The sequence below is a fragment of the Massilia sp. BGA-UO-ETr-WB1 genome (assembly GCF_059567845.1).
Genome location: NZ_JCAQOT010000026.1, coordinates 229,031 through 283,200, shown reverse-complemented (window position 1 = coordinate 283,200; position 54,170 = coordinate 229,031). Strand labels below are relative to the sequence as shown.

The window sequence follows — 54,170 nt, the reverse complement described above, 5'->3', positions numbered from 1 at the left end:
CGTTTCCGCTTCGGCCATGGAAGCTGCCGCCGACAAGGAAAAATGCTACGGCGTGGCCAAGGCAGGCCAGAATGATTGCGCCTCGTCCAACGGCACCCACTCCTGCGCAGGCCAGGCCAAAGCCGACAACGCTCCTACCGAGTGGAAATACGTGGCCAAGGGCACCTGCGAAAAAGCCGGCGGCAAGACCACCGCGCCAGCCAAGTAAGCGCATCAACCTTAGCTTTCCGAGGAGCCGCCATCATGCCGCGCGACGCCCATCCATCCCAGGCGCTGGGCGTTGGCGTCGGCCTGAGGACGCCGCATTACCGCCGCTTCCTGGAGCAGCGGCCGGATGCCGGCTGGCTCGAAGTCCACACCGAGAACTATCTCGACCGGGGCGGCTGGGACTGGCATGTGCTGCAGGCGTTGCGGCGCGACTATCCGGTGAGCCTGCACGGCGTGGGGCTGGGGCTGGGTTCGGCACGCGGCTTTTCCGGGCCGCATCTGGAACGCGTGCGGGAACTGGTGCGGGCGGTGCAGCCGGCGCTGGTGTCCGAGCATTTGTGCTGGGGCGCGGTGTTTGGACGGCATCTGAACGACTTGCTGCCGCTGGCCTTGAATGCCGCTGCGCTGGATTTGCTGAGCGAGCGCGTGCAGCGCGTGCAGGACAGGCTGCAGCGCCCGATTTTGCTGGAAAACGTGTCCACGTATGTGCGCTTCCGCGACGACGCCATGAGCGAGGCGGAGTTCCTGGCCGCGCTGGCGCGGCGCACCGGTTGCGGGCTGCTGCTGGACATTAACAATTTGTACGTGAATCAATGCAATCACGGCGAGGACGCGCTGGCCGCGATCGCCGCGATTGCCCCGGGCACGGTGGGGGAGATCCACCTGGCGGGCCACCTGGCGACGCCGGATGCGGTGATCGACCACCATGGTGCTGCCGTCGCCGAGCCGGTATGGGCTTTGTACGAAGCCGCGCTGCGCCGCTTCGGCCCGCTGCCCACGCTGATCGAGTGGGACACCGATATTCCCGAGCTGGAGGTGCTGCTGGGCGAGGCGGACAAGGCGCGCGCAATGTCCGGCAAGCTCGCCGGCGCCGAAACGCTGCGGGAGCCCGTGCCGCCGCCGGGTGCGCCGGCTGCCGCCGCAGGCGCCGGCCACGCGCCCGCTGTGCCAGCCGCGCTGGCCGGGTTGGCCGGACTGGCCGATAGCCAGCAAGCCTTCGCCGCCGGCCTGCTCGACGCCGCCGCGTCCGGGCCCGCGCTGGCTGCCCTGCAAGGCGGTGCCAACGAGCAGCGCTACGCCCTGTACCGCGGCAACCTGGCCGTTACCTGGAACAAGACCCTGTCGAACGCCTACCCGGTTATCGCGCAGCTGGTGGGCGAGGAGTTCTTCGGCGGCCTGAGCGGTGAATACGGCCGCGCGCACCCGTCCGCCAGCGGCGACCTGAACCAGTTCGGCACCGGCTTCGCCGCCTTCCTGGCCGCCTTCCCGCACACGGCCGACCTGCCGTACCTGCCCGACATGGCCAGGCTGGAATGGGCGCTGCACCGCGCCCATTACGCGGCCGACGCGCCGGCCCTGTCGGCCGCCGACGTGGCCGCCGTGCCGCCCGAGCGGATGGAAGAGGCGCACCTGCCGCTGCGCCCGGCCTGCAGCCTGCTCGGATTCAACTGGAACGTGGTGCAGCTATGGCTGGCGCATCAGCCTGGTGGCCCGCCGTTCCCCGCCAGCATGGACGCGCCCAGCCACGCGCTCATCACCCGCGCGCACTGGAAAACGGCGGTGCTGCCGCTCAGCGCTGCCGGCCACGCCGCGCTGGCCGTACTGCACGGCGGCGGCAACTTCGGCGCCGCGCTGGACGCTGCTTTTGAGCTCGACGAGGCCTTTGACGTCGCCGCGCACCTGCAGCAATGGCTGGAGCACGCCGTGTTCAGCGGCATCCGCCCCCCGCATTGACCCCGCAGCCGCCGGCTGCTTCAACCCCGAATCGAGACCGACATGAAAAACCTGTCTGCATTGCATCGCCTGTCCACCCGCTACGACGCCGCGCTGAGCGAGTGGGGCGGCTCCCTGGCCAGCCTGGCGATCCGCCTTTACGTCGGCTGGCAGTTCCTGAAAGCCGGCATGACCAAGCTGAATGACTGGAGTTCCACGCTGGCGCTGTTCCGCGACGAATACAAGGTGCCGCTGCTACCGCCGGACCTGGCTGCCTACCTTGGCACCGGCGGCGAACTGCTGCTGCCGTTGCTGTTGTTCGCCGGGCTGTTCTCGCGTCCGGCCGCATTGGCGCTGTTCTGCGTCAACGCGATGGCGGTGGTCTCGTATCCGCAGCTGTTTGGCTTTGAATGCCCGGCGGCCATCAATGACCATTTCTACTGGGGCGCGATGCTGCTGGTGGTGGTGATGTTCGGTCCGGGCCGTTTTTCGCTCGATGCATTGATCGGGAAGAAACGGCCGGCTTAAGAGGCAGGGGCTACCGGAAGGCGCGCATCAGTTTGGCTTCGCCGGTGCTGTCGCGGTGATGCAGGCTGGCGGCGTGGGTGGCAGCGATCATGCGCGCCAGTTGCGCGTCTTCGAAACGCGCCAGTTCTTCGGTGGCGGCCTGCAGCGCCTGGGTGAGCTTCGCGCGCGCGCTCTGGTACAGCGCGCTGGTGTGCTGGTCGGTGTTTTTCAGGAGTTCTTCCGCGTTTTCGATCACTTGCCGCAAATCGCCGATCAGGCGCTCCTGGGTTTGCAGCTTTTGTTCAGGGCCGTCCATGGCGATCCCCCTCCGGCTGGTTGAGCAATATCACCGCGCGGAGCAGGTCCAGCCCGCCCCACCTTCAGCTTAGCAATTGATTGCCCAAATGCAAGATCTATTGTAGTTGCGATCCCTGCCTTGCCACTCAAGCCCGATCAAGCGCCGTCCGCGCCGCTGTCACCCTCGACGCTGATGCGCACATCGCCTACGCTGACTTGCTGACCCGCGCGTATCTTGCAGGTCTTGCGCAATTCCTGCTTGCCGTCGACTTTCACCTGGCCGCTGGCCACCAGCACCTTGCCGGCGCCGCCGCTGTCGCACAGGCCCACGTTCTTCAACAGCTGGTTCAGTTCGATGAATTCCGACGTCAGTTCAAAACTAACCTTTTGCATTTATTTTATCCTTTGTCGCGATGACGTGTTGTTCAGTTATCAAAAAAATCACCCGAAGCGCACAGGCTCAAGCCTTGGCGTTGGGCTGCGTCATCTCCAGCGGCACGATCCACTGGTCGAACTGTTCCGCGCTGACGAAACCCAGTGCCAGCGCCGCTTCCTTCAGTGTCGTGCCTTCATGCTGCGCCTTCTTGGCAATTTGCGCGGCGCGATCATAGCCTATATGCGGCGCCAGCGCAGTGACCAGCATCAGCGACCGTTCCATCAGCTCGCCGATGCGGCCGAGGTTGGCCTCGATGCCCTGCGCGCAATGGTGGTCGAAGCTGCGCATGCCGTCCGCCAGCAGGCGCGCGCTTTGCAGGAAGTTGTGCGCGATCAGCGGTTTATAGACGTTCAGCTCGAAGTTGCCGGAGGCGCCGCCGACGGTAATGGCGACGTCGTTGCCGAATACCTGGCAGCACAGCATGGTAACGGCTTCGCACTGCGTGGGGTTGACTTTGCCCGGCATGATGGAGCTGCCCGGCTCGTTTTCCGGGATGGTGATCTCGCCCAGCCCGGAGCGCGGGCCGGACGCCATCCAGCGCACGTCGTTGGCGATTTTCATCAGCGCGGTGGCCAGGGTCTTCAAGGCGCCGTGCGCGGCCACCAGCGCGTCGTGCGCGGCCAGGGCGGCGAACTTGTTGTCGGCGGTTTCAAAGGGCAGCTGCAAACGGTCCGCCAGCTCGGCGGCGATGCGGGTGGCGTATTCCGGGTGCGCGTTCAGGCCGGTGCCCACCGCCGTGCCGCCGGCCGCCAGTTCCAGCAGCGGGGGCAGGGCGGCGGTGATGGCCAGGTCCGCGTAGTCCAGCTGGGCCACGTAGCCGGAGAATTCCTGGCCCAGCGTGAGCGGCGTGGCGTCCTGCAAATGGGTGCGGCCGATCTTGACGATATCGGCGAAAGCCTTGGCCTTGGCGTCCAGCGTGGCGCGCAGGTCGCGCAGCGCGGGCAGCACGGCGTGCGCGATGGCGTTGGCCGAGGCCACGTGGATGGCGGTGGGGAAGATGTCGTTGGACGACTGGCCCATGTTCACATGGTCGTTCGGGTGCAGCAGGCGTTTTTCGCCGCGCTCGCCGCCCAGGATTTCCGAACCCCGGTTGGCCAGCACTTCATTCATGTTCATATTGGACTGGGTGCCCGAACCGGTCTGCCACACGGCCAGCGGGAATTGGGCGGCGTGCTTGCCGGCCAGTACCTCGTCGGCAGCCTGGGTGATGGCGGTGGCCTTGGCGTCCTCCAGCAGGCCGAGGTCGAAATTGACGCGGGCGGCGGCGCGCTTGACGCTGGCCAGCGCATGGATCAGCTCGGGCGGCATGCGTTCGGTGGAGATGGCGAAGTGTTCCAGCGAGCGCTGGGTTTGCGCGCCCCACAGCTTGTCTGCGGGAACGTCAATCGGGCCAAAACTGTCGCGCTCGGAACGGGTGCTCATGGATGCCTCTCGTGATGGAATATGCAATTAGTGTAGCGCAGAGTCCAATTTCCGGCGCAGGACTTCAAAACCGGGAATTCCAGCCGTTAAGACTGTTACACTTTAGAAATTCGCAGCTTAGCGACCCCGAATACATGCAGCGTCGTCCTTACCGTTTTCCTGCCGCCCGCACCGGCGCCCTCGTACTGGCGGCGGTGCTGTCGTGCGCTGCATGGCCGTCCGCCGCGCTGGCGGCCGAGCTGGGCGACGTGGTGGTGCGCTCGCATATCGGGCAGCAGTTGTCGGCCGATATCGAACTGGTGATGCTGACGCAAGAGGACCAGGCGGGCGTGCAGGTGAGGCTGGCCGGGCCGGATATCTATCTGGGCGCGAACGTGCGCATGCATCCGGCGCTGTCGTCGCTGCGCATGTCGGTGGTCAAGCGCGACAACCGGCAGTTTTTGCATCTGACAACTCTGCAGCCGCTGGATGCCGAGCTGGTGCACCTTTACCTGGAACTGGGCACGGGCAGCCGCGCCAGCGTGCGCTCGGCCACGCTGTGGCTGACGCCGGAGCCGGCGCCTGTGCGCGCAGCTGTGGCCGCGCCTGCTCCTGTCCCTGCCCCTGCCGCCGGACCCGCCGCTGCGCCGTCCGCCGCTGAGCGGGCCGCGCAGGAGGCCCAGGCGACGGCCAACCGCGCAGCCGCCATGCGCGCCGCCAGGATGCGCGCGGCGGCGAACGCGGCGCGCGACGCTGCCGGCGACAGCGCTTCCAGCGCGCCGGCGGCAGCCGAAGTCAAGCCCGGCCCGGCGGCGGTGCCCATCAAGCTCGGCCCCGAGCCGCGCGTGGCCAGGAGCAAAACCGGGGCGGCCAAGGCCGGCGTCTGCGCGCCCGGCCAGACCGACGGCGAGGCGCAGCAATGCGTGGCGCTGGACCAGACCAATGCCGAGTTGAAGACCAAGCTGGTGGACTTGGAAGACAAGGTCAAGCAGTTGCAGGCTGCCCTGGGGCAGGGCGGCGCCGCCGCACCAGCCCCCGGCGCTGCCGCCACAGCCGCCGCAGTCACGGCCGCGACGGCCGCCGGCGCCGGCGCGCCCGCATCCGGCGCGCCGGAGGCGGCCAACAAGGCGGGCACGGTCATTCCGCCTTCCGCGCCGTCCAAGGCCAACGGCAAGAAAAAGCGCGAAGCCGGCGGCGTCAACACCACCGCCATGGTGGTGGGCGGCGTCCTGCTGCTGGCGTTGCTTGGCGGCGTGCTGGCCTACCTGATCCGCCGCAAGAAGATCAAGTTCTCCACAGCGCCGCTGAAGGTCTGGCAAGGCTGGCGCAAGGACAAAAACGCCGCCGCGCCGGAAGCGGCGGCCGCCGCCGAAGCTATACCCGACAAGGAATAAGCACCATACGAGCGGGGCCGGCGGCGGCGCGCAAAACGCGCTATACTCGCCAGGTTGCCATCCCGGCATGGGCAACCGCGCCAACCCCGGCGCCATGAATGACCTGGCGCCGCTCGCCAGCATCCCTTTCCTTTTCCCCAGTACCGCCAGCGCTTCCGCCTGGCGACAGGCGCTGGGTGGTGCCCGCGCACTGCGCACCCGCTTTCAATACAAAAAGGAAAGGCATCATGAGCACCGCATCAATACAGTCGCAATACGACGCATTCAAGCAACTCGGCCTGAAACTCGACATGTCGCGCGGCAAGCCCGCGCCCGAGCAGCTGGACCTGTCCAACGCCCTGATGGCCGCATTGGACGGCTACGCCGCGCACGACGGCACCGACACCCGCAACTACGGCGGCGGTGTCGGCCTGCCGGAAGCGCGCGCCCTGTTCGGCGAACTGCTGGACGTGCCGGCTGCGCAAGTGGTGGTCGACAGCAGCGCCAGCCTGTCGCTGATGCATGACGTCATCGTCTACAGCCTGCTGCTGGGCGTGCCCGGCCATGCGCCATGGATGGCGTCCGGCCAGCCGGTCAGTTTCCTGTGCCCGGTGCCGGGCTACGACCGCCACTTCGCCATCTGCGAGCAGCGCGGCATCAAGATGATCAACGTGCCGATGACGGAAGACGGCCTGGACATGGACCTGGTCGAGCGCCTGGTGGCGGCGGACGCCAGCATCAAGGGCATGTGGTGCGTGCCGAAGTACAGCAATCCGGGCGGCGTGGTCTACTCGGACGACACCGTGCGCCGCCTGGCCGCGATGAAAACCGCCGCCCCCGACTTCCGCCTGATGTGGGACGACGCCTACCGCTTCCACCACCTGGGCGACGAGAAAATCGGCATGGCCAGCATCCTGGACGAGTGCGCCAAAGCGGGCAACCCGGACCGCGCCATCGTATTTGCCTCCAGCTCCAAGGTCAGCTGGGCCGGTTCCGGCGTGGCCGCGCTGGCCGCTTCGCCGGCCAACATCGCCTGGTGGACCAAGCACGCCGGCATCCGCAGCATCGGCCCGGACAAGGTCAACCAGCTGCGCCATGTGCGCTTCCTGAAAGACAAGGCCACCGTCGAAGCGCTGATGGAACAGCACCGCGCGCTGCTCAAGCCCAAGTTCGACATCGTGCTGGCGCAGTTCGAGGAATTCCTGGGCCAAGTGGAGGGCGTAAGCTGGACCCGTCCGAAGGGCGGCTATTTCATCGACCTGGTCACCCCGCCGGGCGCCGCCAAGCGCACCATCGCGCTGGCGAAAGAGGCCGGCATCACGCTGACCCCGGCCGGCGCCGCCTACCCCTACGGCAACGACCCGGACGACAGCCACATCCGCATCGCCCCCAGCTTCCCCTCGCTGGACGAAATCCGCCAGGCCGCCAAGGGCATCGCCCTGTCCCTGCGCGTAGCGGTCAGCCAGTAATTCAGCCAGTAATTCAGCAAGTAATTGCGTGCAAGGAAAATGGGGTCAGGCTCCATTTTCCTCGTAGGAAATAAAAAAGCGCCGTGAGGCGCTTTGATCGTTGGGGCGGGGGAGGCTTACTGGGCCATGCCGGGCGTGCGGTTCAGCCACGGTTCGGTCACGTCGCGGATGGCGCGGTCGTTGGCGAGGATTTGCTTCAGCAGGTCGATCTTGCGCTGGCGGGCTGCGCCGTCCAGCGGGGCCACGGTGGCGCCGGCTGCCACGGTGGCGGTGGCCATGGCGGTTTGCTTCTCCAGGCGGCCCAGGCTTTCCCAGTCGCTCGCGCGCGCTGCCATGGCCATGTTAGTGGTCAGGCCGGCAACATTTTCGTACATAGCGAGCACTTCGGTGGCGTTCATGGCGCATCCTGAAAAAGTAAAATGGATTACTGCTTGTCTGGATTAACGTCATGCGTTCCGGGAACTTTAGGGTTTTCGAAAAATAATTTGAAAATATTTTGGGGTGCTCAAAAAGACAAGCCGGCGCGGCCCCGAAGGGCGGCGCCGGCCGATGGTGGCAACGGAGGGCAGGGCGGGATTACTTGACCAGTTCTTCCAGGCCGGCGCTCAGTTCGCTAGGCGGCGGCATGTCGTCGATCAGCGCGTTCGGCTCCAGGCCCAGTTCTTCAGCGATCTCGGTCGGGTAGCAGGCTTCGATTTCCTCGTCCGTCAGCTTGTTCTCTTCCACCCGCGCGCGCCAGGCCGCCAGGTGGATGATGCCGGCCAGGCGGGTGCCGTGCTCGTGGTTCATCGGGTCCGGGAAGGCCATGATGGTCTCGGAGAAGGCTTCCGGGAACTTCCAGCGCCTGGCCAGTTCCGCGCCCACGTCGGCGAAGTTGTAGGCCAGCGAGGCTTGCTCGGCGTCCAGGCGGCGCGAATCCAGCGGACCGGCAACCTTGTCCAGTTGCATGGCTTGCTCCGGCATGGCCGCGTGCATTACCAGCTGGCCGATGGCGTGCATCATGCCGATGGTAAATGCCAGGTCGGTGTTCTCCTTGGTTTTTTTGGCAATCCACTTGGCCGACACCGCGGTGTACAGGCTGTAGCGCCAGAACTGTTTCAGGTCCAGGCCCGGCACGGTTTTGAAGCCGCTCACCAGGCCAGAGCTGATCACCAGCGTGCGCACGGTGACGAAGCCCAGCATCAGCACGGCGTCTTCAACGGTGCCGATGCTGCGCGAGACGTGGTAGTAGGCCGAGTTGGCCAGGCGCAGCAGCTTGGCGCTGAGCACGGGGTCGGTGGACAGTTTTTTCGCGATCTCTTCGGTGGAAACGCTGGCCTTGTCGAAGCTGCTGATGAGTTCTTCGACAACTTTGGGAGCCGTGGGCAACGCAGTCGGGTTCTGGAAAAGGGCTTCAAGTTTCATAGGGGGCTCTCCTGGTTTTATGTGCGTTGCTGTAGGTGAACTATATAGCGATTCGCCGCAATTTTGTGGCCTTTTTATGCCGCGCGTAGCATTGATGCACAGCATTCCCTGTATTCTGCAGCGCATCCCCGGAATCCGCAGTCTGTCGCACGGCGCTCGCTTCCCGCCGGGCACTTGCTTAGAGTGGATGCTGGCGTATCACGCCGACCAAAATCACAACAACAGGAACAGGACATGCACGCACCCATCAAGACCGTACTCAGCTTTGCGCTGGCCGGCGCCCTCCAGGCTATCGCGCCTGCCTGCGCGGCCCAGGCGGACGCCCCTGCCGCCAATGCCCCCGCCGCCCTGCAGCCCGGCGACGACTTCTTTGCCTACGCCAACGCCGACTGGCTGAAGTCGACCCAGATCCCGGCCGACCGCGGCAGCTGGAGTTCCATGGCCCAGCTGGCCGAGGAAACCAACCAGCGCATCATCAAACTGATCGAAGCGGTGCCGGGAGACAGGCAGGCCGGCCCCGAGGCGGTGAAAGTGAGCGACTACTATCGCGCCTTTATGGACGAGGCCGCCATTGAAGCGCACGGCACGGCGCCCATGCAGCCGGCCCTGAAGAAGATCGCCGCCATCAAGGACAAGACCGAGCTGACCCGCGCCCTGGCCGCCACCGTGCGCGCCGACGTCGATCCGCTCAACAATACCGATTTCCATACCGAGAACATCCTCGGCTTGTGGGTGGCGCAAGGCTTGAACGAGCCCAAGCGCAACATGCCCTACCTGCTGCAGGGCGGCCTGGGCCTGCCGGACCGCGTGTACTACCTGGAGGACAACGAGCGCATGCACAAACTGCGCACCGCCTACCAGGCCCACATCGCCGCCATGTTCAAGCTGGCCGGCTATAGCGACCCCGAAACCCGCGCCGCGCGGGTGTACGAGCTGGAGCGCAAACTGGCGCTGACCCACGCCAGCCGCGAAGACTCGGCCGACGTACTCAAGGCCAACAACACCTGGAGCGCGGCCGACTTCGCCAAAAAAGCGCCGGGCATGGACTGGAAGCTGTTCTTCCATACCGCCGGCCTGGGCAAGCAGCACAGCTTCATGCTGTGGCACCCGGGCGCGGTGGTGGGCGTGGCCGCGCTGCTGAAAGAGTGTTCGCTGGACGCCTGGAAGGACTTCCTCGCCTTCCACACCATCAACACCAATGCCGCGCACCTGCCGCAAGCGTTCACCGAGCAGCATTTCGACTTCTACGGCCGCACGCTGGGCGGCACGCCGCAGATGGCCGCGCGCTGGAAACGCGGCCTGGACGCCGTCAACGGCGGCATGCCGGACGCGGTTGGCAAGCTGTACGTCGCCAAGCACTTCCCGCCCGAAGCCAAGGCCAAGCTGCAGCAAATGGTGGCCAACATCGTGCACGCCTTCCACGGCCGCATCGACCGGCTGGACTGGATGGCGCCGGCCACCCGCAAGGAAGCGCACGCCAAGCTGGACGCGCTGTACGTCGGCGTCGGCTACCCGGACAAATTCACCTCCTACCACCAGCTGGCGGTGAAAGCCGACGACGCCTACGGCAACGCCGGGCGCGCGTCCCGGCTGCGCTACGTGCAGCAGCTGGCCAAGCTGCAGCAGCCGGTGGACGGCAAGGAGTGGTGCATGCCGCCGCAGCTGGTGAACGCCGTCAACATGCCGATGCAGAACGCGCTGAACTTCCCGGCCGCCATCCTGCAGCCGCCGTTCTTCGATCCGAAAGGGCCGGACGCGCAGAACTACGGCGCCATCGGCGCCATCATCGGCCACGAAATCAGCCACAGCTTCGACGACGCCGGTTCCCAGTTCGACTCCGAAGGCCGCCTGCGCGACTGGTGGACCCCGGCCGACGCGGCCCACTTCAAGAGCGCATCCGCTGCGCTGGTGGCGCAATACAGCGGCTACAAGCCGTTCGCCGACCTGGCCATCAACGGCCAGCTGACCCTGAGCGAAAACCTGTCCGACCTGGCCGGCCTGGCCGCGTCCTACGACGCCTTCAAGATTGCCAACCCGCAGGGCGACGACCGCGCCTTCTTCCTCGGCTACGCGCAAGGCTGGCGCAGCGTGGCGCGCGAACCGTCGCTGCGGCGCCAGGTGATGACGGACGGCCACGCGCCGGCCCAGTGGCGCACCTACACCGTGCGCAACCTGGACGCGTGGTACAAGGCCTTCAACGTCCAGCCCGGCCAGCAGCTGTACCTGGCGCCGCAGCAGCGCGTGCGCGTCTGGTAAAGTAGGGGCATGGAACCGGATAACGACATCAAGCAAATCACGCAGGCCACGCTGCGCCACTACGAGCACAGCGCGCAGCAGTTTTTCGAAGGCACGCGCGACCACGACGTGAGCCAGAACGTGTCCGCGCTGCTTGGCGCCATCCGGTCCAGCCCCCCGTACCGCATCCTCGACCTGGGCTGCGGACCGGGGCGCGACCTCAAGACCTTCACCGCGCTGGGCCACAGCGCCGTCGGCATCGACGGCTCGGCCGAGTTCGTGCGCATGGCGCGCGCGTGGAGCGGCTGCGAAGTGTGGCAGCAGGACTTCGTGCAGCTCGACCTGCCCGCCGCCGGGTTCGACGGCATCTTCGCCAACGCCTCCCTGTTCCATGTGCCCAGCGCCGCCCTGCCGGACGTGCTGCTGCGCCTGTACGCCGCGCTCAAGCCGGACGGCGTGCTGTTCAGTTCCAATCCGCGCGGCGACAACCGCGAAGGCTGGAACGGCCCGCGCTACGGCAGCTATTACGACTACGAAACATGGGAACGCTACGTGACCGCCGCCGGCTTCGAAGCGCTGGGCCACTACTACCGTCCGCCCGGCCTGCCTCGCGCAGAGCAGCCCTGGCTGGCCAGCCTGTGGCGCAAGCCGCTGAGCCGGTAAGCCTATATCGGCCTAGTGTGCGCGAGCGTACAGAAGCGTACATGCCCGAGGGCTACGATGCACTCCAGCACACCGCAATTGCGTGTGAGCCTAACCAACCAAGGAGAGCATCATGAACAAGGACCAAGTCAAAGGCAAAGCGAAAGACATCGCCGGTAAAGTTCAGGAAGAAGCTGGCAAACTGGTAGGCAGCTCCGAGCAGCAGGCCAAGGGCCTGGCCAAGCAGTCCGAAGGCAAACTGCAGAAGGGCGTAGGCGACGCCAAGGAAGTGGTCAAGGACGCCATCGACCGCGGCAACCGCTAAAACGGAAAAGCCCGCATCACGCGGGCTTCCAGGCGGCAATATGGGGTCAGGGTTAATTATCCGCATGGATAATTAACCCTGACCCCATTTTTCTTTACTGAATCGTTTCGGGCTTGAGGTTCTTCTTGAAGAAGGCTTCGATGTTGCCGTACACATGGCGCTGGCTGGTGGTGCCGGAGATGCCGTGCTTGGCGCCCGGGTAGGTCATCAGCTCGAACTGCACATTGCGCTTGACCAGCGCGTCGATCATGCGCGTGGTGTTGGTGAACAGCACGTTGTCGTCGGCCATGCCGTGCACCAGCAGCAGCGGCGACTTCAGGCCGTCCACGTGGGCGTAGATGCTGCTCTGCTTGTAGCCTTCGGCGTTGTCCTTCGGCGTGCTCATGAACTGCTCGGTGTAGTGGGTGTCGTACAGTTTCCAGTCCGTCACCGGCGCCACCGACACGCCCATGGCGATCTTGTCGGACGCTTGCGACAGCAGGCGCAAGGTCATGAAGCCGCCGTAGCTCCAGCCGAACACGCCGATGCGCTTGGCGTCCACGAAGCTTTGCTTGCTCAGCCATTCGACGCCGCTCAGCTGGTCTTCCACTTCCACCGTGCCCAGGCGCTTGTAGTTGGCGTCGGTGAACACGCGCTCGCGGCGCGAGGAGCCCCGGTTGTCCAGGCGGAACACCACGAAGCCTTGCTGCGCCATGTACTGGTCGAAGTAGTTGCCCCACTTGCGCGCCACGTGCTGCGCGTGCGGCCCGCCGTAGGTGGACAGGTAGACCGGGTAGCGCTTGCCGGCGTCGAACTTGTACGGCTTGATGATGGAGTAGTGCAGCGTCTGGCCGTCTTTCGCCGGCAGGGTGCCGAATTCGGTCGGCAGGTGGTCGGCCTTGAACCGGGCGTACGGGTGCTTGTCGTTCAGCTCGTTGTGTTCCAGCCAGTCGACCATGCTGCCGTCCGGACGGCGGATGCTGACCTGCGGCGGCGTGCTCGGGTTGGAATAGGTGTCGACGAACACTTCGCCGTTGCGCGAGAACGCGGCGTCGTGCCAGCCGTCGCCCTGGGTGATGCGCTTGGGCTTGTCGGCCGTGCTGCCGTTCAGGGCCAGCACGTAGGTCTGCTTGTCGATCACCGCGTCGCGGTTGGAGGAAACGTAGACCTTGCCGGCCTTCTCGTCCACCGCCAGCACGTTGTCGATGCCCCACTCGCCCTTGCTGATGGCGTGCAGCAGCTTGCCGTCCAGGCTGTACAGGTACAGGTGGTTGCGGCCGCTGCGCTCGGAGGACCAGATGAAGGCGTCGCGGTTTTTCAGGAAGCGCAGGTCGTCGTGGATGGTGGTCCAGGTGTCGGCTTTCTCGGTGATCAGCACGCGCTGCTTGAGCGTGGCGGCGTCCACCGAGATCAGTTCCAAGGTCTTCTGGTCGCGGCTCTGGCGCTGGAACAGCAGCGCCTTGCTGTTGGCGCTCCAGTCGGCGCGCACCAGGTAGATGTCCGGGTTGGCGCCCAGGTCCACGTCGCGCGTCTCGCCGCTCACCGGCGAGACGATCTTCAGCTGCACCGTCACGTTCGGGTCGCCGGCGGCGGGGTAGCGCTGCTCCACCACGTCGGTGCGGTCGGCGTAGATTTCAAAGCGGCGCGCCACCGGCACCGGGCTGTCGTCGTAGCGCTTGTAGGCGATGGCGCTGTCGTCCGGCGCCCAGTAGTAGCCGGTGCGCTGGCCCATTTCTTCCTGGGCGATGAACTCGGCTTCGCCATTGTGGATCAGGCCGCCGCCGTCGGTGGTCAGCTGGCGCTCCTTGCCGGTGGCCAGCTCGATCACGAACAGGTTCTGGTTGCGCACGAAGGACACGAAGCGGCCCTGCGGCGAAATTTTCGGGTCCAGCACGGCGCCGGACGCCACCAGGCGCGCCGAGTCCGGCTTTGCGGTGTCGATCAGGTACAGGTTGCCGGCGATCGGCACCAGCAGCTGCTTGCCGTCCGGCGACCAGCTGTAGCTCAGGATGCCTTTCAGGCTGGCTGTGCGCTCGCGCTCGCGCTTGGCTTTTTCCGCGTCCGACAGGTTCTCTTCCGGCACCAGGGTTTTCGAGTCCACCAGGCGCTGCTGGGTCTTGTCCTTCATGTTGAATTCCCACAGGTCCAGCTGGTACTGGTTGTCGTCGCGGCCGCGCAGGAAGGTCACGCGGGCGCCGTCGGGCGACACCTTGAGGCTGCGCACGCCGGCGCCGGCCAGGGCCTGGTCGCCGTAGATGCGGTCCAGCGTCAAACGTTCAGCGTAGGCCGGCATGGCCGCCGCCAATGCCAGGAAGGAGAGGATAAAGCGCATGGAAGATCCCGAAATGTTCAAGTGGGCAAGACAATACCAGAGTGCCGCATTGCTGGGATTTGGAAAACGCGCCGAAAAACCGTGTTTCATTCGGCGCGCTGGGCATGCTCAAGCATGCTCATGCGCGCGCGTGCAGGCGCTGCAGCGACAGCCGGTTCAGGAAGCCGGTCAGCAGCACGGCCGCGATGGTCAGCCCCAGCACCAGGCCGATCCAGAAGCCGCTGGCGGCCATGGGCGCGGCCGGCGCCAGGGACAGGCCATGGGCCCATTCGGGCGCCAGGCCCAGCAGGTAGCCGGCCGGCAGCGCGAACACCCAGAACGCCAGCAGCTGGATCTGCATCGGCTGGCGCGTGACCTTGTAGCCGCGTATCGCGCAGGAGCAGGCCACCTGGGCCGCGTCCGACAGCTGGAACAGCGCGGCGAACAGCAGCAAATGGGCGCACAGCGCCTGCACCGCCGTGTCGGTGGTGTAGGCGGCGGCGATCTGGTGCCGGAACAGGGCGATGAAGATGGCCGACAGCAGCGCGAAGATAAGCGACATCGACACCCCCACCCAGGACGCGAAACGGGCCCGCGCCGCATTGCCTTCGCCCATGGCCTGGCCCACGCGCGTGATGAGGCCGATGCCGAAGCTGAGCGGCACCATGAACACCAGCGAGGCGAAATTGAGCGCGATCTGGTGCGCCGACACTTCCACCACGCCGAAGCGCGCCACCAGCAGGCTGACCGCGCCGAAGGCGCTGACCTCGGCGAAATAGGTCACGCCGATCGGCAGGCCCAGCCTGAGCATGCTGCGGATTTCCGGCCAGTGCGGCCACTCCCAGTGCGTGAACGGGTAGGTCTGGCGGTAGGCCGGGGCGTGGCGTATCCACAGGACCATGGCGCCCAGCATCAGCCACATGCAGCCGGCGGTGGCCACCGCGCAGCCCACGCCGCCCAGCTTGGGCAGGCCGAAGCGGCCGAAGATCAGCAGCCAGTTGACCAGCACGTTGAACAGCAGCCCCAGGATGGCGATCACCATCACCGGCTTGGTCTGGTTGATGGAGGTGGAATAGCCGTACAGCGCGCGGTAGGCGGCGAACGGCGGCAGGCCGAGGCTGATGATGTGCACGAACATGGAGGCGCGCGCATTGATCTCCGGCTCCAGGTACAGGTGGTTGAACAGCAGCGTGGCCAGGTTGGCCAGCAGCGCGGCGACCACGCCCACGCCCAGCGCCTTCCACAGCGCCTGGCGCACCGAGTGCGGAATGGTGCCGAAGGCGCCGGCGCCCACTTCGTGCGCCACCACGCTGTTAATCGCCATCATGGTACCGCTGACGGTGACCAGGATGATGGACCAGATCGACGCGCCCAGCGACACGGCCGCCAGCTCGCCGGCGCTGGCGTGGCCGGTCATGGCCACGTCGGCCACCGCCATGCCCACCGTGGCCAGCTGGCCCACCAGCACCGGCCAGGCCAGCTTCCACAGGGCGGCGGCTTCGGTGCGGATATGGGGCAGGGTGAAGGTGGTCGGCATGGGGGGAAATCTTAGGACTAAAGCAACGATTCTACTAGGTACAGTAGGAATTTGTTACACAGTCGTGTAGGCTGATGCTCCGGCTAAATCGTTGATAGAAGGCATCGACCGGCTGGATGAGAAGAACTAACGGAGCATAGACCCATGAAACGCACTACCATCAAGACCCTGGCCTTCGCGGCCGCCCTGCTGAGCCAGTTCGCCGCCGCCCAGGCCGGCGAAGTCACGCTGTTCTCGCGCGATAACTTCCGCGGCGAAGAAGTGACCATCCGCGACGGTGCGCGCGACCTGCGCGCGGCCGGCTTCAACGACCGCACCTCCAGCCTGGTGGTGCATTCGGGCGTCTGGGAAGTTTGCGAACACAAGGATTTCGGCGGCTACTGCGCCGTGTTCGAGCGCGGCGAGCACAACGACCTGCGCCGCTTCAACAACAGCATTTCCTCGCTGCGCCAGGTGGAGCGCGGCGGCCGCGGCCACGGCGGTGGCGGCTTCCGCGACCGCGACCGTGACGGACGCGACGATCGAGACGAGCGCCGCGACGAACGCCGCGAGGAGCGCCGCGAAGAATGGCGCGACCGACACGACGACCGCCAGGGCGGCGGCTACAACCGTCCCGACCCGATCGAGCTGTTCGAGCACGCGCGCTTCGAAGGCCGCCGCGTGTCCTTCCAGGGCGAAACCCGCAGCTTCCGCGCGGCCGACTTCAACGACCGCGCCAGTTCCATGGTGATCTATGAAGGCCAGTGGCAGCTGTGCGAGCACGACAACTTCGGCGGCCAGTGCGTCGTCTACGGCCCCGGCCGCTACGACAACCTGGGCCCGATGAACGACAAACCGTCATCGCTGCGCCGCATCCGCTAACGGCGGCCAACCGCGCGCCTGGCAGGCCGGGCGCCGGTTCGAATCGCGCGCTGGCGGCGCGCGATTCCTTGTAATCTGGACCTGACAGGGCAGCCTGGAGACACTCTATCGTGGAATACAAGGACTACTATCAGGCGCTGGGCGTGCCCAAGACCGCCAGCGCCGACGATATCAAGAAGGCGTACCGCAAGCTGGTGCGCAAATACCATCCGGACGTCAGCAAGGAAGCGGACGCGGACAAGAAAACCAAGGAATTGAACGAAGCCTACGGCGTGCTGGGCGACGCGGAGAAACGCGCCGCCTACGACGCGCTGGGCAACAACGGCCAGTACCGCGCCGGCCAGGAATTCCGCCCGCCGCCGGACTGGGGCAATATGGGTGGCATGGGCCGCGCGCCCGGCGGCGCCGGCTTCGACAGCGATTTCTTCGCCGACCTGTTCGCCAACATCGGCGGCGGCCGCGGCCGGGCGGGCCGGGGCCGTCCCATGCAGCAGCGCGGCGAGGACAGCCACGCTTCGCTGGAAATCGACCTGGCCGACGCCTACCACGGCGCCAGCCGCACCGTCAGCATCCGCCTGCAGGAGGAGGACGCGCACGGCCGCGCCGTCACGCGCGAGCGCACGCTGGACGTGCATATTCCGCAAGGCATCACCGCGGGCCAGCAGTTGCGCCTGTCGGGCCAGGGCCATCCGGGCAGCGGCGGCGCACCGGCCGGCGACCTGTACCTGGAAATCCGCTTCCGCCACCACGCGCGCTACCGCATCGAAGGACGCGACGTCTACCAGACGGTGCCGGTGGCGCCGTGGGAAGCGGCGCTGGGCGCCGAGATCGCCGTGCCCACGCCGTCGGGCCGCGTCACGGTGACGGTGCCGCCCAAGTCGCAGGGCGGGCGCAAGCTGCGGCTCAAAGGGCGCGGCATTCCGCCCTCGCGCGCGCAGGCGCAGGCGGGCACGCCGGGCGGCGACCTATACCTGCTGCTGGAGCTGGTGCTGCCGCCGGCCGACACCGAGCGCGCGCGCCAACTGTACGAAACCATGGCGCGCGAGCTGGACTTCAATCCGCGCGCCGGCATGGAGGGGTGATTATGCAGATTCATGGCCAGCTGCTGGATGAAGCGGCGCTGACACTGGAGGAACTGGCGCGCGCCTGCGCCGTGGAACCGGACTGGGTGGTGCGCCACGTGAGCAGCGGCGCGCTGCTGTGCAGCGTGGCGGAGGCTGCCATCGTGGTGGACACGGCGGGCGCGGCCACTGCGGCCCCGCAGCAAGCGTGGCGCTTCGCCAGCGGCGAACTGCGGCGCGCGCTCAGCCTGCTGCGCGTGGAACGCGATTTCGAGGCCGACGAGGAACTGGCCGCGCTGGTGGTGGACTTGTGCGAGGAAGTGCAGCGGCTCAAGTCAAGGCTGCATAGCGCGGGAGCGCGATAGCAGGCTTGCCGGACGCCGGTTCGCCGCTCGCCAGCTCACGCATTGCCGGCTTGCCCCCGGCCGCAGCCGCTTCTTCCGGCTGCGCCTGGCGGCTCCACACATTGCCGCTGCTGATATCGAAGATGATGCTGCGGTGGCCCACGCCGTACAGGCTTTCCGACACCACCGGTATGCCGTGCGCGCGCAGCAGGCGCAGCGCCACTTCGCCGTTCTGGCGCCCGATATTGCTGGGCTTCTTGTCTTCCAGCCCGGGGAACATCTTGCTGCCCCCGAAAATCTTGGCCTGGCACCCGGTCGGGTCCACCCCCATGGCGCGCAGCTCGGCCAGCATCAGCTCCAGCGCCTCCTCCCCGTAGCGGCTGTTCAAGCCCATTTCCTTCGACGAGTTGCGCGCCGACAACAAGAAATGCGACATGGTGCCGATGCGCCGCACCGGATGCCACAGGGTGATCGACACGCATGACCCGAGCAGGGTGCGGATGCGGTATTCCGGCCCGCCGACGAAGTACTCGCCGGGCAGCAGGAAAATATCGATCATGTTGTTATTTCTAGCCATGTCCGCACTCTAACGGCGGAGCGGGCCGCTGTAACTTGTACTTTGGTGCATGGAAGAAACGTCACACTGTACCAAAGTACAGGTTACAGGGAGTTCCCTGCTGGATACAGTTCGCTGGCGACTCCACCCGGCTGGACGGGGAGCGCATCCCTAGGAGAATCCCGGCAGTGAACAACTTCGTACGCAGCAATGCCTGTCTGCTCCTTCCGCTGTCGCTGGCCGTGCTGGCTGCCGTCGCGGTGCTGGCCTTCAGCGGCTTCAGCCTGGCCGGCTTCCTCACCGTATTGCTGCTGGTGGGCTGCGGCTATGTCAGCGGCCTGTATTTCAAAGCCATGCACAGCGGCTTTCACCGGTCGGTGGACCGCTACCTGGACGGCCAGCGCGCGCTGGGCGTGTCGGTAGCGCCGATCTGGTCGCGCCACATAGAAAATTCGATATCCCAGATGGACGAGGCGGTGGCCGCGCTGGCCGGCCGCTTCGGCGGCATCGTCGAGCGGCTGGACCAGGCCGTGGGCGCCTCCAGCGTGGCCACCGCGTCCATGGACGGCGGCGGCCTGGTGACGGTGTTCGCCAACAGCGAGCGCGAGCTGCAAGGCGTGGTCGCCTCGCTGCGTTCGGCCACCGAAAGCAAGGCGGCCATGCTGGACAAGGTGAACGGCCTGGCCCAGTTCGTGCGCGAGCTGAAGGAGATGGCGGCAGACGTGGCCAGCATCGCCGCGCAGACCAATCTGCTGGCGCTGAACGCGGCCATCGAGGCGGCGCGCGCCGGCGAGCGCGGCCGCGGCTTCGCCGTGGTGGCCAAGGAGGTGCGCATGCTGTCCAACCAGTCGGCCGACACCGGCCGCCGCATCGCCGACAAGGTGGCCCTGGTCAGCAACGCCATTGTCGCCACCGCGCAGGCGGCGCAGCAGTCGGGCGCGCTGGAAGAAGAATCGATGCGGGTGTCCGAACAGGCCATCGCCGGTGTGCTGAACGGCTTCCGCGGCGTGACCGACGCGCTGGTCCAGTCCAGCAAGCTGCTGAAGGAAGAAAGCGTGGGCATCCAGTACGAAGTGGGCGAGGCGCTGGTGCAGCTGCAATTCCAGGACCGCGTGACCCAGATCATGAGCCACGTGAAGCAGAACATCGATTTGCTGCGCAGCGCGCTGGAACAGAATTGCGACAGCTTCGAGCAGGACCGCCGCCTGCAGCCGCTGGACGCCGCCGGCCTGCTGGCCGAGCTGGAAAAAACCTATGCCATGGCCGAGGAATATGCGCTGGACAGCGCCGCCGCATCTGCACCGGCATCCGCATCCGCAACTGCGCCGGCCTCCGGGCAGCGCGCCAAACCTGCGGCGCTGCCTGCGCCGGCCGATGAAGTCACGTTTTTTTAAGGAGTAGGGTATGGCCAAGACCATTATGGTGGTAGACGATTCGGCTTCGCTGCGGCAGGTCGTGGGCATTGCGCTGAAAAGCGCGGGCTATGAAGTGATCGAAGCGGCCGACGGCCAGATCGCGCTGAGCAAACTGGGCGACAAGAAGATCAACCTGATCGTGTGCGACGTGAACATGCCCAATATGGACGGCATCACCTTCGTGCGCGAACTGAAGCAGCAGGCCAGCCACAAGTTCACGCCGGTGATCATGCTGACCACGGAATCGCAGGAAGCCAAGAAGCGCGAAGGGCAGGCGGCCGGCGCGCGCGCCTGGGTGGTCAAGCCCTTCAAGCCGGAAGTGCTGCTGGGCGCCGTGCAAAAACTCTGCCTGCCTTGAGCGAGCGGGAGCCGCCATGCCAGATGAAACCGATCAGGATCTGCTGTTTATCGAAGGCGACCTGACCATTTACCGCGCCGCCGAACTGAAAGAAGCGCTGCTGGCGGCCGTCAACTGCGCCCACGCCGCCGGCCAGGTGCTGGAAGTGGACCTGGCCGGCGTGACCGAGATCGACACCGCCGGCGTGCAGCTGCTGATGCTGGCCAAGCGCGCCGCCTTGCAGCTGCAGCGCCAGCTGCGCCTGGTGGCGCACAGCCCGGCCGTGCTGGACGTGTTCGAACTGCTGGACCTGGCCGCCTGGTTCGGCGACCCGCTGTTGATGGCGGCCGAGGGCGGCCATGGCAACGGGAGCGCCGCATGAACCTGGACGACGCACTGCAGACCTTCATCGCGGAGAGCCGCGAACTGCTGGAGGACATGGAGAACGCGCTGCTGTCGCTGGGCCGCCATGGCGACAAGCTGGAAGCGGTGAACGCCATCTTCCGCGCCGCGCACACCATCAAGGGATCGGCCGGGCTGTTCAGCCTGGACCATATCGTCGCCTTCACCCACGTACTGGAAAGCGTGCTCGATGAAGTGCGCGCCGGCACGGTGGATACCGACAGCCAGCTGGTCAGCCTGCTGCTGTGCTGCTGCGACCATATCAGCAGCATGACGGACGCGGTGGAAGCCGGGCAGGCCGGCGCCGACGCCGCCATGCAGCAGCGCGGCGCGCCCCTGCTGCAGCAGCTGTCGGCCTATCTCGGCGAGGCACACCAGGACGCGGCAGTTGCCACTGTTACTGTAGTGGCCGAGGCGAACGGCGTGGAGCGCATGGAGGGCAGCGGCAGCGCCGCCCATGGCGACCACTGGCACATCTCGCTGCGGTTCGGCCCGGACGTGCTGCGCAACGGCATGGACCCCTTGTCCTTCCTGCGCTACCTGAACCGGATCGGCCGCATCACCGGCATCGCCACCTTGCCGGACGCGATGCCGGACAATGACCAGATGGACCCCGAGTCCTGCTACCTGGGCTACGAGATCGCCTTCGACAGCACGGCCGACAAGGCCACCATCGAAGCGGTGTTCGAGTTCGTGCAGGACGAGTGCACCTTGCGCATCGTGCCGCCGCGCAGCCGCATCGAAGAATACGTGCAGCTGATCCGCGAGCTGCCCGAAACCGACGGCCGCCTGGGCGAAATCCTGGTGCGCTGCGGCAGCGTGACCGCGCGCGAACTGGCGGCGGCCCTGGACCAGCAGCTGGAAGCGGCGGACTGGCAGCCGCACCCGCAAGCGGCCACCGCGCCGCTGGGCGCCATCCTGGTGGGACAGGGCACGGTGGAGCCGGAAGTGGTGGCCGCCGCGCTGCACAGGCAGCAGCTGAACAAAAGCCAGCACGGCGCCGGTGAGGCGAAACCGGCCGAGGCGCGCACCGTGCGCGTGGACGCCGACAAGCTGGACCACCTGATCAACCTGGTGGGGGAACTGATCATCGCCGGCGCCTCGGCCAACCTGATCGCGCGCCGCGTGCGCAACCCCGAGCTGCAGGAAAGCACCTCGCGCCTGTCCACGCTGGTGGAGGAAGTGCGCGACAGCGCGCTGCAGCTGCGCATGGTGAAAATCGGCGCCACCTTCAACCGCTTCCAGCGCGTGGTGCACGACGTGTCGCGCGAACTGGGCAAGGATATCTGCCTGGTGGTCAACGGCGAGGACGCGGAGCTGGACAAGACCGTGGTGGAAAAAATCGGCGACCCGCTGATGCACCTGGTGCGCAACGCCATCGACCACGGCATCGAACCGGCCGCGCAGCGCCGCGCGGCGGGCAAGCCGGAGCGCGGCACCGTCCGGCTGAACGCCTACCACGACTCGGGCAGCATCGTCATTGAAGTGAGCGACGACGGCGGCGGCCTGAAGAAGGAGCGCATCTTCGCCAAGGCCGTCGAGCGCGGGCTGGTCGAGGCCGACCGCAAACTGAGCGACAGCGAAATCTACGCGCTCATCTTCGAACCGGGCTTTTCCACCGCCGAGCAGGTAACCAACCTGTCCGGCCGCGGCGTGGGCATGGACGTGGTCAAGCGCAACATCAACGCGCTGCGCGGCAGCGTGGGCATCGACAGCGCGGAAGGCAGGGGCACCATCGTCACCGTGCGCCTGCCGCTGACGCTTGCCATCATCGACGGCTTCCTGGTTGGCCTGGGCAAGTCCACCTACGTGATCCCGCTCGACACGATAGAAGAGTGCATCGAGTTCACCGCCGAGCCGGGGCACGACTACGCCAACCTGCGCGGCCAGGTGCTGCCCTTCGTGCGCCTGCGCGACCTGTTCGGCGTGCAGGGCACGGCGGGGCGGCGCGAATCCATTGTGGTGCTGAAGCACGCCGGCCAGCGCGCCGGGCTGGTGGTGGACGCGCTGCTGGGCGAGTTCCAGACCGTCATCAAGCCGCTCAGCCCCGTATTCAGCGGCGTGCGCTGCATCAGCGGTTCAACCATCCTGGGCAGCGGCGAAGTGGCGCTGATACTGGATGTGGCGGCACTGCTGCAGCAGCTGGGCGCCGCCGCACCGCCGCAGCATCTGCCGGCGCTCGCGCAACAGGCAGCATAACAATTTCACGATATTTGGAGAAAAACATGTTCAACAAACTCAAGGTAGGCACCCGCCTCGGTATCCTGGTTGCGCTGCTGTCCATCATCGTGATGGCGGTCGGCTACGCCGGCATGCGCGGCATGAGCTTCAGCAACGGCAAGCTCAAGACCGTGTACGAGGACCGCACCGTCGCCCTCGGCCAGCTGGCCAAGATCGGCGACGCCATGCTGCGCATCCGCCACCGCAGCGTGCAGGCATCGTTCGCCGCCACGCCGGCCGAAGTGGAAGCCGACCTGGCCGCTGCGGAAAAGAACGACGCCACCCTCAAGAAGAACATGGGCGACTACCTGGGCACGGTGCTCACCGCCGAGGAAAAGAAGCTGCTCGACGAATTCACGCCGAGCTGGAACGCCTACAGCGACAAGCGCGCCGCCGCCATGGCGCTGGCCAGGTCCGGCAACCAGAAGGCCGCCGCCGAAGCCATGCGCGCCATCGAGAAGGATTTCTACCCGCCGCTGGAGCTGCTGACCAAGCTGCGCACCCTGCAGGAAGACGTGGCCAAGCAGGAATACGAGGACGCGGTCAAGCAGTACGGCGAGACCACGCGCCTGAACGCCGGCGTGATAGGCGGCGGCCTGCTGATAGGCGTGCTGCTGTCCTGGGCCCTGATCCGCAGCCTGCTGCGCCAGCTGGGCGGCGAGCCTGACTACGCCGCGCAGATCGTTGGCGAAGTCGCCAATGGCAACCTGGCGATCGACATCCGAGTGCGCGAAGGCGACCGCAGCAGCCTGCTGTATTCGATGAAGCAGATGGTGGACAAGCTGTCGCAGGTGGTGGCCGAAGTGACCAACGGCGCCCAGGTGCTGGCCGGCGCTTCCGAGGAAGTGAGCGCCACCGCGCAGTCGCTGTCGCAGGCCGCCAGCGAGCAGGCCGCCGGCGTGGAGCAGACCAGCGCCTCGGTCGAGGAAATGACCGCCTCCATCGCGCAAAACACCGAGAACGCCAAGGTGACCGACGCCATGGCCAGCAAGGCCGCGATCGAAGCGACCGAGGGCGGCGCGGCGGTCAAGGAAACCGTGGCGGCGATGAAGCAGATCGCCAACAAGATCGTTATCATCGACGATATCGCCTACCAGACCAACCTGCTGGCGCTGAACGCGGCCATCGAAGCGGCGCGCGCGGGCGAGCACGGCAAGGGCTTTGCCGTGGTGGCGGCCGAGGTGCGCAAGCTGGCCGAGCGCTCGCAGGTGGCGGCGCAGGAAATCGGCGAAGTGGCGGCCAGCAGCGTGAGCCTGGCCGAGCGCGCCGGGGAACTGCTGAACTCCATGGTCCCCAACATCAAGAAAACGTCCGACCTGGTGCAGGAGATCACGGCGGCGTCGGAAGAGCAGTCCACCGGCGTGGCCCAGATCAACGCCGCCGTCGGCCAACTGTCCAGCACCACCCAGCAGAACGCCGCCGGTTCCGAGGAACTGGCTTCCACCGCAGAGGAGATGAGCAGCCAGGCCGAGGAACTGCAGGCCGCCATCGCCTTCTTCCGCGTGGCCGGCGCCGCGCCGGTGCAGCACCGCGCCACGGTGCAGGCGCTGCGCAAACCGGCCGCGCGCACCGGCGGCCGCAAGCTGGCCTCGCCCTCGGGCGGCCATGTGAGCACCGCCCATTTCCCGGAAGGCGAGCCGGATGAAGCGCACTTCACCAAATTCTGAGCGAGAGGGCAGCGTATGAACTCGCAAGCGAACGCGCTGGCGCAATCATCCACGCCGGTATCCGCGCCGGCATTGGCCCCGGCCGGCGCCGCCGAGCCGAGGCAGTACCTGACGTTCATGCTGGGCGGCGAGATCTACGCGGTCGGTATCCTGGCGGTGAAGGAAATCATCGAGTACGCCGGCCTGACGCCGGTGCCGATGATGCCCGCAGCGATTCGCGGCGTGATCAACCTGCGCGGCGCCGTGGTGCCGGTGATGGACCTGGCCGCGCGCCTCGGCCGCAAGGCCAGCGAGATCACCAAGCGCACTTGCATCATCATTGTCGAAGTGGCGCAGGGCCAGGCGGACGGGCAGCATGTGATCGGCGTGATGGTGGACGCCGTCAACGCGGTGCTGGAGATTGCCGCCGCCGACATCGAACCGGCGCCGGCTTTCGGCGCGCGCATCCGCAGCGATTTCATCGCCGGCATGGGCAAGGTCAACGGCAAGTTCGTGATCCTGCTGGACGCTGCGCAGGTGCTGTCGGCGGACGAGATCAGCGCGCTGGCCTCGACCGGCGAACGCGCCCTGGCAGCCGAAGCCTGAACCCTGCCCTCGATCGAACGCCATGACCCCGACCGCCATCAGCGACCACGAGTTCGCCCAGTTCCAGCGCTTCATCTTCGACGCTGCCGGCATCACGATGGCGCCCAGCAAAAAGGCGCTGGTCAGCGGGCGCCTGTCGAAGCGGCTGCAGCACCACCGCGTGAACTCCTACGGCGAGTATTTCAAGTTGCTGTCCAGCGGCCGCGAGCCCGGCGAAACCCAGTTCGCGGTGGACCTGCTGACCACCAACGAAACCTACTTCTTCCGCGAGAACAAACACTTCGACCTGCTGCGCAAGGTGGCGCTGCAGGCGCGCGAGGGCGGCCGGGGCATGCGCGTCTGGAGCGCGGCCTGCTCCACCGGCGAGGAGCCGTACAGCATCGCCATGGTGCTGGCCGACGTGCTGGAAGAGCGGCCGTGGGAGATTGCCGCATCCGACATCAGCAGCCGCGTGCTGCGCAAGGCGCGCTTCGGCCACTACCCGATGGAACGCACCGGCAACATCCCGCACAGCTACCTGCAGCGCTTCTGCCTGAAGGGGCTGGACCAGTACGCGGGCACGCTGCTGGTGCAGCGCCCGCTGCGCCAGCGCGTGCAGTTCCTGGAAGTGAACCTGAACACCGCGCTGCCGCAGCTGGGCAGCTTCGACGTGATCTTCCTGCGCAATGTGCTGATCTATTTCAGCGCCGAGACCAAGCGCCAGGTGGTGGCGCGCGTGGCGCAGCAGCTCAAGCCGGGCGGCTACCTGTTCATCGGCCACTCCGAAAGCCTGAACGACATCAATGGCGACGTGGCCATGGTGGCGCCGTCGATCTACCGCAAGCCGTGAGCCCATGAAAGACTGGTCCGGCCACACCGCGCTGGTGGTGGAAGACAGCGCCGTGCAGCGCGCCGGATTCAGTAAGCGCCGTGCGGCAGCTGGTGGTCCAGGTCCAGGAACTGCTGCGTGAGCCAGCGGCCCGCCGGTCCCGGCTCCTCGTCGCCGCGATGGATCACGAACAGCGGATACTGGAACGCCTTGCCGTCCGCGATATCGAGCTGCACCAGGCGGCCGCTGGCCAGGTCGTCGTAGATCATGGCGTGCGGCATGCTGCCCCAGCCCAGCCCTCCGCGCAGCAGCGCATGCTTGGACGCCAGGTCGCCCAGGCGCCAGTTGCGCAGTCCCAGCACGCCGAAGTCCTTGCCGGCGGTGAGCGAGCTGCGGTCGGTGAGCACCAGCTGCATGTGGTCGCGCAGCGCCGACACCGGGATCTTGCCCTCGATCTTGGCCAGCGGATGGTCCGGCGAGCACACCGGCATCATCGTCACCTCGCCCGCCGCGCGGCGCTCGATGGCGTCCGGCGGCGCGATCACGCCGCCGCAGATGCCGATGTGGCAGACCCGCTCCAGCACCAGCTGCGTTACCGCACCCAGCGCCTCGGTGCGCAAGCGCATCGCCACGGTGGGGAAGTGCTGCTGGAAGTCGTTCAGGATGCGCACCAGCAGGCAGGTGGGGAACATCACGTCCACCACCAGCGACACCTCCGCCTCCAGCCCGGACGACAGCGCCTTGGCGCGCGAGCGCATGCTGTCGACCCGCATCGACACGGCGCGCGCGTCCGCCAGCAGCGCGCGGCCGGCCTCGGTGAGCGTGGGCTTGCGGTTGCGGCGGTCCAGCAGCGCGATGTTGAGCTGCTCCTCCAGGTTGGCGATGGTGTAGCTGATGACGGACTGCGTGCGGTGCAGCGCGCGCGCCGCATGGGCGAAGCCGCCATGGTCGATAACGGCGATGAACACGCGCAGCTGGTCGAGGGAAGGGTGGCCGGGATCTCTCATGATCTAAAAAATCGATGCTATCGATTGAAATTTACAGTATTTCATCGATACTAAACCCGTTTTATGATGCATGCAATCCCAACCGGGTCCCACTTAGGTTCCACATCTTGAAGGAGCAGCATCATGGCAAACGTACTTTACATCAACAGCAGCGTGCGCAATTCCGGTTCCCTGTCGCGCCAGCTGTCGGCTGAATTCATCGCCAAATGGAAGGCCGCCAACCCGTCCGACACCATCGTCGAGCGCGACCTGGCCGCCAACCCGGTGCCGCACCTGACCGAGCAGATGATGGGCGCCTTCTTCACCCCGGCCGAAGCGCGCAACGCCGAGCAGGCCCACACCGTGAAGACCTCCGACACCCTGGTGGCCGAAGTGCAGGCGGCGGACGTGATCGTGATCGGCGCGCCGATGTACAACTTCTCCGTCAGCTCCACGCTGAAAGCCTGGATCGACCACATCGCCCGCGCCGGCGTCACCTTCAAATACACCGAAACCGGCCCGGTCGGCCAGCTGACCGGCAAAAAAGTCTACGTGTTCACCGCCACCGGCGGCGTGTACAGCGAAGGTCCCGGCGCCGCCTACGACCACCTGAGCACCTACCTGCGCGCCGTGCTGGGCTTCCTGGGCCTGACCGACATCACCTTCGTGCAAGCCGAAGGCGTGGCGCTGGGCGAGCAAGCCGTGGCCGACACCCTGGCCAAGAGCCGCAAGTCGATCGACGAGCTGGTCGCCGCCTAAGCAAGCTGAGCCGCATTCGGGGTCAGACCCCGAATGCGGCTCAGGCCGCTGACCCCGAATGCGGCTGAGGTCGCTTGTAGGAATCCGTGGTGTTTTGTAGGAAATCCGGGCAGACGGTATGATGGGGCTATCGCGCCACGGAGCCTGCCCATGAAACGCAAACTGCACCTGCTTGTCATCGACCCGCAAAACGATTTTTGCGACCTGCCTGCCGCTTATCTGCCGGAGAATCCGGCCACCAAGGGCCTGCACGCGCCCGCGCTGCCGGTGCCCGGCGCGCACCAGGACATGCTGCGCCTGGCGGGCCTGATCGACCGCGGCCGCCACGGCTTGACGGCCATCAGCGTCACCCTCGATTCCCATCACCGCTACGACATCGCGCATCCCACCTTCTGGCTTAACGCGGAGGGCGCCGCGCCCGAAGCGTTCACCCAGATCACCGCCGCCGACGTGCGCGCGAAAAAATTCCTGCCGCGCGATGCCGCCGCCTTGCCGCGCGCGCTGGCCTACCTGGACGCACTGGAACAGGCCGACCGCTACCGCCTGATGATCTGGCCGGTGCACTGCGAGATCGGCTCCTGGGGCCACAACGTGCACGAGGACGTGCGCTCGGCCTACAACCGCTGGGAAGACGCCTCGCTTGGCACCGTCGCCAAGATCGCCAAGGGCGCCAATCCCTGGACCGAGCACTATTCCGCCGTGATGGCCGAGGTGCCCGACGACGCCGACCCGGACACGCAATTGAACCGCACCCTGATCGACCGCCTGGCCGAGGCGGAGCTGGTCTATATCGCGGGTGAAGCCGGCAGCCATTGCGTCAAGGCGACCACCGAACATATCGCCGCGCAGTTCACCGCGCGCTTCGGCGAGGACGGCCGGCGCCGCCTGGTGCTCATCACCGACTGCATGAGCCCCGTGGCCGGCTTCTGCGACCAGTACCAGGACTTCCTCGAAGAGATGGAAGAGAGCGGCGTGCGCCTGGCCCAGTCGGGCGACGTGCTGCAGGAGCTGCTGCTCAACGCAGGCCGCTGAAGCGATTGGAGAATAACTTGATGATCCCCGTGGTACGCAGCCTGCTTGAAACCGATCTGTATAAATTCAGCATGTGGCAGGCTTTGCTGCATGGCCATCCGGGCGCGCACGCCGAGTATGAATTCCTGTGCCGGAACACCACCGTGTTCCCGCTGGCCGAACTGGCCGATGAAGTGAACGCGCAACTGGACCACCTGTGCGCCATGTCCTTCGCCGACGACGAGCTGGATTACCTGCGCTCGCTGCGCTACATGAAGGCAGACTTCGTTGACTTCCTGGCCGTGTTCCGCTTCCAGCGCAAATTCATCCACGTGGAAGTGAAGGGCGACTCGCTGGCCATCACCGCAGCCGGGCCGCAGGTGCATGTGATGGGCTTCGAGATCTTCGTGCTCTACATCGTCAACGAGCTGTATTTCCGCCGCTTCGACCAGGAGGCCGCGCTGGCAGAGGGCCGCGAGCGGCTGGTCGACAAGATCGCTTCGCTGAAAGCGTTCGGCCTGCAGCCCGGCCTGCGCCATCCCTTCGAATTCTCCGACTTCGGCCTGCGCCGCCGCTTCTCCGCGGCGTGGCACGACGAGGTGGTGCTGCGCCTGGCGGCCGAGGTGCCGCAGTACTTCAAGGGCACCTCCAACGTCTACCTGGCCAAGCGCCTCGGCATGGTGCCGATCGGGACCATGGCGCACGAGTACATGCAGTCCTTCCAGGCTTTCGGCGTGCGCCTGCGCGACTTCCAGAAGGCGGCGCTGGAGGACTGGGTGCAGGAGTACCGGGGCGACCTGGGCGTGGCGCTGACCGACGTCGTGGGCATGGACGCCTTCCTGGACGACTTCGACCTGTACTTCGCCAAGCTGTTCGACGGCCTGCGGCACGACTCGGGCGACCCGGTGGTGTGGGGCGAGAAGGCGCTGGCGCACTACGCCGCGCTGCGCATCGACGCCAACACCAAGCGCCTGGTGTTCTCGGACGGCCTGGACCTGCCGACCGCCTTCAGCCTGTACCGCCACTTCGCCGGCCGCATCATGACCGGCTTCGGCATCGGCACCAACCTCACCAACGACGTCGGCCTGACGCCGCTCAACATCGTCATGAAGCTGGTGCGCTGCAACGGCCAGTCGGTGGCCAAGCTGTCCGATTCGCCGGGCAAGACCATGTGCAAGGACGAGACTTTCCTGGCTTACCTGCGCCAGGTGTTCCATCACCCGGCTTGATTTTCCAGTTTGGTTCGCATTCAGTTCGCGGCCTTCTGGAAGCGCATGCGGTAGTCGCCGGGGGTGACGCCCAGGCGGCGCTGGAAGGCGCGCCGCAAGCCGTTCGGGTTGCCGAAGCCGCTCCACGCGGCCACGCGCTTGAGCGGATTGGTGGTGTCCTCCAGCAGGCGCCGCGCGGCGTCGATGCGCGCGCCTTCCACGAAGTCGGCCGGCGTCATGCCGGTGTCCTGCTTGAACTGGCGCGAGAAATTGCGCGTGCTCATGCCGGCGCGCGCCGCCATGTCGTCCACCGTCAGCGCTTCGGCCAGGCTGGCCAGCACCCATTCCTGCACTTCCCGTATCGCGCTGCGCTCGGACGATTGCGCCGCCAGGTGCGCGCTGAACTGCGATTGCCCGCCGGGACGCTTGAGGAACATCACCAGTTCGCGCGCCGTCCTCAGCGCCACTTCGCGGCCATGGTCTTCCTCCACCAGCGCGAGCGCCAGGTCCATGCCGGCGCTCACGCCGGCGGAGGTGTAGAGCGCGCCGTCGCGCACATAGATCTGGTCCGCCTCCACGTGCACCTTGGGGAAGTCGCGCGCCAGCCTGGCGGAGCTGTTCCAGTGCGTGGTGACATGCTTTCCGTCCAGCAGGCCGGCGCGCGCCAGCAGGAAGGCCCCGCTGCACACGGAGCCCAGCCGCCGCACCTGGCCCGCCTGCGCGCGCAGCCAGTCCAGCAGCGCGGCCTCGTCATCCACAGCGTCGATATGCGGGCTGCCCGCCACCAGCAGCGTGTCGATGCCGCCGGCGACGGCGTCCAGCGCCACGTCCGCGTGGAACACCATGCCGTTCGACGCGCGCAGAGGGCCTGCCTGCGGCGCCACCAGTTCAAGCCGGTAGGCGTCCGGCCGGCCGGTGTGGCGGGCGGCCTCGTTGAACACTTCGATGGGGCCGACCGCGTCCAGCATCTGCACTCCGGGGAAGACCAGCACGGCGATGCGCATCGTGAGCTCCTGTGAAATTAGGCACTGAGCAGCTTACCGGAAAACAGGGCGTGCAGCGTGCGTACCAGCAGGATGGCGATGGCGGCCGTGAGGAAGGACAGCAGCACGGCGGCCAGCACGGTGAGTACGCCGCTGCCGGTGGCGCCGGCGTACTTCAGCGCGGCGTTGGCCAGGGCGGCCAGCGGGAAGCCGATGGCCCACCAGGAGGCGGCAAACGGCACCGATGGGCGGAACACGCGCAGCGACACCACCACGAAGATGAACAGGCCGAAGTAGAACAGCATGGAGGCGAACATGTCCACCTGCTGCACCAGGTTGATGTAGGCCAGGAAGCCCACTTCGAAAGGGGCGACCAGTATCATCAGCGACGGCGTCATGCCCGCCGGCAGCGGTTCGCTGTGCACCAGGCGCGAGAAGATCAACACGAAGAACACCACGGCCAGCACGCCGCCGATGGCCACGGCCAGCAGGTTGGCTTCGTGGGCCCAGGCCATGGGCATGGTGGCGCCGGTGACGGCGATGTCCAGCGTAGCCACGCCCGGAATCAGCCAGGCGGGAACGGCGCTGCCCGGCCCGGCATTCCCCCGCAGCAGGCGGCCGACCACGACGAAGCTGAGCGCGATGGTGGCCACCACGCCCAGCGTCCACAGGGCCTGCTGCAAGAAGGCGCTGTAGACGTCCACCACGGCGGACAGCAGCAGGAGGGAGATTGTGATGGTGCCGAAGAAGTTGCCGGCCACCGGGTGCATGAACTCCTTGCGCACGGTGTCCGGGTAGCGCACCGCTTTGACGAGATAGCCTGCGGCCATTACCACGAACGCGAGGAGGGCCAGTACGCCGATGCCGTGAGCGATGGCGATATCGGCGCCGAAGGTGGCGGCGGCGAGACGCCAGGCCAGCGCCAGGCCGGACAGCCCCATCACCGAGGCGAACAGGTTGACGGGCAGGTGCTGGATGGATGAGCGGCTGGCGGGCAGGGCGGCGTTGCCGGTGTTGGTGCCGGTGGCGGCTTGCATGGGGACTCCGTTGCATGGGTTGCGATGAGTCCATTATCGGCCGCGCCATCGTTGGCTGAAAGCGATCCAAAGCATCACTTTCAGCCAAATTGGGCGCGATGCCGGCCATGCCCGCCGGGTGCGCCGGCGTTGGCCGAAAAAGGCGCCAGCCTGGCCGTTACCGGCGCTGCGCGCGCCTTACGCGGCGCAGGCGCCGCGTTGCACAATGCCCGCTTTTACAGGGGACTATCATGGCTTGGATTTACCTGGCGATTGCCGGGCTGCTGGAAATTGCGTTCGCGCTGGGGATGAAATGGTCGGAGGGATTCAGCCGGCCGCTGCCCGGCGTGGCGACCGCCGTGCTGGGCGTTGCCAGCATATGGCTGCTGTCGGTTGCGCTGCGCTCGCTGCCGGTGGGCACGGCCTACGCGGTATGGACCGGTATCGGCGCCGTAGGCACGGCGCTGGCGGGCATCCTGTTCCTGGGAGACGCCGCAACGCCGGCACGCCTGGCCTGCCTGGCCCTCATCATTGGCGGCCTGGTAGGCCTGAAGCTGGTCTCCTAGGCGTCGATGGCGTTGTGGCGGCGCAGGATGGCTTCGGCCTGCTCGCGCTGTTCGTCGTCCAGCACGTCCACGCTCAGCAGCGCGACCGGGCGTGGGCGCCGCTCATCGGTTTTGTCCGCGTCGTCCGGGGTGAGGGAATTGAAGATATTGTCGACCGCCGACACGGTGGTGCTCTGCGCGAACGAACGGTGCGGCGCCAGGTTGAGGGCGGCGGCGGGGAAGCCTGCGGCCAGCAGCGCGCTGCGGGCCGCTTCGGCGTCGTCCTGCGACATGAAATTGCGGTGGATGGTGGTGGCCATGACGGCGTGCTCCTTGAATCGATGCGTGATGGCGTATTGTGTGCGAAAGCGGCGCGCTGCGTCGCCGCTTTCGCAGGGGGGGGCTTAAGTTGGCTTAGAAGCCGGTGACGACGGTTTCGGTATGCTCAACCTTGGGCGGCTGGGCAAAGAAGCCGCCCACCAGCGCGCGCCAGGCCTGGAAGTCCTCGCTGCCGCGGAAGTCGACGGTATGGTTCTCCAGCGTGGTCCAGTTGATCACCAGGTGGTAGGTGTCCGGACGCTCGATGATGCGCTCGAGGCGCATCGCCTCGCAGCCCTTGGCGCGCTTGAACAGCGGCACCGCTTCCTTGACGGCTGCTTCGAACGCGGCGTTGGTGTCGGGTTTGATCTGAATTTCGGCGACTTCGTAAATCATGGTCAGGTCCTCTGGTTGGCAATCCAACCATTTTGCCCGAAAGCACAAAACCATGCAGGCCGCTGAGCTAATACCAGATGCTCAAGGCGGCCTAGCCGCCAAAGGCCGGCCAGGATCAGGGCGATCCGGTTCCAAACCGTCCTGCTTGCACTGTTCAAGGTAGTGCTGGACCGACGCGATAAATGCCTCCTTCAGGCCGCTTACCGTGTCCGCTTCATAAGTGACGAGATCTCGAATCTGAAGAAGCCTTCCAAACAAACAGTCATCTTCAAGGCTTACTTCTACAGAACCTGTGTATCCGCCATAACTTAAGTAGACTTCGCTCATGTATGCTCCTTGATGGCGACACCATAGCTTCTTAACGCTGCAATAACCTGCTTCATCATATAGCGCTTCACAATATTGCCGGGAGGTGGTCGATGCAGGTGAATTTTTTGACCTTGCGAAGACACGAAAGTTCTGCGCGATCCGCCGCTGCCAGAGGTCTCTACAAAGCCCAAACTCGCCAGCACGGCCACTAACTCTTGCCATGTGAAGTCTTGCAAGCCCTGCGTGAAGCGCCGCAGTAGCTTGGCCGTCGTGTTCATGAATGTAGTCTCTCGGACTTGGATTCATGAACAATAACGGCTAAGTCTACTTGGCTGTTTGATAGAGATTAAGCGCTGGGCCGGTTGGCCGAGGCTGTCAAGCGAATGCTATTGGCGGTTGCCGCCGCTGCGGGGCGTAGCGGGCTTTTCCAGGCCTTGGCGCAGGGCGTCGGCGTTGCAGTCGCGCTGGAAGCCTTCGGCGCGCTGGTCTTCGGTGCAGCCGCCGGACAGCAGGTCGTCGGTGCGGCCGGCGGACTGGCTGTTGCCGGGCACGGCTGCGTCACGGATGCCGGACTGGCTGCTGCCGCCCGTGGCGCCTGCGCCCATGCTGCCGGCGCTGGTGGTGCCCGAGTGGGTTTGCTGCTCGAATTTGCGGCGCCGTGGTTCGTATGCGTCCATGATGGTCTCCTCCTTCTGGTTGCACGTGGGTATGAGGAGTATAGGACTCGCGCCGGGGATGTCCAGCAAAATAGATTCAGCTATAAATCAAGCTCTATCCAGGTGGGCGCGTGGTCGCTGGGCTTCTCCCGGCCGCGCACGTCGCGGTCCACATTGGCCGCTTTCAGCTTGCCAGCCAGCGCCGGGCTGAGCAGCAAATGGTCGATGCGCAGGCCGGCGTCGCGGCCGTAGGCGTTGCGGAAATAGTCCCAGAATGTATAGATGCGCTCGCCGGGATGCATGGTGCGCAGGGCGTCGCACCAGCCTTGTTCGAGCAGCCGGTGAAAGGCTGCGCGCGTTTCCGGGCGGAACAGCGCGTCGTCCACCCAGCGCTCGGGCTTGTACACGTCCAGCTCGGTGGGCATGACGTTGAAGTCGCCCGCCAGCACCACCGGCGCGCCGGTGGCCAGCAGCTCGGCGGCACGCGCGGTGAGGCGCTCGAACCATTTCAGCTTGTAGTCGAACTTGGGACCGGGCGCGGGGTTGCCGTTGGGCAGATACAAGCAAGCTATCACCACGCCGTTCACCGCCGCCTCGATGTAGCGGCTTTGCGCGTCTTCCGGATCGCCCGCCAGGCCGCGCCCCACCTCCAGCGGCGCCTTGCCGCGCGCCAGGATCGCCACCCCGTTCCAGCTCTTCTGGCCGTGCCAGATGCATTGGTAGCCGGCTTCGTTCAGCGCCGCCTCGGGAAATTTTTCCTGCGGCGCTTTCAGCTCCTGCAGGCAGGCGACGTCGGGCCTGGTTTCGGCCAGCCACTGCAGCAGGGCGGGCAGGCGGCTGGTGATGCCGTTGACATTGAACGTGGCGATGCGCATGGCCCCTCCGCAGTCGTATGGAGCGTCTATTGTGACTGCAAGCGGCCAGGTCTGCCGCACGCTTTCAACGGCGGCGCTGCATCAATCGCACGGCAGCTGCACCGGGTCGATGCAGTAGGGCCGCTCGCGGTAGTCGAAATAGTCGAAGTCTGCGTGCAGGCCGCTGCCGGCCATGTCCTGGCACGCCATGCCGACAAAGGTGCCGGTGAAGTTGGGCTGGCCGGGGGCGTTGGCTTCGTCCGACAGGATGCTGGCGTCGAATTGCTGCGGCAGCCATTGCCACTCGCCGCCGTCCCCGTCCACTCGGTACCCGAAGTACAACCGCTCCTCGTCCACTTCCACGCGCAGCTGCACCGGCACGCCCGGCGGCAGCGCAACCGGCGCGGTGAAGGCGTCCGCCTGCACGTGGTTGGGCAGGCTGCTCATCACGCGCAGATGCTTGCCGACGGCCTCGTCGTGCGTGATGTACAGGTAGTGGAACTTGGCGCCGCCGTAGTAGCACACCAGGCCGGCCTGCTGCTGGTAATGCTCGGGCTCGAACTCCACCACGGTGGACGCGCTGTAGCAGTGCGCCTGCTGGCGGCGCGCTACCAGCGCCTGGCGGAACTGGCTGCCCAGGCTTTCGCGGCCGTACAGGCGCAGATGGCCGGGCCGCGCGGTCAGGCTGAACAGCTCTTCCGGCCATGGCGTGCGCAGCCACTGGAACGCCACCGGCAGTTCTGCCGCGTCGAACTCCTCGCGCGCCGGCGCGGCGGCGAAACGGTGCTCCGGCAGGCCCGGCGCGGCGGCCTGCAGCTCGGGCGTGCCCTGGCCGTCGGCGCTGCGCAGCCAGCCGTCCTCGCCCCACACCATGGGCTGGATGGCGGTCTCGCGTCCCAGCGTACAGGTGCCGCGATTGCGCAGCGGCCGGCCGCACAGGTACACCATGTAAGTCCGGCCGTCCTGCGTGTCCACCAGGTCGCCATGGCCGGCGCGCTGCAGCGCCGCGTCGGGACGGTGGCGCGCACTGAGGATGGTCTGGTCGGGATGCAGCTCGTACGGCCCATGCAGGTTGCGCGCGCGCGCCATCGTCACGCCGTGGTTCCAGCCGGTGCCGCCCTCGGCGGTGAGCAGGTAGTAGCAGCCATTGCGCTTGTAGAGGTGCGGCCCTTCGGTCAGCCCGTGCGGCGTGCCCTTGAAAATGTTTTCGCGCCGGCCGATCAGCCGGCCTTCCTGCACCGAGTACTCCTGCGCCACGATGCCCGCGAAGCGGTTGCTGCCGGGGCGGTGGTCCCACAGTTGGTTGAGCAGGTATTTGCGGCCGTCGTCGTCATGGAACAGCGAGGGGTCGAAGCCGCTGCTGTTGAGATAAACCGGGTCGGACCACGGGCCTTCGATCGAGGGGCTGGTGACGAGGTAGTTGTGGAAGTCGCGCAGGGACGCGCCGCCGCTGGCGGCGCCGGTGGACGTGCGCCCGTAGCGCTTGACGTCGGTGTAGATCAGCCAGAACAGGCCGTCCGCATGGCTCAGGCAGGGCGCCCACACGCCGCAGGAATCCGGCGCGCCCAGCATGTTGAGCTGGCTGGCGCGCGTGAGCGGACGGGTGAGCAGGCGCCAGTTCACCAGGTCGCGCGAATGGTGGATCTGCACGCCCGGATACCATTCGAACGTTGAGGTGGCGATGTAGTAGTCGTCCCCCACCCGCACGATGGACGGGTCGGGATTGAAGCCGGGGAGGATGGGGTTCTGGATCATTGCTTGAATCTACGCTGGTTTCGTGATGAGGGGAGTTTGCTCAGGCTCGCGCACCAGGCCCCACAGCAGCACGGCCGCCAGCAGGTCCAGCACCGCCAGGCTGACGAAGAACGGCGTGTAGCCGACGCTGGAAATCAGGCCGCCGATCAGCAGCGAGAACAGCAGCAGGCCCAGGTTGCCGAAGGTGCCGCACATGCCGGCCACGGTGGCCACTTCATTGCGGCGGAACAGGTCGGACGACATGGTGATGACGGTGACGGACAAGGTCTGGTGCGCGAAGCCGGCCAGGCTGAGCAAGGCGATCGCCGCATACGGGCTGTCCACGAAGCCGACAAAGGCCACGCCCATCATCATGCAGGCGCCCAGCGTGAAGGCGCTGCGGCGCGCGTTAATCAGCCGCACGCCGCGCTTTTGCAGCGCCAGCACCACCACCGGCCCGAACAGGCAGCCCAGGTCGGCCGCCAGGAAGGGCAGCCAGGCGAACATGGCGATCTGCATCAGGTCGAAGTGGCGCACCGTGGTCAGGTACAGCGGCACCCAGAACGACAGCGTGCCCCAGGTGGGGTCGGCCAGGAAACGGGGCAGGGCGATGCCCCAGAAATTGCGCATCTTGAGGATGCTGGTGATGGACGGGCGCTTGCCGTCGCCCTGCAGGTGCTGTTCCTGGCCGTCGCTGATGTGCTTCGCCTCGGCGGCCGACAGGCGGCGGTGGCGCGCGGGCGCTTCGTACAGCAGCAGCCAGGCCGCCACCCACACCAGGCCCAGCGCGCCGGTGATGACGAAGGCGGACTGCCAGTTGTAGTGCAGGATGGCCCACACCACCAGCGGCGGCGCCAGCATGGAACCGAACGAGGCGCCGATATTGAAGATGCCGCCCGCCAGTCCGCGCTCCTTGGCCGGGAACCATTCGGACACGGCCTTCATGCCGGCCGGATTGGCCGATCCCTCGGCCAGTCCGAGGAAGCCGCGCAGCCAGGCCAGCGCCTGCCAGCTGGTGGCCATGCCGTGCGCCATGCAGATGACCGACCACGCCGCTGCAAACATGGCGAAACCCCATTTCAGGCCGATCACGTCCAGCACGTAGCCGCACAGCGGCTGCAGCATGATGGCGCCCTGGAACGCTGCCGTGATGTACGAGTATTCCTGGGTGGTGATGTTCAGTTCAGTCAGCAGCGTCGGCGCTGAGACGGCCAGCGTGCTGCGTGTCAGGTAGTTGATGACCGCGCCCAGCATGATCAAGCCTATCATCCACCAGCGGAGTCCTTTGATCTTGGAGATAGCCATGTTTGCGCAACCATAAATGTGACAGGATAGGAACCATACCATAATATCGGCGTGATGCCGAGAGTAATGATTGCGCTATCTTGTTGTGCGCCAACGAGGCTGCGAAAGTGCCCGCCAGGGCGGTGGCGGCGAGCATGGCGGCGGTGTGAACGCCCACTGCGGCCAGCGCCAGCGCCAGCGAGCCGGAGGCGGTGATCTGGCGGGCGGGGATGTCGCTGAGGCAGAGGGGGATCAGGGCCGGCACCAGCATCAGGCCGGCGCCGTGCGCGGTGGACATCATGCAGGACCACAGCGCCAGCGCCGCCTGGCAGGCGGGCCTGCGGCGCCGCAGATGCGCGGCAGCAGCCAGCACCGTCAGCACCAGCAGCGCGCCCGCCAGCGCCTGCAGCATGGCGCGGTCCACCGACATGCCCAGCATTGCCGCAGCGGCCACCAGCGCCACGGAAGCGGTGTGGCCGGCCGCAATCGGCAGCAGCGCGCGCATGCCCCGGGCGGCGGCGAAGGCCCAGCCGGAGGCGGGATTCAGCCCGTGCAGCGCGCCTGCCCCCGCCACCGCCAGCCACGGCCATAGGCTTTCCATGCCGCCTCCGCATGCCCGGGTGGTCCGCGCGTCAGGCCTGCGCGTGGCAGCAGCCGGCGGCTGCGTTCGCGTTGGCGGTCCCCGGCGCGGACTCGTACAAGTCATGGTGGCGCACCCAGGCCATGGTGTCGGCCAGGCCTTCTTCCTGGCGGCCCATCGGTGTCAGGTCCAGCAAGGCATAAGTGTGCATCATCACTTCCACGCCGCGCCCGTAGGTGGAATAGGTGCGGTAGATCCGTCCCGCGCCGTCCTTGTAGAACACGCTGATGCCGGGCGCGTCCGGGTGGGGAAAGGGCTGCATGGTAAAGTTGTAATCGACCTCGCCGTTTGCCATCTCCTCCGGCTTGAAGCTCACGTGGAAGTCGTAGTTGAAATCGCCCTCGCCGGACGAGACCCACTGGAACTGCCAGCCCATGCGCTGGCGGAAGCGTTCGATGTCCGCTATCGGCGCGCGCGAGACGGCCACGAACGCCAGGTCGCGCTGGGCCAGGTGCGGCAGCGCGCCGTCCGTGTGGTCCGCCATGTAGGAACAGCTGCGGCAGCCTTGCGCCGCACCGGGCGTGAACATGAAATGCTGCACCATCAGCTGGCGCCGGCCTGCGAACAGGTCGGCCAGCGTGCGCTGTCCGTCGGGCGTGTCGAACACATAGTTCTTCTCCACGCGCACCCACGGCAGCGCGCGGCGTTCGCGGGCGACTTCGTCGTGCAGGCGCATCAGTTCCTTTTCGCGCGCCAGCAAGGCCTTGCGCGCGCTGGTCCACTGCTCATTGCTTACAACAGGATGGGTAAGGTTATCGTTCATGATTTGCTCCTTGGTTTTTGGGCCGGCGCACTGCGCGCACCTTGCCGCTGCCACCGCCGCCGGCATAGAAAAGGTCCGCCCCGTCCGACTCGAGCCCGCTGATGTTCACGCCGGCCGGCATTGCCAGGCACTCCAGCACGGCGCCGCTGTCAGGGTCGACGCGGCGGATTTCGCTGTCGTCGCCCTCCCAGGTGGCGTGCCACAGTTCGCCGTCCACCCACGTGACGCCGGTGACGAAGCGGTCCGAGCTGATGCTGCGGATCACCGCGCCGGTGGCGGGATCGATCTGGTGGATCTTGCGGTCGCGGTACTGGCCCACCCACAGGCTGCCTTCGGCCCAGGTCAGGCCCGAGTCGCCGCCCTGGCCGGGTGCGGGGATGGAGGACAGGACATTGCCGGTGGCGGGGTCGATCTTGTCGATGCGGTCTTCCGCGATCTGGTACAGATAGGTGCCGTCGAAGGCGGTGCCGGCGTCGCAGGCGCGCTCCAGCGTGCGCGTGGTCTCGCCGCTGGCGGGATCGAAGGCGATCAGTTTGGCGCCGGTGGCGGCCCACACGCGCTGGCCGTCATGGGTGACGCCGGCGATGCTGCCGGCGCCTTCGAACGGGCCGTACTCGCGCACGATCTCGGCCGCTTGCGGGCTGGGTTGCTTCTTGCTGGTCATTGCTGTCTCCTGGTGTCGCGCCACGGACCGGCGCCGCAAGAGAACTTTATGCCATTGCCAGCGCGGCGGGGAGTAACAAGATTGTCGTGTATCCGGCCAGCGGGGGCGCCAGCCAGCGGCAGGTGCGCGCTTTGCCGATGGAACGCACGCGCCCCTCGGCCTCCAGATCGGCCAGCGCGCGCTGCACGGTGCGCTGGCTGGCGCCCAGGGCCATCGCCAGGGCCGAGGTGGACCAGGCCGCGCCGTCGGACAGCAGGGCCAGCAGCGAGGCCTGTTCGCCGGCGATGGGCGGCGCCAGCACGGCCACGGCGCGCTCGCCGTGCGGCTGGAGGATGAAGCCGCGCGGCGTGGCTGCGATGCGCGCCACATCTTTGACGAGCGCGCGCAGGCGGCCGATTTCCACGCGCAGGCGGGCGCGGTGGGTTTCGTCGGGGGCGTGCGTGTTGAAGGCGGTGGCGATCAGGGATTCGCGGTCGAGGTCGGAGGGCCAGGCTTCGGCGAGCGCGCGGGCCAGGGAGAACAGGACGGGGCGGTGGGCCAGGGAGTGCCATGCGCTTGTGTCCCCGCCGGTGCCGATGGCGCGGCGGCAGGCGTCCACCACCAACGCGTCCGAGGCAAGCAGGGCGGCTACTTGGTCCAGCCGCAGCAGCTGTTCGCTGCCTGCGGAGAGGCGGCGTGCGGCCGGGCGCTCCAGCGCCGCCTGTGCTTCCGCCACTTCCGCCATCAGCGCCGGCACGCGGGCGCGGCCGGCGGCATGGCCTGCGCGGGTGAGCGCGGCGCGGGCCGGGTCCATGCTGAGCGAACGCAAGGCCAGTTCCGCTGCCGCCAGCTCGGCCACCGCGGCCAGTGCGGGCGGCAGGCCTTGCGTGTCGATGCGCGCCAGCGCGGCGGCGGCCTCATCGAGACGGCCCAGCAGCAGGAGCTTGCGCGCGGAGACCAGGCGCGCTTGCAGCGCGTTGGCGCGGTCGGCATGCGCTTCCAGCGTGGCGATGGCGGAGGTCAAGGCGCGCGGCGAACCGCTGAAGTCGCGCACGGCCAGCGCCACTTCGGCCTCGGCCACCACGCAGCGCGCGCGGGACAGTTCCTCGTGCGCGCCGAAGCCGCGGGCGGCAAGCCGCAGCAGTTCACGCGCGCGCGGATGCTCGCCCAGCTGCGCCATGGCGATGCCGCGCAGAGCCAGTGCAGGCGGGTCGTCGCGCAGGGCAACGCGTTTGAGCGCGCCGAGAGCGTCTCCGGCAGCGAGGGCACGCGCGGAGGCGGCGATCAGGGAGTCCATGCCGCTAGCATACACCGGGCGCTGCTACCGGCGGCCGGCGGCTGTCATACCGATAGTGCCGGCTGGCCCTGCAAAACCGCTTCGAACGTTTCCGCCGGCACCGGACGGCCGAACCAGTAGCCCTGGTAGCCGTCACAGCCGAGTTCGGCCAGCAAGGCGAACTGTTCGGGCGTTTCCACGCCTTCGGCTACCGCCGCCAGGCCCATGGTCTGGGCCAGGCTGATGATGGTCCTGGTGATGGACGCGTCGCCGGACCTGTTGAGGATGTCGCGCACAAAGGAGCGGTCGATCTTCAACTGGCTGATCGGCAAGCGCTGCAGGTAGGACAGCGAGGAATAGCCGGTGCCGAAATCGTCCAGCGCAAAGCCCACCCCGCGCGCCTTGAGCGCTGCCATCTTGCTGATGGCGAGTTCCACATCGTCGAGCAGCATGGTTTCGGTCAGCTCCAGTTTCAGGCGCTGCGGGTTGGCGCCGCTGGTTTTCAGGATCGCTGCCACGTGTTCAACAAAATCCGGCTGCCGGAATTGCTGCGGGCTGACGTTCACCGCGACGGTCAAATGCGCCAGCTCCGGCTGGCGTGCCCACGCCGCCAGCTTGGCGCATGCCGATGCCATCACCCAGCGCCCCAGCGGCAGGATCAGGCCCGATTCCTCGGCGGCGGCGATAAAGTCGGCCGGCTGCACCAGGCCGCGTTGCGGATGTAGCCAGCGCAGCAGCGCTTCCGCGCCGGTCACGCGTTGCGCTGCGTCCACCTGCGGCTGGTAGTACAGGTGGAACTGGCCGAGCTGCAAGCCGAGGCGCAGATCCGCGTCCAGCGCGGCGCGCATGGTGACCACTTCCTGCATGCTGGCTTCAAAGAAGCGCAGCGCGTTGCGGCCGGCGGCCTTGGCCTGGTACATGGCAAGGTCGGTCTGCTTCAGCAGCGCGGCCACGCTTTCCCCGTTCCCCTGGAACACGGTCACGCCGATGCTGGCGCTGCAGGTGAACTCGTGGTCGCCCAGGGCATAGGCCTGGTTCAGGTGCCGCAGTATTTTCTCGCCCACTTCGCGCGTATGGATCACCGCGTCCTGCTGGCTGGTGCCGAGGTCTTCCAGCAGCACGATGAATTCGTCGCCGCCCAGGCGTGCCACGGTGTCGCTGCAACGCACGCTGGCCACGAAGCGCTGCGCCGTCTGCAGCAGCAGCAGGTCGCCCATGTTATGGCCCAGCGTGTCGTTCAAGTCCTTGAAATGGTCGAGATCGATGAACAGCAGGGCGCCGTAGTGTCCGCTGCGCTCGCTGCCCCGGATCGCGTGTTCCAGCCGCTCCATCAGGCAGCGCCGGTTCGGCAGGCCGGTCAGGAAATCGTACAGCGCCAGGTTGCGGATTTCCTCTTCGTCGGCCTTGCGGCGGCTGATGTCGGTCAAGGTGCACACATAGTGGGTGGCGTGGCCGCCGCCGTCGCGCACGGCGGTGATGGTGAGCCATTCCGGGAAGGGCTCGCCGCTCTTGCGCCGGTTCCAGATCTCGCCCTGCCATGCACCCATGCTGCGCACGGATTGCCAGATGCCGGCGCAGAACTGCGCATCATGGCGGCTGGTGTCGGCCAGCTTCAGCTGGTGGTCCACCGCGTCTTGCGCGGTGTAGCCGGTGATATCGGTGAAGGCGCTGTTGATGCGCACGACCACGCCGTCGGCATCGGTAATCACCATGCCCTCCTGGGCCTCGAAGGCGGTGGCGGCCACGCGCAGATCGGCCTCCACCTTGTGCGTGGCGCGCAGATACAGCACGATGGCCGAGGCGGCGACGATCAGCATGCTGCCGGCCAGCGCGATCAGCAGGAACAGCCACAGGCGCTCCGTGCCGAGGCGGGCCAGCTCCGGCAGCGGCCGCGCCACGTGCACCGCCAGGGCGTCATTGGCCAGGGGCGCGGAAGTGAGCACGACCGGCGTCTCGTCGCTGCCGAGGCGGACGGCGGCCGGGAAATGGGCCTCGCCCCAGGAGCTGATCTGCAGGGGATCGAAGCGGTCGCGCCGGTACAGCGACACGCGCTGCTGCAGCGCCAGGGTGGCGACGGTGGCCTGCGGCAGGGTGCGGAACTCCAGGCGCGGATCGGCGGCCTGCACGATGACGCCGTGGGCGTCGGACAGGAAAGCCCTGATGGGCCCGGTCCACGCCGCCAGCCGCGAGACATTGCGCTTGACGACCACCGCGCCGGAGAAGGTTCCGCCTTCGAAGATGGGCGTCGAATAGTACAAGCCGGCGATATTGCTGGCGCGCCCCATGGCGTATTGCTGGCCGTTGCGGCCCGCCTTGGCTTGCAGGAAGTAGGTGCGGTCGGCGTAGTTGCTGCCGACAAAGCTGGCCGGCGTGTCGGCGTTGCTGGTGGCAATGCAGTCGCCGCGCGCGTCGAGCAGCCACAGGGCATCGGCATCCAGGTCGTGCGCGATCAGCTTGAGCTCCTGGTTCAGCGCCGCCGGCGCCGGTCCCCGCTGGCGCAAGGCGCTGCGCACCGCCGCGTTGCGGCTCAGCATCACGGGGATGCCCTTCATCCGCTGCAAGTGCGCCGCGATGTGGCTTGCGGCTTCGCCCGCCTGCTGCCGGGCCTGTTGCGATTCCTCCCGGTCCAGCTCGCGCACCATGCGCTCGTGAAAATAGTTCGCGCTTAGCCATGCCACCATGACCCATCCGGCCGTCACTGCGGCGGCCAGCTTGTAGGAGTGTTCGAAGGAGAACAGCTTGTGCTTGCCGACGTAGGTCGCCACGATGGTGATCACGATGATCAGGCTGGTGGCAAACAGCACGATGGCGGCCAGCAGCGCGCTGCCGATCTGGGAATCGGCTGCGGGATTGTCGCCGGCGCGGATGAAATAGGCGGCCGCCATGGCCGTGTAGTGCATGCCAGCCACCGCCAGGCCCATGACGCAGGCGCCGATCAGGGACGCATGCCGGCGCCAGCCGGCGCGCAGCGACATCAGGCGGAATTTGGTCCACAAGGCCAGCGTGGCCAGCGCCACCGCCACCACGATGGAGAGCAGGAACAATTTCAGGTCGTACTGGATGAAGCCGTCCAGGTGCATGGCCGCCATGCCGGAGTAATGCATGGCCCCGATCCCGGCGCCCAGCAACAGGCCGCCGGCGGCCAGTTCGCGGCCGCTGATGTCGCGGTGGCTGATCTGGCTCAAGGCCATGGTGCTGGCCAGCATGCCGGGCAAGGTGGAGAGCAGGGTGATGCGGTAGTCGTAGCTGCTGGTGCAGGGCAGCGTGAAGGCCAGCATGCCGACGAAGTGCATGGCCCAGATGCCCAGGCCCAGGCACAGCCCGCCCACCAGCAGCCAGCTGCGCCGTCGCGCGCCGCCGGCAATGCCGGCCGCGTGCTGGGATACCAGCAGCGCCGCGTAGGAGGCGAAGATCGCCACCACCACCGACAGCATCACCAGCAGCGGATCGTAACGCCCCTCGTACAGCAGGCTACTGGGCGGTGCGGCTGTGACCAGTTGGAGATAGTTAAGCATGTGGATTAATGGGGATTAATGCAGCTACAACTGTTGGGACAGGATGAACTGGCGGCCGTCATGCTCCTCGACGAAGGCAACCTTGGCTTTCGGGCAATAGAGCATTACTTCGCTCATCTGCCCGGCGACCGATTCCAGGGCTGCGCGCAAATCCACTTGCTGGCCGTCGAGGTCGTGGCGGCGGGAAAATACGAAACAGGTCTGGCCGGCGCCTTTGTTGCGGAGCAGCATTAACAGGTGGCCAGGATCCGATTGGGGTGGTGTTAACGCCAGCCGCCGGTCGTGGCGCAGCCTGCCTGCGTCGTGCAGCAAGTCTTCATAGAGCTGCGCACGGCGTTTCGGCTTCTCCAGCAGGTAGAGGAAGCGCTCTTTGTAGTCCGGCTGCACGAAGAGGTCGATGATTTCGCGCAGCGCTGAATCGTCTGCATCCATAGCTCGTCCAGGTTGGTTGGGCGGAATGCCGAGTGTTCTGGTCGAAGGGTAGCATGGTGCCGGAGCGGGAAAATACGTACATTGTCACAGAATGCTGCGCTGCGGTATATCTCGGGAAAGTGGTTGTATTTACGCCGCATGTGAGGCCGAAAAAGTGCTGCTGCTATTCGGCACGCAGCGCTTTCTGACATACCAGTCCGTCTTTTGCTTATCTTGTCTCCGGCGAAAATGCCGTTGCTGCGCATTAGAATGCTCAACCGTCCTGACGCCGCTGCGCTTTGGCTGCGAGCCATAGTCGCTGTTGAACACATCCTGTCTTCCATTGTGGCGCAACGCGTCCTCCAGACAGTGGGAAAATACATACATTGTCACACTGTTGGGCCGACAGCGTGACTGTAACCGGTATAGGCCCCGGTACTACATCAGCGCAAATTGATGGCGGCGATCCGCGGCCGATCCGGCATCTGGATGTACAGCACACCACGGTCGGACAGGGCGAGTCTTCCGCCTTGCGAATGGGACCAGACAATCTTGTGTGTTTTTAAGTCGATAGCCTGCGTGACAGGTGGACGGCTGAGATCGCCAGAGCTGACGAAAATCAGATTTTCCGTGACAAGGAGGCTCGGCTTAATCGAGATATTCGGCAAACTTGTCGCCCACAATTGAGCGCCAGACTTGGGATCGAACGCCACCAAGCTGCCTGTTTGGATTGCGTACACTGCCGTCGGCGATGCCACCGGCATTGAATCGATACTGTGTGCCATCCACGTCGCGGCGCGCTGGTTCAAGTCCACTGCACCCATGGTGACCCTTCCGCCGTACCAGCGATCGTTGACCAGAAATGCCATGCCTGTACCAGACAGTACAGGCGTCACATTTTGGAAGTCGATGTGCTGAAAATTGCCCACGGAATAGGCCAAGGTGCCATCAGTCACCCGGTATGCGCCGAGATGATTCGGCTCCTTGGCGCGGTACACGTACTGGCTGTCTGCTGCGGGTGCCATGGTGAAGCTGCCCAACCGGTCTGACGTTGCCACTTCCCATATTTGCGTGCCGCCCACCAAGTCGTAGCCGGCAAAGCCGTAGTCATCACCTTTGGCGACGAACATGCTATTGCTGACTACAACCGGTGAAGACGGATTCGAGGCACTCGAGTCTCTCGGGCCACTAATCGCAACCTTGCGCAATAGCGTACCGTCGCGCTGGTCGAAGTATTGCAGCGATGAGCCGGTACTGTCGGAAATCGTCAGTACGACCTTGCCCTGAGTAACAACAGGCGTTATGCCGCCTTTGGTTGCGCTAAGTTGCTTGCTCCAGTTCGTCGTGCCGGTTGCTTCATTAATGGCCCATAGCGTTGCCATGCCTTGGAAAGGTGGAGAGGTGACAACAAAGATTTGGCCATCTGCGATGGATAGGTCCGGAAACGAGCTAGGTATGTTAGCCGAGCTAGGCGGTTCCCACGTCAAGCGCCGGCTGAAGTTTGCGGGGTCGAACGTGGCAGGCACGTAGCCCGAATGCTGGGCGTTGCCTTGGAAGTGGGTCCAGGCGCCAAGGCCAGATACTTTCGTCAGGGTAGAAACGTTGGTCTGTGGCTGCACTGTCACTTTCAATGGCAGTTTCCAAGGCGAACCCGGAATGGGCTTGGCGCAGACGGTTGGGATATCTTCGCAGAGGCGGATTTCCAGAGAAGCCGTATGGATTCCGACCGCCAATGACTTTGCCGTCGTCAGTTTGGCGTTGTATTCGTAGGGAGTGACAGCCTGCAGTTGCGCGTTTGGTTCAATGGTGCCGCTGGTGTCGATGATGCCCACATTGAACGTCTGGCTGAACGTCTTATTGGCCTTGGCGTTCACCGTAATGGAGACCGACTCACCTTGGTATTGGGTGACGTCGATACTTGACGGTGTGAATTGCAGCCATGAATTGTCGATGCCCGGGGGGACGGTGGTGCCGCCGTTGCTGGAGCTTCCGCCACTCCCGCCACCGCAACCTGCGAGGGAGAGCATCAAAATAGAAGTGATAAATTGCAAGTGCATGTGAATTTGTAATTTCATGAAATTGTATATTATACAATAAATTGAATTCCGTTTGGTAACTTTTGTTGCTGAAGTCCACGGCCAGTGTGTAGTGTCCCAGTGACAGGCGTTCGGTAAAGCGGGCGCAGTCACCGACGAAACATGACCGAGGAGACTCCGACCGCGACGCGCTTTCACCGGCGACGCGGTTCCCGCTCGGAGCGGGCGGTGCCGAAATTACAGAAAGACTTTCGCTCGGTCCGCGTCTTCGACGGTTGGAGCAGTGATTGTCATTGGGTCGCGTGCCAAGAGGGAGCTAATAGATTCCTTTTCTAGCTCAGATGACAACGTATCGCAAAGAAGATTAAATTCCTCAACGACCCAAGCGTGCACCTTGTGAAGCAGCAGATGCAGATTTCCGTAGTTCTTATCGTTTAAAGTGGGAGCGTTGAAATTTATGCAGAAGACCTTCTCAACTTTAAAATGTTTGCTTCCATCGTTAATGGCTGCGCCGAGGATGCTCTGGCTATATGGATTTTCATCGTGGACAAATGTTTTGTGGCGTAACGCCAGAAAATAACGGTGCGCAAGCAGCGCGATAGGCTCGTCTTTGAGGAGCTTTTCCGCTGCTAGTTGAAATCTGGCTTTGTTGCTTCCGAAGCATTTTGCGTAAGCGACGATGGTGGATCGCCACAGTGCTCGCGTATTACATAAGGTCCTTCAGGGGCGACGTTAATAGCCCCCAAGCAATCAATGGCGTAATCCAGATCAGCCTTGTGTTGGCCGAGGTGCGCGAGCCGTTTTGCGAGTGGACCTCGGAGTGAAACTGCTTTAATAGCGTCCGGGAAGCCTTCGATGTGAATCTCCTACCTATCGACATCGTTTTGGGGCTTTGCCTATATCAATTATTGCTGTTGCGTGCGGGTGGGAATAAACCTCACAAAGATGTCGAGCCTAACCCAGTCGGCCAATCGAAATCACCTCAGTGCGCCAATTTTCCGTGGTCCACGCGGCGCTCTTGCCCCCACGAATAACTATCGCCAGACCAGTTGGTTCTGCTCCTAGAATTCTCTTGCTGACAATTGCCGCTGACTTAACCTAAAGCTTCGCTAGCAGTCTTTGCGTCAACTGCATTATTTACATTCTAAATCATGCTGACGCGCTGCAGCTCGTCACGATTTGCTGGATTGTTCATCGAATAAAACGCGAGATTGTTGAGCAATCCATTGCGCCCAGGTGTTTTTCCGATATCGATGTAATTGATCCCGCAAGTATCGGTCGAATTGTTGGGCGTGCCGGCAGACCTGCCTCGGCTCCTAAGAAGCAATAGTCGCGCGGTAGTGAGTTGGTGAAAGCCCCTGCGCTGCAGTACCAGAGGCGGTCAATGCGAATGAAACTAGTAGGAGTATCTTTTTATTCATGCGTTCCTCACTGAAATTGTGAAGACTATACAAGAATTTCTCGTGGATGCGTGATCAGCGTGCTCCACGGATAGATGACGCACGCGGAAAATCGCCAAAGGCGATTTTCGGAATGGGCGAATCGGAGCGGGTTGCGCTTGCAAGCGCAACCCGCTTTTGCGGCGGCGAGCAGCGCTCGCCGAATTCCCGCAAAAGCCCCGCGTCCGTCGGGGACGGACGCGGATCCGCTTCCTGCTGGCTGCGCGACGAACAAAAAAATTGGGCCCCAAACTTGCGTTTGGAGCCCAATTTTTTTGTTCGGTGGGACGGCGGCTACCGAACTATTGCTATCCTTCAGTCTGAAAATTTCGCAAAATTCCTGTTCGATAAAGAAATGTACCCCCAAGAATACCCCCAAACTGCTTCGCAAGGAAGACATACGCAGCTGGGCTTGGGTTATTGTCGCAGGCTTATCAGCGAAGCGGGCCGAATGCATGCGTTCTTGAGTCGTGCGCATCGCTCCCGCCGGAAGACTGGGCAGTTAGGGAAGCGGTGAGTGCGCCGAGTGTGGGTAAACAACTGCCCGATGCGCTATATGTGCGTGCGAAAGGTAATGCGGCGTCCGTCGCGGAAAACGTACACCTCGCCATCACGACCAAAGAAGCGGACCAAGTCGTGGCACGGGTTCAGCGCACCTTCCAGGCTCGCGGCAACGGCGGCGTCCCGTTCCGCATCGAGAAAGTTCGCTCGATGGCCGACTTGCCCGAAGACCTGCGCGACTCGGCGAGCGCGCAGAAGGTGGGCGCGGGCGAGGGCGTACTTTATGACGGTACGATATATGTAGTCGAAGATGCGCATGCCACGGCCAAAGAGTTGGGACCACAATTTTCCACGAATTATACGGCCACGCCACCACTCAAGCCCTGTTTGCCAAGGAACGGGTGCAAAAGCAGAACAAGCTGTATGACTGCTTCCGCCCCCAAGCTGACATCTGCTGCGACGATTTGGTTGCCCGGAGGCTGATATCCATCTCGTCGCGTTGGGACATCCTGGGCAATTCAGGCTCGCGCCTGAACTGACTACAGAAAGTCAGAGGCGAGGCGAATAATCTCTCGGGTATCTGCGGCATTTGCGTGATCGATCATCGCGATCTTCTTCCCAATCCCATTGAGAGACGTGCCGACCATTACTCCCTTGGTGTTCTCAATGTCAATCCAGTAGCGATCGTGAAAGTCCTCCGTGACCAGGTCGTTGATCTGGATGCCCGGCACTACCGTAGAAAAGACATTGTGCATCCCCGGTCGCATGCTCGCTCTCTTGCCGTGAGTGATGACCGTGATCTTTTCTAGTTTGCTGGAAATCCGCCTAACGATTCTCTCAAGCAACAGCAAGCACTCTGGCTTGTCGTCATAGAAAAACGCATCGATGATGAGGAGGTGCTTTACCCCGTCCAACTTGCTCATGATCCCTATGACAACTGCCTCGATCTCGTCGGTCGTGAAGCCCGGATGCGTGATCGCATCGCAGGTCATGTGGCTATAAAAGAGCGACGACAAGCCGTGGTCGATGATGTGCTGCTGGATGTGCGGGCGAAGCACATCCAGCGACAGGCGGTAGACGCCAAAGTCCCGGCTTAGATCGCTCTCATAAAACCGCTTGAAGAAATGGCTTATGTTTTCGCCATCCTTGAGGTTTTTGACGCCTACAACAGAGGACGCGGGCAGAGATGCTTTGAGTTTTTCCATGTGTCAATATTACCGTTCGATTCGCCACGCTCGCCAGAATGCCGCTTGCATGCGCCAATGGCAGCTCCTGGCCGCCTGCCGTCGGCGGCACAGTACCCCTATTCGTACATCTTTCCGCAGTAAAGAAATATCGCGAACTTCTTCCAAGGCGACGCGGTTGAAATCCCTTGGGTTGAGCCGAATTCTGAGTCCTCTGCCCAGCTGCTAGAAGCCTCTAAAAAGTCCTCAATCGAACCATTTTCCCAGGCCTCGGCATTTGCTCGCCGGTCGGCAGCGAGCGCTCGGACGAATCCCAGAAATGTCGCTTCATCTGTTACAGCTTCAAGCTGCTCGTGTAACTGCATGTTCGTGTCGAAGTTAATGTTGTAAGGTCCGCTTGTGGCCGAACTCGGCCGGCGAGCATGAGGATAGCAGTTTACGTATCAGAACAGTACGCGCAATCTCATAGCGTGTCGTAGCTGCGCACTCCTTGCGATACAGAATGGATGTCCGGGCTGGAGAGCAGGTGTCGGAATACCGTTGAGTGTCTGGATTACATGCTTACGTGCTTACATGCTTACAAGAGCAGGAATCTCAGGTCCAGCTTCGCCGCCGCAGGTCGGACGGCGCGAAAAGGCCTTGTAGCCTGCCGGCGCGTTTCCAAGGGGGGCGTATGAAGGACCAAACACAAATGAACCGGGTGGCCTTGGCCAATCAGTTGCCACTAAACAAGGTGGCGAAAGCGTTCCTGCTGGACGACTGGGGAACCAGTACGGAATTGGCGGTGCTGACGCTGATGCGCTGGGGGCTGGACAACGGGGCCGGCCGCCATCTGGCAGACCCGTACAGCGACCAGCTGATGGCGCGGATCAACCGGATGGAGAATTGGGAGCCGCGCTGAGCGATGGCGTTTCTGAGCACCCCGGAAAACGGGGAGAACGAGGAAGTGTTGAACGCGGAAATGCTGGCGGCATCGACAACGCGCCGGGAAGCGGCGGAACTGTTGCTGGAGAACCTGCACAGCGCGATGGTGGCGACAGCGCCATAGGCAGACTGGCGTCAAAATAGCCCAAGAGGCGGCGCGCAACTCCGTGCGCTGACCGACACTATTTTCGAGAACTACACCACGCAACTCCTCCGCCCCCGGCGTTTAGGCGCCCCCCCGGCTTGGTGAAGCAAAGGCTGTGATGAGTACGAAGGCGGCGATTCAGCAGCCGAACTTCACCTAAAAGCCCTAGAACGGAAAAAACGCCCATCACCTAGCGGGGATGTCGCTTGCGTCGCTGTAGCATACGCCGATCAGGCGCACGGTAATCGACGTTCGACGGCGGCCATCTCATCTTCGGTTCTTCGCGCCAGCCGATTGCCCCCCATGCGGCACAGGCTGAGGACCTGCAAGCAGCGAGGCCAATGAGGTAATTTCGGCAGTAGCAAAAAAAATAGCCCAACTAGTGGGCTATGGTTCTGAAGCGCAAGTGGTTTATGCCGCGTGCTTTTCCGAATGCTTGGATTGCACCGTGGGCGGGCACGGATCACTGTCTGGCTGTCCCTTTGCCGCTTTTGCCGCCTTATCATTCACTACTTGAGCTGCAATCTTTTTGATCTCAGCGCTGGCGAACCGCTTGAGCGCATCCCGCATCAACGGCTGGTAGCCGACATTGTGATACTGAGCCACCATCTTGAACTCTTCAATCAACTCCTTCGGGAGCCGGATCGATATCATCTGCAATCCTAAGGCATCATCGATCTCGTTCACCAATTCTGCTGATACTGGAACGGCGTGAGCCGCATCACGGCCCAGCGCGCCGTTTTCCCACGCTTCCGTGGTGCCGGCGATCTTTCCCTTTTTCATCACTTTCTCCTTTGGATGCCGTAAATTCGGCAATCTTGACAACCCGCGTACCGCCGGCAGCTACTTGCCCTTGTCGTCGTAGAGCGCGATCTCAGCGCCGTCGGGTTTATAAGCACTTTTGATATGGACATTTCCATCAATGTACATAAAGCAAATCTTCAAAGTTCGCCTGGCGTTCGTCTCAGCCACGAACCAGAGAGTCGCTGGGTCCGTCTTGTGGTCCTCGCGCTCATCCACCAGGTAAACGCCACAGCGGTTCTCGAAACACTGGTTGATCTCGTTCTCGGAGACGCCCCCGTGTTTTACCTCAAGCTTCTCTCGAACTGCTGCAGAAATAACAAGGTGTCGCATGATTGTCCTCAATCAAAAGCGCTGTATATACAAAACATACGGCTTTTATTGAGCTTTTGCAACAAAAATGTACTCTCCGCGAAGTTCTCACCTGTAAGGACAAGGCAGTGCCACTTTTTTGAACGGGTAGTTAGTATATACGACAAATTCTACGCTTACTTGAAAAATGATGCAGAGGAGGGTTCTGTCGTGCTGACCTCCGCCAAGACGAACGATCTCTAGCATTCCTGACCGGCCCGTTACCAAAGCTGCGCTGACAACATCCTCGCGGTGTTGTGCCCAGTGAAGTTGTCGCGCCGATGCTCGTTCACCGCCACCACCAACGGCAACTCGGTCACCACCACAATCTCGCGCTCGGTACGTACCTTGTGAATTTTTGTTTACACTCAAAAATGCGACGCTGAACGACACAACGCCACGCCATCCTGGGCGATGAACTGCAGGCTGACCCTGTGGGCGAACCCGTGTTCATCAGCGTGTCAAAGGACTCGTGGAGTGTGACGCAACTAGCGGCGCATGCACGGCTTGGCTCGACTAGCCTTCCTCAACGGTGTCTACCTGGCCTACTCGATGCGCGGCGCTGTTGCGCCATGCAGGGTGTGGCGGTTGCCGCTGTTCCCTGCTCACAGCCAGGCCGAATGCGTTCTGCTCCAGCAAATCAATCTGGGGTCGGTAACAACACTCAACTTGATGGCGAAGGCCCTAGGCTTGCTCTCCAACGTCTCGGTTGAAGCGGCACGCCCCGCGTGGCGATTGTTCGACGCCTGGAGCCTAAGGCATGGCGCGCCGCATGAACTGGTCGAATAGTGGCACGGTGAACGCGATGGCGCCGTCCGATTGACTCCAGACCATGCCCTTCGCAATCAGCTTGCCGAGCACTGGGGCTAGCTGCTTCGTATCGCGGTTGAGTGCCAGCGCGATATCGCCGGGTCGGTGCGGCCCGGCACCCAGCTGCGCCATGGCGCGCAGGTAGCGTTTTTCGGCCGGGGTCAAGCGGTCCAATCGGACCCGGAAGAATCTCGCGTCCAGCGCCCGTATCGTGTCGTTCGTGGCGTCCACGGCGTCGGCCAGCGTGATCGGGCTTTGCTGCGCCCGGTCCCAGGCGTGCTTGCCCCACTCTTGCAGGAAATAGGGGTAGCCGCCCGTCTTGTCAACGATCAGGCCCAAGGCGCCTTCGTCAATGGACACGCCCTCGTCCTCGCAAGGCTTTTGCAGCGCGTCCTGCGCATCGGCGACACTGAGCGGGCCAACATCCACGAACTCAAACAAGCGTTCTGCGTATGATTTCGCCTCGCCCATCTGGCCGCGCAGCTGCGGCAACCCGGCGCCGATCACCGCCACCGGCAGCGCGGCCTGGGCGCAGCGGTGCAGCGCCGAGATAAGCGCGGCCAGCTGCGGCTCGGGTACG

Annotated in this window: 56 protein-coding genes (2 of these 56 running past the window's edge); 25 read left to right on the top strand and 31 right to left on the bottom strand. The window is 64.9% G+C overall.

The features are described from left to right. The 3 genes in view from AC56DV_RS23685 to AC56DV_RS23675 are tightly spaced (at most 42 nt apart) and all read left to right on the top strand, a layout consistent with a single transcriptional unit that may run on beyond the window. Positions 1 to 208: the 3' portion of a BufA1 family periplasmic bufferin-type metallophore gene (locus AC56DV_RS23685; RefSeq protein ID WP_496316676.1), read on the top strand. It extends 59 nt beyond the left edge of the window; the window shows 208 of its 267 coding nt (coding positions 60-267); the start codon falls outside the window, past its left edge; the stop codon is at positions 206 to 208. Between the two features lie 35 nt (positions 209 to 243). Next, entirely contained in the window at positions 244 to 1,941 is a 1,698-nt protein-coding gene (gene bufB / locus AC56DV_RS23680) for an MNIO family bufferin maturase (RefSeq protein WP_496316675.1), read from the top strand. Positions 1,942 to 1,983: 42 nt separating this feature from the next. After that, complete coding sequence (locus tag AC56DV_RS23675; protein WP_496316674.1) at positions 1,984 to 2,448, top strand: DoxX family protein; 465 nt, start codon at positions 1,984 to 1,986, stop codon at positions 2,446 to 2,448. A gap of 10 nt (positions 2,449 to 2,458) precedes the next feature. On the opposite strand, the gene AC56DV_RS23670 is transcribed toward AC56DV_RS23675, so the two are convergent. From AC56DV_RS23670 to fumC, 3 genes are all read right to left on the bottom strand, one after another. Next, entirely contained in the window at positions 2,459 to 2,743 is a 285-nt protein-coding gene (locus AC56DV_RS23670) for a DUF883 family protein (RefSeq protein WP_496316673.1), read from the bottom strand. Positions 2,744 to 2,880: 137 nt separating this feature from the next. Beyond that, complete coding sequence (locus AC56DV_RS23665) at positions 2,881 to 3,117, bottom strand: RNA-binding S4 domain-containing protein (RefSeq protein WP_056403114.1); 237 nt, start codon at positions 3,115 to 3,117, stop codon at positions 2,881 to 2,883. Positions 3,118 to 3,184: 67 nt separating this feature from the next. After that, on the bottom strand, positions 3,185 to 4,582 hold the full coding sequence (fumC, locus tag AC56DV_RS23660) for a class II fumarate hydratase (protein ID WP_496316672.1): 1,398 nt from the start codon (positions 4,580 to 4,582) through the stop codon (positions 3,185 to 3,187). 134 nt (positions 4,583 to 4,716) lie between these two features. Here fumC and AC56DV_RS23655 point away from each other — a divergent pair, with 134 nt between their 5' ends. Both AC56DV_RS23655 and AC56DV_RS23650 read left to right on the top strand, forming a co-directional pair. Further along, positions 4,717 to 5,955, top strand: coding sequence for a type IV pilus assembly protein FimV (locus AC56DV_RS23655; RefSeq protein ID WP_496316671.1), 1,239 nt, complete (start codon positions 4,717 to 4,719; stop codon positions 5,953 to 5,955). A gap of 227 nt (positions 5,956 to 6,182) precedes the next feature. Next, positions 6,183 to 7,403, top strand: coding sequence for an aspartate aminotransferase type Ic (locus tag AC56DV_RS23650; protein ID WP_496316670.1), 1,221 nt, complete (start codon positions 6,183 to 6,185; stop codon positions 7,401 to 7,403). Positions 7,404 to 7,519: 116 nt separating this feature from the next. Here the strand turns inward: AC56DV_RS23650 and AC56DV_RS23645 are convergent, their stop codons facing one another. Then, complete coding sequence (locus AC56DV_RS23645; protein WP_496316669.1) at positions 7,520 to 7,801, bottom strand: flagellar protein FliT; 282 nt, start codon at positions 7,799 to 7,801, stop codon at positions 7,520 to 7,522. Positions 7,802 to 7,979: 178 nt separating this feature from the next. Continuing rightward, a complete protein-coding gene (locus AC56DV_RS23640; protein ID WP_496316668.1) occupies positions 7,980 to 8,807 on the bottom strand; it encodes an HDOD domain-containing protein in 828 nt (275 codons plus the stop codon). Positions 8,808 to 9,041: 234 nt separating this feature from the next. On the opposite strand from AC56DV_RS23640, the gene AC56DV_RS23635 reads away from it, so the two are divergent. The 3 genes from AC56DV_RS23635 to AC56DV_RS23625 all read left to right on the top strand — a co-directional run bounded on the left by AC56DV_RS23635 (position 9,042) and on the right by AC56DV_RS23625 (position 12,009). After that, positions 9,042 to 11,063, top strand: coding sequence for a M13 family metallopeptidase (locus AC56DV_RS23635; protein WP_496316667.1), 2,022 nt, complete (start codon positions 9,042 to 9,044; stop codon positions 11,061 to 11,063). A gap of 9 nt (positions 11,064 to 11,072) precedes the next feature. Further along, complete coding sequence (locus AC56DV_RS23630) at positions 11,073 to 11,705, top strand: class I SAM-dependent methyltransferase (protein ID WP_496316666.1); 633 nt, start codon at positions 11,073 to 11,075, stop codon at positions 11,703 to 11,705. Between the two features lie 112 nt (positions 11,706 to 11,817). Next, on the top strand, positions 11,818 to 12,009 hold the full coding sequence (locus tag AC56DV_RS23625; RefSeq protein ID WP_161072421.1) for a CsbD family protein: 192 nt from the start codon (positions 11,818 to 11,820) through the stop codon (positions 12,007 to 12,009). Positions 12,010 to 12,103: 94 nt separating this feature from the next. On the opposite strand, the gene AC56DV_RS23620 is transcribed toward AC56DV_RS23625, so the two are convergent. Both AC56DV_RS23620 and AC56DV_RS23615 read right to left on the bottom strand, forming a co-directional pair. Further along, positions 12,104 to 14,320: a S9 family peptidase gene (locus AC56DV_RS23620; protein ID WP_496316665.1), complete on the bottom strand. Its 2,217-nt coding sequence runs from the start codon at positions 14,318 to 14,320 to the stop codon at positions 12,104 to 12,106. A 118-nt stretch (positions 14,321 to 14,438) separates the two neighbouring features. Further along, positions 14,439 to 15,836: an MATE family efflux transporter gene (locus AC56DV_RS23615; RefSeq protein WP_496316664.1), complete on the bottom strand. Its 1,398-nt coding sequence runs from the start codon at positions 15,834 to 15,836 to the stop codon at positions 14,439 to 14,441. A 144-nt stretch (positions 15,837 to 15,980) separates the two neighbouring features. On the opposite strand from AC56DV_RS23615, the gene AC56DV_RS23610 reads away from it, so the two are divergent. From AC56DV_RS23610 to AC56DV_RS23600, 3 genes are all read left to right on the top strand, one after another. Further along, positions 15,981 to 16,697 (top strand): beta/gamma crystallin family protein, encoded by a 717-nt coding sequence (locus AC56DV_RS23610; RefSeq protein WP_496316663.1) that lies wholly within the window; start codon positions 15,981 to 15,983, stop codon positions 16,695 to 16,697. Positions 16,698 to 16,807: 110 nt separating this feature from the next. Next, entirely contained in the window at positions 16,808 to 17,779 is a 972-nt protein-coding gene (locus AC56DV_RS23605) for a DnaJ C-terminal domain-containing protein (RefSeq protein WP_496316662.1), read from the top strand. 2 nt (positions 17,780 to 17,781) lie between these two features. Continuing rightward, a complete protein-coding gene (locus AC56DV_RS23600) occupies positions 17,782 to 18,123 on the top strand; it encodes a MerR family transcriptional regulator (RefSeq protein WP_496316661.1) in 342 nt (113 codons plus the stop codon). Here the strand turns inward: AC56DV_RS23600 and AC56DV_RS23595 are convergent. Then, complete coding sequence (locus tag AC56DV_RS23595) at positions 18,089 to 18,679, bottom strand: chemotaxis protein CheD (RefSeq protein WP_496316660.1); 591 nt, start codon at positions 18,677 to 18,679, stop codon at positions 18,089 to 18,091. The genes AC56DV_RS23600 and AC56DV_RS23595 overlap by 35 nt on opposite strands. A gap of 167 nt (positions 18,680 to 18,846) precedes the next feature. Between AC56DV_RS23595 and AC56DV_RS23590 the strand changes: the two genes are divergently transcribed. From AC56DV_RS23590 to AC56DV_RS23560, 7 genes are read left to right on the top strand one after another with little or no spacing between them, the layout of a single operon-like run. After that, positions 18,847 to 20,052: a methyl-accepting chemotaxis protein gene (locus AC56DV_RS23590; protein WP_496316659.1), complete on the top strand. Its 1,206-nt coding sequence runs from the start codon at positions 18,847 to 18,849 to the stop codon at positions 20,050 to 20,052. 10 nt (positions 20,053 to 20,062) lie between these two features. After that, positions 20,063 to 20,431 carry a response regulator gene (locus AC56DV_RS23585; RefSeq protein WP_496316658.1) on the top strand — a complete coding sequence of 123 codons (369 nt, stop codon included), beginning with the start codon at positions 20,063 to 20,065 and terminating at the stop codon, positions 20,429 to 20,431. 16 nt (positions 20,432 to 20,447) lie between these two features. Next, positions 20,448 to 20,792 carry an STAS domain-containing protein gene (locus tag AC56DV_RS23580; RefSeq protein ID WP_496316657.1) on the top strand — a complete coding sequence of 115 codons (345 nt, stop codon included), beginning with the start codon at positions 20,448 to 20,450 and terminating at the stop codon, positions 20,790 to 20,792. After that, positions 20,789 to 23,011 carry a chemotaxis protein CheA gene (locus tag AC56DV_RS23575; protein WP_496316656.1) on the top strand — a complete coding sequence of 741 codons (2,223 nt, stop codon included), beginning with the start codon at positions 20,789 to 20,791 and terminating at the stop codon, positions 23,009 to 23,011. Before AC56DV_RS23580 ends, AC56DV_RS23575 begins: the two co-directional genes overlap by 4 nt. Positions 23,012 to 23,037: 26 nt before the next feature. After that, on the top strand, positions 23,038 to 24,699 hold the full coding sequence (locus tag AC56DV_RS23570; RefSeq protein ID WP_496316655.1) for a methyl-accepting chemotaxis protein: 1,662 nt from the start codon (positions 23,038 to 23,040) through the stop codon (positions 24,697 to 24,699). 15 nt (positions 24,700 to 24,714) lie between these two features. Next, complete coding sequence (locus tag AC56DV_RS23565; protein ID WP_496316654.1) at positions 24,715 to 25,284, top strand: chemotaxis protein CheW; 570 nt, start codon at positions 24,715 to 24,717, stop codon at positions 25,282 to 25,284. Between the two features lie 22 nt (positions 25,285 to 25,306). Beyond that, a complete protein-coding gene (locus tag AC56DV_RS23560; RefSeq protein ID WP_496316653.1) occupies positions 25,307 to 26,113 on the top strand; it encodes a CheR family methyltransferase in 807 nt (268 codons plus the stop codon). 68 nt (positions 26,114 to 26,181) lie between these two features. Here the strand turns inward: AC56DV_RS23560 and AC56DV_RS23555 are convergent, their stop codons facing one another. Continuing rightward, complete coding sequence (locus tag AC56DV_RS23555) at positions 26,182 to 27,099, bottom strand: LysR family transcriptional regulator (RefSeq protein WP_496316652.1); 918 nt, start codon at positions 27,097 to 27,099, stop codon at positions 26,182 to 26,184. 123 nt (positions 27,100 to 27,222) lie between these two features. Here AC56DV_RS23555 and AC56DV_RS23550 point away from each other — a divergent pair, with 123 nt between their 5' ends. The 3 genes from AC56DV_RS23550 to pncB all read left to right on the top strand — a co-directional run bounded on the left by AC56DV_RS23550 (position 27,223) and on the right by pncB (position 30,077). Continuing rightward, on the top strand, positions 27,223 to 27,837 hold the full coding sequence (locus tag AC56DV_RS23550; RefSeq protein WP_496316651.1) for an FMN-dependent NADH-azoreductase: 615 nt from the start codon (positions 27,223 to 27,225) through the stop codon (positions 27,835 to 27,837). 150 nt (positions 27,838 to 27,987) lie between these two features. Beyond that, positions 27,988 to 28,869, top strand: coding sequence for a cysteine hydrolase family protein (locus AC56DV_RS23545; protein WP_496316650.1), 882 nt, complete (start codon positions 27,988 to 27,990; stop codon positions 28,867 to 28,869). A 20-nt stretch (positions 28,870 to 28,889) separates the two neighbouring features. Beyond that, positions 28,890 to 30,077 (top strand): nicotinate phosphoribosyltransferase, encoded by a 1,188-nt coding sequence (gene pncB / locus AC56DV_RS23540; RefSeq protein ID WP_496317276.1) that lies wholly within the window; start codon positions 28,890 to 28,892, stop codon positions 30,075 to 30,077. 20 nt (positions 30,078 to 30,097) lie between these two features. On the opposite strand, the gene AC56DV_RS23535 is transcribed toward pncB, so the two are convergent. Both AC56DV_RS23535 and AC56DV_RS23530 read right to left on the bottom strand, forming a co-directional pair. Beyond that, positions 30,098 to 31,060 (bottom strand): GlxA family transcriptional regulator, encoded by a 963-nt coding sequence (locus AC56DV_RS23535; protein WP_496316649.1) that lies wholly within the window; start codon positions 31,058 to 31,060, stop codon positions 30,098 to 30,100. A gap of 17 nt (positions 31,061 to 31,077) precedes the next feature. Next, the gene (locus AC56DV_RS23530) at positions 31,078 to 32,076 is read right to left on the bottom strand and encodes an SLAC1 anion channel family protein (RefSeq protein WP_496316648.1); all 999 of its coding nucleotides are present in this window, start codon (positions 32,074 to 32,076) and stop codon (positions 31,078 to 31,080) included. Positions 32,077 to 32,306: 230 nt separating this feature from the next. On the opposite strand from AC56DV_RS23530, the gene AC56DV_RS23525 reads away from it, so the two are divergent. Next, on the top strand, positions 32,307 to 32,621 hold the full coding sequence (locus AC56DV_RS23525; RefSeq protein ID WP_496316647.1) for a DMT family transporter: 315 nt from the start codon (positions 32,307 to 32,309) through the stop codon (positions 32,619 to 32,621). Here AC56DV_RS23525 and AC56DV_RS23520 read toward each other — a convergent pair. The 15 genes from AC56DV_RS23520 to AC56DV_RS23450 all read right to left on the bottom strand — a co-directional run bounded on the left by AC56DV_RS23520 (position 32,618) and on the right by AC56DV_RS23450 (position 47,474). Then, on the bottom strand, positions 32,618 to 32,920 hold the full coding sequence (locus AC56DV_RS23520) for a hypothetical protein (protein ID WP_496316646.1): 303 nt from the start codon (positions 32,918 to 32,920) through the stop codon (positions 32,618 to 32,620). The two genes, AC56DV_RS23525 and AC56DV_RS23520, sit on opposite strands and share 4 nt — an antisense overlap. Positions 32,921 to 33,014: 94 nt before the next feature. Beyond that, a complete protein-coding gene (locus AC56DV_RS23515) occupies positions 33,015 to 33,314 on the bottom strand; it encodes an antibiotic biosynthesis monooxygenase family protein (protein ID WP_496316645.1) in 300 nt (99 codons plus the stop codon). An 81-nt stretch (positions 33,315 to 33,395) separates the two neighbouring features. Further along, the gene (locus AC56DV_RS23510; RefSeq protein WP_496316644.1) at positions 33,396 to 33,641 is read right to left on the bottom strand and encodes a type II toxin-antitoxin system HicB family antitoxin; all 246 of its coding nucleotides are present in this window, start codon (positions 33,639 to 33,641) and stop codon (positions 33,396 to 33,398) included. After that, positions 33,638 to 33,901 (bottom strand): type II toxin-antitoxin system HicA family toxin, encoded by a 264-nt coding sequence (locus AC56DV_RS23505; RefSeq protein ID WP_496316643.1) that lies wholly within the window; start codon positions 33,899 to 33,901, stop codon positions 33,638 to 33,640. Before AC56DV_RS23505 ends, AC56DV_RS23510 begins: the two co-directional genes overlap by 4 nt. Before the next feature lie 108 nt (positions 33,902 to 34,009). After that, a complete protein-coding gene (locus tag AC56DV_RS23500) occupies positions 34,010 to 34,300 on the bottom strand; it encodes a hypothetical protein (RefSeq protein WP_496316642.1) in 291 nt (96 codons plus the stop codon). 80 nt (positions 34,301 to 34,380) lie between these two features. Continuing rightward, the gene (gene xth, locus AC56DV_RS23495; RefSeq protein WP_496316641.1) at positions 34,381 to 35,154 is read right to left on the bottom strand and encodes an exodeoxyribonuclease III; all 774 of its coding nucleotides are present in this window, start codon (positions 35,152 to 35,154) and stop codon (positions 34,381 to 34,383) included. Positions 35,155 to 35,235: 81 nt separating this feature from the next. Next, positions 35,236 to 36,888: a glycoside hydrolase family 43 protein gene (locus AC56DV_RS23490; RefSeq protein WP_496316640.1), complete on the bottom strand. Its 1,653-nt coding sequence runs from the start codon at positions 36,886 to 36,888 to the stop codon at positions 35,236 to 35,238. A gap of 9 nt (positions 36,889 to 36,897) precedes the next feature. Beyond that, a complete protein-coding gene (locus AC56DV_RS23485; protein WP_496316639.1) occupies positions 36,898 to 38,136 on the bottom strand; it encodes an MFS transporter in 1,239 nt (412 codons plus the stop codon). Further along, entirely contained in the window at positions 38,051 to 38,752 is a 702-nt protein-coding gene (locus tag AC56DV_RS23480) for a hypothetical protein (protein WP_496316638.1), read from the bottom strand. The genes AC56DV_RS23485 and AC56DV_RS23480 overlap by 86 nt, the downstream gene beginning before the upstream one ends. 31 nt (positions 38,753 to 38,783) lie before the next feature. Beyond that, a complete protein-coding gene (locus AC56DV_RS23475) occupies positions 38,784 to 39,554 on the bottom strand; it encodes a DUF899 domain-containing protein (RefSeq protein WP_496316637.1) in 771 nt (256 codons plus the stop codon). Further along, positions 39,544 to 40,218, bottom strand: a complete 675-nt coding sequence (locus AC56DV_RS23470) for a Vgb family protein (RefSeq protein WP_496316636.1) — start codon at positions 40,216 to 40,218, stop codon at positions 39,544 to 39,546. The genes AC56DV_RS23475 and AC56DV_RS23470 overlap by 11 nt, the downstream gene beginning before the upstream one ends. A 46-nt stretch (positions 40,219 to 40,264) precedes the next feature. Then, positions 40,265 to 41,494 carry a helix-turn-helix domain-containing protein gene (locus AC56DV_RS23465; RefSeq protein WP_496316635.1) on the bottom strand — a complete coding sequence of 410 codons (1,230 nt, stop codon included), beginning with the start codon at positions 41,492 to 41,494 and terminating at the stop codon, positions 40,265 to 40,267. Between the two features lie 44 nt (positions 41,495 to 41,538). Then, entirely contained in the window at positions 41,539 to 44,988 is a 3,450-nt protein-coding gene (locus AC56DV_RS23460) for an EAL domain-containing protein (protein WP_496316634.1), read from the bottom strand. A gap of 24 nt (positions 44,989 to 45,012) precedes the next feature. Next, a complete protein-coding gene (locus AC56DV_RS23455) occupies positions 45,013 to 45,420 on the bottom strand; it encodes a hypothetical protein (RefSeq protein WP_496316633.1) in 408 nt (135 codons plus the stop codon). A 422-nt stretch (positions 45,421 to 45,842) separates the two neighbouring features. Continuing rightward, a complete protein-coding gene (locus tag AC56DV_RS23450; protein ID WP_496316632.1) occupies positions 45,843 to 47,474 on the bottom strand; it encodes an outer membrane protein assembly factor BamB family protein in 1,632 nt (543 codons plus the stop codon). A 1,928-nt stretch (positions 47,475 to 49,402) separates the two neighbouring features. Here AC56DV_RS23450 and AC56DV_RS23445 point away from each other — a divergent pair. Beyond that, the gene (locus AC56DV_RS23445; RefSeq protein ID WP_496316631.1) at positions 49,403 to 49,858 is read left to right on the top strand and encodes a hypothetical protein; all 456 of its coding nucleotides are present in this window, start codon (positions 49,403 to 49,405) and stop codon (positions 49,856 to 49,858) included. Positions 49,859 to 49,914: 56 nt separating this feature from the next. Here the strand turns inward: AC56DV_RS23445 and AC56DV_RS23440 are convergent, their stop codons facing one another. Both AC56DV_RS23440 and AC56DV_RS23435 read right to left on the bottom strand, forming a co-directional pair. Continuing rightward, positions 49,915 to 50,580 (bottom strand): hypothetical protein, encoded by a 666-nt coding sequence (locus tag AC56DV_RS23440; protein WP_496316630.1) that lies wholly within the window; start codon positions 50,578 to 50,580, stop codon positions 49,915 to 49,917. A 98-nt stretch (positions 50,581 to 50,678) separates the two neighbouring features. Then, positions 50,679 to 50,924: a DUF7660 family protein gene (locus tag AC56DV_RS23435; RefSeq protein ID WP_496316629.1), complete on the bottom strand. Its 246-nt coding sequence runs from the start codon at positions 50,922 to 50,924 to the stop codon at positions 50,679 to 50,681. A gap of 308 nt (positions 50,925 to 51,232) precedes the next feature. Between AC56DV_RS23435 and AC56DV_RS23430 the strand changes: the two genes are divergently transcribed. Then, a complete protein-coding gene (locus AC56DV_RS23430; protein ID WP_496316628.1) occupies positions 51,233 to 51,460 on the top strand; it encodes a hypothetical protein in 228 nt (75 codons plus the stop codon). A gap of 3 nt (positions 51,461 to 51,463) precedes the next feature. Continuing rightward, positions 51,464 to 51,607 (top strand): hypothetical protein, encoded by a 144-nt coding sequence (locus AC56DV_RS23425; protein ID WP_496316627.1) that lies wholly within the window; start codon positions 51,464 to 51,466, stop codon positions 51,605 to 51,607. A 432-nt stretch (positions 51,608 to 52,039) separates the two neighbouring features. Here the strand turns inward: AC56DV_RS23425 and AC56DV_RS23420 are convergent, their stop codons facing one another. From AC56DV_RS23420 to AC56DV_RS23410, 3 genes are all read right to left on the bottom strand, one after another. Beyond that, the gene (locus AC56DV_RS23420; RefSeq protein WP_496316626.1) at positions 52,040 to 52,411 is read right to left on the bottom strand and encodes a hypothetical protein; all 372 of its coding nucleotides are present in this window, start codon (positions 52,409 to 52,411) and stop codon (positions 52,040 to 52,042) included. 60 nt (positions 52,412 to 52,471) lie between these two features. Then, the gene (locus tag AC56DV_RS23415; RefSeq protein WP_496316625.1) at positions 52,472 to 52,762 is read right to left on the bottom strand and encodes an ADP-ribosyl-(dinitrogen reductase) hydrolase; all 291 of its coding nucleotides are present in this window, start codon (positions 52,760 to 52,762) and stop codon (positions 52,472 to 52,474) included. Between the two features lie 771 nt (positions 52,763 to 53,533). Next, positions 53,534 to 54,170, bottom strand: partial view of an ATP-binding protein gene (locus tag AC56DV_RS23410; RefSeq protein ID WP_496316624.1) — the 3' portion only. The gene runs 536 nt beyond the window's last position; the window shows 637 of its 1,173 coding nt (coding positions 537-1,173); the start codon falls outside the window, past its right edge; the stop codon is at positions 53,534 to 53,536.

What these genes read in the sequence shown, in the direction of transcription:
- AC56DV_RS23515 (WP_496316645.1), bottom strand. Translation starts at nt 33,314, where the DNA reads ATGATTTACGAAGTCGCCGAAATTCAGATCAAACCCGACACCAACGCC.
- AC56DV_RS23570 (WP_496316655.1), top strand. Translation starts at nt 23,038, where the DNA reads ATGTTCAACAAACTCAAGGTAGGCACCCGCCTCGGTATCCTGGTTGCG.
- AC56DV_RS23535 (WP_496316649.1), bottom strand. Translation starts at nt 31,060, where the DNA reads ATGCGCATCGCCGTGCTGGTCTTCCCCGGAGTGCAGATGCTGGACGCG.
- AC56DV_RS23530 (WP_496316648.1), bottom strand. Translation starts at nt 32,076, where the DNA reads ATGCAAGCCGCCACCGGCACCAACACCGGCAACGCCGCCCTGCCCGCC.
- AC56DV_RS23490 (WP_496316640.1), bottom strand. Translation starts at nt 36,888, where the DNA reads ATGATCCAGAACCCCATCCTCCCCGGCTTCAATCCCGACCCGTCCATC.
- AC56DV_RS23460 (WP_496316634.1), bottom strand. Translation starts at nt 44,988, where the DNA reads ATGCTTAACTATCTCCAACTGGTCACAGCCGCACCGCCCAGTAGCCTG.
- AC56DV_RS23520 (WP_496316646.1), bottom strand. Translation starts at nt 32,920, where the DNA reads ATGGCCACCACCATCCACCGCAATTTCATGTCGCAGGACGACGCCGAA.
- AC56DV_RS23425 (WP_496316627.1), top strand. Translation starts at nt 51,464, where the DNA reads ATGGCGTTTCTGAGCACCCCGGAAAACGGGGAGAACGAGGAAGTGTTG.
- AC56DV_RS23430 (WP_496316628.1), top strand. Translation starts at nt 51,233, where the DNA reads ATGAAGGACCAAACACAAATGAACCGGGTGGCCTTGGCCAATCAGTTG.
- AC56DV_RS23650 (WP_496316670.1), top strand. Translation starts at nt 6,183, where the DNA reads ATGAGCACCGCATCAATACAGTCGCAATACGACGCATTCAAGCAACTC.
- bufB (WP_496316675.1), top strand. Translation starts at nt 244, where the DNA reads ATGCCGCGCGACGCCCATCCATCCCAGGCGCTGGGCGTTGGCGTCGGC.
- AC56DV_RS23550 (WP_496316651.1), top strand. Translation starts at nt 27,223, where the DNA reads ATGGCAAACGTACTTTACATCAACAGCAGCGTGCGCAATTCCGGTTCC.
- AC56DV_RS23450 (WP_496316632.1), bottom strand. Translation starts at nt 47,474, where the DNA reads ATGAAATTACAAATTCACATGCACTTGCAATTTATCACTTCTATTTTG.
- fumC (WP_496316672.1), bottom strand. Translation starts at nt 4,582, where the DNA reads ATGAGCACCCGTTCCGAGCGCGACAGTTTTGGCCCGATTGACGTTCCC.
- AC56DV_RS23670 (WP_496316673.1), bottom strand. Translation starts at nt 2,743, where the DNA reads ATGGACGGCCCTGAACAAAAGCTGCAAACCCAGGAGCGCCTGATCGGC.
- AC56DV_RS23510 (WP_496316644.1), bottom strand. Translation starts at nt 33,641, where the DNA reads ATGAGCGAAGTCTACTTAAGTTATGGCGGATACACAGGTTCTGTAGAA.
- AC56DV_RS23500 (WP_496316642.1), bottom strand. Translation starts at nt 34,300, where the DNA reads ATGGACGCATACGAACCACGGCGCCGCAAATTCGAGCAGCAAACCCAC.
- AC56DV_RS23575 (WP_496316656.1), top strand. Translation starts at nt 20,789, where the DNA reads ATGAACCTGGACGACGCACTGCAGACCTTCATCGCGGAGAGCCGCGAA.
- xth (WP_496316641.1), bottom strand. Translation starts at nt 35,154, where the DNA reads ATGCGCATCGCCACGTTCAATGTCAACGGCATCACCAGCCGCCTGCCC.
- AC56DV_RS23620 (WP_496316665.1), bottom strand. Translation starts at nt 14,320, where the DNA reads ATGCGCTTTATCCTCTCCTTCCTGGCATTGGCGGCGGCCATGCCGGCC.
- AC56DV_RS23595 (WP_496316660.1), bottom strand. Translation starts at nt 18,679, where the DNA reads ATGGCTAGAAATAACAACATGATCGATATTTTCCTGCTGCCCGGCGAG.
- AC56DV_RS23525 (WP_496316647.1), top strand. Translation starts at nt 32,307, where the DNA reads ATGGCTTGGATTTACCTGGCGATTGCCGGGCTGCTGGAAATTGCGTTC.
- AC56DV_RS23560 (WP_496316653.1), top strand. Translation starts at nt 25,307, where the DNA reads ATGACCCCGACCGCCATCAGCGACCACGAGTTCGCCCAGTTCCAGCGC.
- AC56DV_RS23635 (WP_496316667.1), top strand. Translation starts at nt 9,042, where the DNA reads ATGCACGCACCCATCAAGACCGTACTCAGCTTTGCGCTGGCCGGCGCC.
- AC56DV_RS23565 (WP_496316654.1), top strand. Translation starts at nt 24,715, where the DNA reads ATGAACTCGCAAGCGAACGCGCTGGCGCAATCATCCACGCCGGTATCC.
- AC56DV_RS23645 (WP_496316669.1), bottom strand. Translation starts at nt 7,801, where the DNA reads ATGAACGCCACCGAAGTGCTCGCTATGTACGAAAATGTTGCCGGCCTG.
- AC56DV_RS23665 (WP_056403114.1), bottom strand. Translation starts at nt 3,117, where the DNA reads ATGCAAAAGGTTAGTTTTGAACTGACGTCGGAATTCATCGAACTGAAC.
- AC56DV_RS23610 (WP_496316663.1), top strand. Translation starts at nt 15,981, where the DNA reads ATGAAACGCACTACCATCAAGACCCTGGCCTTCGCGGCCGCCCTGCTG.
- AC56DV_RS23480 (WP_496316638.1), bottom strand. Translation starts at nt 38,752, where the DNA reads ATGGAAAGCCTATGGCCGTGGCTGGCGGTGGCGGGGGCAGGCGCGCTG.
- AC56DV_RS23420 (WP_496316626.1), bottom strand. Translation starts at nt 52,411, where the DNA reads ATGAAAAAGGGAAAGATCGCCGGCACCACGGAAGCGTGGGAAAACGGC.
- AC56DV_RS23465 (WP_496316635.1), bottom strand. Translation starts at nt 41,494, where the DNA reads ATGGACTCCCTGATCGCCGCCTCCGCGCGTGCCCTCGCTGCCGGAGAC.
- AC56DV_RS23470 (WP_496316636.1), bottom strand. Translation starts at nt 40,218, where the DNA reads ATGACCAGCAAGAAGCAACCCAGCCCGCAAGCGGCCGAGATCGTGCGC.
- AC56DV_RS23585 (WP_496316658.1), top strand. Translation starts at nt 20,063, where the DNA reads ATGGCCAAGACCATTATGGTGGTAGACGATTCGGCTTCGCTGCGGCAG.
- AC56DV_RS23440 (WP_496316630.1), bottom strand. Translation starts at nt 50,580, where the DNA reads ATGGAAAAACTCAAAGCATCTCTGCCCGCGTCCTCTGTTGTAGGCGTC.
- AC56DV_RS23625 (WP_161072421.1), top strand. Translation starts at nt 11,818, where the DNA reads ATGAACAAGGACCAAGTCAAAGGCAAAGCGAAAGACATCGCCGGTAAA.
- AC56DV_RS23475 (WP_496316637.1), bottom strand. Translation starts at nt 39,554, where the DNA reads ATGAACGATAACCTTACCCATCCTGTTGTAAGCAATGAGCAGTGGACC.
- AC56DV_RS23555 (WP_496316652.1), bottom strand. Translation starts at nt 27,099, where the DNA reads ATGAGAGATCCCGGCCACCCTTCCCTCGACCAGCTGCGCGTGTTCATC.
- AC56DV_RS23580 (WP_496316657.1), top strand. Translation starts at nt 20,448, where the DNA reads ATGCCAGATGAAACCGATCAGGATCTGCTGTTTATCGAAGGCGACCTG.
- AC56DV_RS23545 (WP_496316650.1), top strand. Translation starts at nt 27,988, where the DNA reads ATGAAACGCAAACTGCACCTGCTTGTCATCGACCCGCAAAACGATTTT.
- AC56DV_RS23485 (WP_496316639.1), bottom strand. Translation starts at nt 38,136, where the DNA reads ATGATAGGCTTGATCATGCTGGGCGCGGTCATCAACTACCTGACACGC.
- AC56DV_RS23435 (WP_496316629.1), bottom strand. Translation starts at nt 50,924, where the DNA reads ATGCAGTTACACGAGCAGCTTGAAGCTGTAACAGATGAAGCGACATTT.
- AC56DV_RS23630 (WP_496316666.1), top strand. Translation starts at nt 11,073, where the DNA reads ATGGAACCGGATAACGACATCAAGCAAATCACGCAGGCCACGCTGCGC.
- AC56DV_RS23505 (WP_496316643.1), bottom strand. Translation starts at nt 33,901, where the DNA reads ATGAACACGACGGCCAAGCTACTGCGGCGCTTCACGCAGGGCTTGCAA.
- AC56DV_RS23675 (WP_496316674.1), top strand. Translation starts at nt 1,984, where the DNA reads ATGAAAAACCTGTCTGCATTGCATCGCCTGTCCACCCGCTACGACGCC.
- AC56DV_RS23640 (WP_496316668.1), bottom strand. Translation starts at nt 8,807, where the DNA reads ATGAAACTTGAAGCCCTTTTCCAGAACCCGACTGCGTTGCCCACGGCT.
- AC56DV_RS23615 (WP_496316664.1), bottom strand. Translation starts at nt 15,836, where the DNA reads ATGCCGACCACCTTCACCCTGCCCCATATCCGCACCGAAGCCGCCGCC.
- AC56DV_RS23600 (WP_496316661.1), top strand. Translation starts at nt 17,782, where the DNA reads ATGCAGATTCATGGCCAGCTGCTGGATGAAGCGGCGCTGACACTGGAG.
- AC56DV_RS23415 (WP_496316625.1), bottom strand. Translation starts at nt 52,762, where the DNA reads ATGCGACACCTTGTTATTTCTGCAGCAGTTCGAGAGAAGCTTGAGGTA.
- pncB (WP_496317276.1), top strand. Translation starts at nt 28,890, where the DNA reads ATGATCCCCGTGGTACGCAGCCTGCTTGAAACCGATCTGTATAAATTC.
- AC56DV_RS23655 (WP_496316671.1), top strand. Translation starts at nt 4,717, where the DNA reads ATGCAGCGTCGTCCTTACCGTTTTCCTGCCGCCCGCACCGGCGCCCTC.
- AC56DV_RS23455 (WP_496316633.1), bottom strand. Translation starts at nt 45,420, where the DNA reads ATGGATGCAGACGATTCAGCGCTGCGCGAAATCATCGACCTCTTCGTG.